46 protein-coding genes and 2 pseudogenes (2 of these 48 only partly in view) are annotated in these 57,671 nt (G+C 63.3%); 24 read left to right on the top strand and 24 right to left on the bottom strand.

Annotated features, from left to right (window positions below):
- The 3 genes from IPK66_01240 to IPK66_01230 all read left to right on the top strand — a co-directional run.
- Window positions 1-74: the 3' portion of a disulfide bond formation protein B gene (locus tag IPK66_01240; protein ID MBK8173960.1), read on the top strand. 457 nt of this gene lie to the left of the window's left edge; the window shows 74 of its 531 coding nt (coding positions 458-531); the start codon falls outside the window, past its left edge; the stop codon is at window positions 72-74.
- Window positions 71-628 carry a demethoxyubiquinone hydroxylase family protein gene (locus IPK66_01235; GenBank protein MBK8173959.1) on the top strand — a complete coding sequence of 186 codons (558 nt, stop codon included), beginning with the start codon at window positions 71-73 and terminating at the stop codon, window positions 626-628. Before IPK66_01240 ends, IPK66_01235 begins: the two co-directional genes overlap by 4 nt.
- 613 nt (window positions 629-1,241) lie before the next feature.
- Complete coding sequence (locus IPK66_01230) at window positions 1,242-1,448, top strand: cold-shock protein (protein ID MBK8173958.1); 207 nt, start codon at window positions 1,242-1,244, stop codon at window positions 1,446-1,448.
- A 406-nt stretch (window positions 1,449-1,854) separates the two neighbouring features.
- Here the strand turns inward: IPK66_01230 and IPK66_01225 are convergent, their stop codons facing one another.
- A complete protein-coding gene (locus IPK66_01225; GenBank protein MBK8173957.1) occupies window positions 1,855-4,122 on the bottom strand; it encodes a PQQ-dependent sugar dehydrogenase in 2,268 nt (755 codons plus the stop codon).
- 1,044 nt (window positions 4,123-5,166) lie between these two features.
- Here IPK66_01225 and IPK66_01220 point away from each other — a divergent pair.
- Complete coding sequence (locus IPK66_01220) at window positions 5,167-7,245, top strand: GMC family oxidoreductase (protein MBK8173956.1); 2,079 nt, start codon at window positions 5,167-5,169, stop codon at window positions 7,243-7,245.
- Between the two features lie 119 nt (window positions 7,246-7,364).
- On the opposite strand, the gene IPK66_01215 is transcribed toward IPK66_01220, so the two are convergent.
- On the bottom strand, window positions 7,365-7,988 hold the full coding sequence (locus IPK66_01215) for a helix-turn-helix transcriptional regulator (protein ID MBK8173955.1): 624 nt from the start codon (window positions 7,986-7,988) through the stop codon (window positions 7,365-7,367).
- A gap of 305 nt (window positions 7,989-8,293) precedes the next feature.
- On the opposite strand from IPK66_01215, the gene IPK66_01210 reads away from it, so the two are divergent.
- A complete protein-coding gene (locus IPK66_01210; GenBank protein MBK8173954.1) occupies window positions 8,294-10,288 on the top strand; it encodes an EAL domain-containing protein in 1,995 nt (664 codons plus the stop codon).
- A gap of 121 nt (window positions 10,289-10,409) precedes the next feature.
- Here IPK66_01210 and IPK66_01205 read toward each other — a convergent pair whose 3' ends face one another.
- Both IPK66_01205 and ilvD read right to left on the bottom strand, forming a co-directional pair.
- Entirely contained in the window at window positions 10,410-11,174 is a 765-nt protein-coding gene (locus IPK66_01205; GenBank protein MBK8173953.1) for an SBBP repeat-containing protein, read from the bottom strand.
- Between the two features lie 124 nt (window positions 11,175-11,298).
- Window positions 11,299-13,035: a dihydroxy-acid dehydratase gene (gene ilvD / locus IPK66_01200; GenBank protein ID MBK8173952.1), complete on the bottom strand. Its 1,737-nt coding sequence runs from the start codon at window positions 13,033-13,035 to the stop codon at window positions 11,299-11,301.
- A gap of 261 nt (window positions 13,036-13,296) precedes the next feature.
- On the opposite strand from ilvD, the gene IPK66_01195 reads away from it, so the two are divergent.
- The gene (locus IPK66_01195; GenBank protein ID MBK8173951.1) at window positions 13,297-14,736 is read left to right on the top strand and encodes a hypothetical protein; all 1,440 of its coding nucleotides are present in this window, start codon (window positions 13,297-13,299) and stop codon (window positions 14,734-14,736) included.
- A gap of 55 nt (window positions 14,737-14,791) precedes the next feature.
- Here the strand turns inward: IPK66_01195 and IPK66_01190 are convergent, their stop codons facing one another.
- The 3 genes from IPK66_01190 to IPK66_01180 all read right to left on the bottom strand — a co-directional run bounded on the left by IPK66_01190 (window position 14,792) and on the right by IPK66_01180 (window position 18,042).
- Complete coding sequence (locus IPK66_01190; GenBank protein MBK8173950.1) at window positions 14,792-15,592, bottom strand: alpha/beta hydrolase; 801 nt, start codon at window positions 15,590-15,592, stop codon at window positions 14,792-14,794.
- Entirely contained in the window at window positions 15,589-17,046 is a 1,458-nt protein-coding gene (locus tag IPK66_01185; GenBank protein MBK8173949.1) for a hypothetical protein, read from the bottom strand. The genes IPK66_01190 and IPK66_01185 overlap by 4 nt, the downstream gene beginning before the upstream one ends.
- Before the next feature lie 201 nt (window positions 17,047-17,247).
- Window positions 17,248-18,042: an SDR family oxidoreductase gene (locus IPK66_01180; protein MBK8173948.1), complete on the bottom strand. Its 795-nt coding sequence runs from the start codon at window positions 18,040-18,042 to the stop codon at window positions 17,248-17,250.
- A 328-nt stretch (window positions 18,043-18,370) separates the two neighbouring features.
- Here IPK66_01180 and IPK66_01175 point away from each other — a divergent pair, with 328 nt between their 5' ends.
- Both IPK66_01175 and IPK66_01170 read left to right on the top strand, forming a co-directional pair.
- Window positions 18,371-18,667, top strand: coding sequence for a hypothetical protein (locus tag IPK66_01175; protein ID MBK8173947.1), 297 nt, complete (start codon window positions 18,371-18,373; stop codon window positions 18,665-18,667).
- 201 nt (window positions 18,668-18,868) lie between these two features.
- Window positions 18,869-20,983, top strand: coding sequence for a D-(-)-3-hydroxybutyrate oligomer hydrolase (locus IPK66_01170; GenBank protein MBK8173946.1), 2,115 nt, complete (start codon window positions 18,869-18,871; stop codon window positions 20,981-20,983).
- Window positions 20,984-21,087: 104 nt separating this feature from the next.
- Here IPK66_01170 and radC read toward each other — a convergent pair whose 3' ends face one another.
- The 4 genes from radC to IPK66_01150 form a co-directional block, all read right to left on the bottom strand.
- Window positions 21,088-22,011: a DNA repair protein RadC gene (gene radC, locus IPK66_01165; protein ID MBK8173945.1), complete on the bottom strand. Its 924-nt coding sequence runs from the start codon at window positions 22,009-22,011 to the stop codon at window positions 21,088-21,090.
- Between the two features lie 66 nt (window positions 22,012-22,077).
- A complete protein-coding gene (locus tag IPK66_01160) occupies window positions 22,078-22,629 on the bottom strand; it encodes a thermonuclease family protein (GenBank protein ID MBK8173944.1) in 552 nt (183 codons plus the stop codon).
- Window positions 22,630-22,894: 265 nt separating this feature from the next.
- Window positions 22,895-23,374 (bottom strand): methylated-DNA--[protein]-cysteine S-methyltransferase, encoded by a 480-nt coding sequence (locus IPK66_01155; GenBank protein ID MBK8173943.1) that lies wholly within the window; start codon window positions 23,372-23,374, stop codon window positions 22,895-22,897.
- A 13-nt stretch (window positions 23,375-23,387) separates the two neighbouring features.
- On the bottom strand, window positions 23,388-25,424 hold the full coding sequence (locus IPK66_01150) for a thioredoxin domain-containing protein (GenBank protein ID MBK8173942.1): 2,037 nt from the start codon (window positions 25,422-25,424) through the stop codon (window positions 23,388-23,390).
- 156 nt (window positions 25,425-25,580) lie between these two features.
- Between IPK66_01150 and IPK66_01145 the strand changes: the two genes are divergently transcribed.
- The 7 genes from IPK66_01145 to IPK66_01115 are packed head-to-tail and all read left to right on the top strand — an operon-like array spanning window position 25,581 to window position 31,845.
- Window positions 25,581-25,847, top strand: coding sequence for a hypothetical protein (locus IPK66_01145; GenBank protein ID MBK8173941.1), 267 nt, complete (start codon window positions 25,581-25,583; stop codon window positions 25,845-25,847).
- Window positions 25,844-26,191: a (2Fe-2S) ferredoxin domain-containing protein gene (locus IPK66_01140; GenBank protein MBK8173940.1), complete on the top strand. Its 348-nt coding sequence runs from the start codon at window positions 25,844-25,846 to the stop codon at window positions 26,189-26,191. Before IPK66_01145 ends, IPK66_01140 begins: the two co-directional genes overlap by 4 nt.
- Window positions 26,192-26,226: 35 nt before the next feature.
- Complete coding sequence (gene mnmE, locus IPK66_01135) at window positions 26,227-27,567, top strand: tRNA uridine-5-carboxymethylaminomethyl(34) synthesis GTPase MnmE (GenBank protein MBK8173939.1); 1,341 nt, start codon at window positions 26,227-26,229, stop codon at window positions 27,565-27,567.
- A 31-nt stretch (window positions 27,568-27,598) separates the two neighbouring features.
- Window positions 27,599-29,521 carry a tRNA uridine-5-carboxymethylaminomethyl(34) synthesis enzyme MnmG gene (gene mnmG, locus IPK66_01130; GenBank protein MBK8173938.1) on the top strand — a complete coding sequence of 641 codons (1,923 nt, stop codon included), beginning with the start codon at window positions 27,599-27,601 and terminating at the stop codon, window positions 29,519-29,521.
- Window positions 29,522-29,571: 50 nt separating this feature from the next.
- Window positions 29,572-30,162 (top strand): 16S rRNA (guanine(527)-N(7))-methyltransferase RsmG, encoded by a 591-nt coding sequence (rsmG, locus tag IPK66_01125; protein ID MBK8173937.1) that lies wholly within the window; start codon window positions 29,572-29,574, stop codon window positions 30,160-30,162.
- Window positions 30,152-30,955, top strand: a complete 804-nt coding sequence (locus IPK66_01120) for a ParA family protein (protein MBK8173936.1) — start codon at window positions 30,152-30,154, stop codon at window positions 30,953-30,955. Before rsmG ends, IPK66_01120 begins: the two co-directional genes overlap by 11 nt.
- Window positions 30,955-31,845 (top strand): ParB/RepB/Spo0J family partition protein, encoded by an 891-nt coding sequence (locus IPK66_01115; protein MBK8173935.1) that lies wholly within the window; start codon window positions 30,955-30,957, stop codon window positions 31,843-31,845. Before IPK66_01120 ends, IPK66_01115 begins: the two co-directional genes overlap by 1 nt.
- A gap of 66 nt (window positions 31,846-31,911) precedes the next feature.
- On the opposite strand, the gene IPK66_01110 is transcribed toward IPK66_01115, so the two are convergent.
- The 4 genes from IPK66_01110 to IPK66_01095 form a co-directional block, all read right to left on the bottom strand.
- Complete coding sequence (locus IPK66_01110) at window positions 31,912-32,931, bottom strand: DNA polymerase III subunit delta (protein MBK8173934.1); 1,020 nt, start codon at window positions 32,929-32,931, stop codon at window positions 31,912-31,914.
- The gene (locus tag IPK66_01105; GenBank protein ID MBK8173933.1) at window positions 32,928-33,419 is read right to left on the bottom strand and encodes a hypothetical protein; all 492 of its coding nucleotides are present in this window, start codon (window positions 33,417-33,419) and stop codon (window positions 32,928-32,930) included. The genes IPK66_01110 and IPK66_01105 overlap by 4 nt, the downstream gene beginning before the upstream one ends.
- 185 nt (window positions 33,420-33,604) lie before the next feature.
- Window positions 33,605-36,163: a leucine--tRNA ligase gene (locus IPK66_01100; protein ID MBK8173932.1), complete on the bottom strand. Its 2,559-nt coding sequence runs from the start codon at window positions 36,161-36,163 to the stop codon at window positions 33,605-33,607.
- A gap of 82 nt (window positions 36,164-36,245) precedes the next feature.
- On the bottom strand, window positions 36,246-36,728 hold the full coding sequence (locus tag IPK66_01095; GenBank protein MBK8173931.1) for a DUF3576 domain-containing protein: 483 nt from the start codon (window positions 36,726-36,728) through the stop codon (window positions 36,246-36,248).
- Window positions 36,729-37,026: 298 nt separating this feature from the next.
- Here IPK66_01095 and IPK66_01090 point away from each other — a divergent pair, with 298 nt between their 5' ends.
- The 4 genes from IPK66_01090 (at window position 37,027) to IPK66_01075 (ending at window position 42,856) form a co-directional block, all read left to right on the top strand.
- Entirely contained in the window at window positions 37,027-38,328 is a 1,302-nt protein-coding gene (locus IPK66_01090; protein MBK8173930.1) for a porin, read from the top strand.
- Window positions 38,329-38,430: 102 nt separating this feature from the next.
- Complete coding sequence (locus IPK66_01085; GenBank protein ID MBK8173929.1) at window positions 38,431-39,279, top strand: sulfotransferase domain-containing protein; 849 nt, start codon at window positions 38,431-38,433, stop codon at window positions 39,277-39,279.
- Window positions 39,280-39,330: 51 nt separating this feature from the next.
- A complete protein-coding gene (locus IPK66_01080; GenBank protein MBK8173928.1) occupies window positions 39,331-40,965 on the top strand; it encodes a tetratricopeptide repeat protein in 1,635 nt (544 codons plus the stop codon).
- Between the two features lie 7 nt (window positions 40,966-40,972).
- Window positions 40,973-42,856: a tetratricopeptide repeat protein gene (locus IPK66_01075; protein ID MBK8173927.1), complete on the top strand. Its 1,884-nt coding sequence runs from the start codon at window positions 40,973-40,975 to the stop codon at window positions 42,854-42,856.
- A gap of 63 nt (window positions 42,857-42,919) precedes the next feature.
- Here the strand turns inward: IPK66_01075 and IPK66_01070 are convergent, their stop codons facing one another.
- The 5 genes from IPK66_01070 to IPK66_01050 all read right to left on the bottom strand — a co-directional run bounded on the left by IPK66_01070 (window position 42,920) and on the right by IPK66_01050 (window position 47,675).
- Window positions 42,920-43,138, bottom strand: a complete 219-nt coding sequence (locus tag IPK66_01070) for a hypothetical protein (protein MBK8173926.1) — start codon at window positions 43,136-43,138, stop codon at window positions 42,920-42,922.
- Window positions 43,139-43,669: 531 nt separating this feature from the next.
- Window positions 43,670-44,770 (bottom strand): exo-alpha-sialidase, encoded by a 1,101-nt coding sequence (locus IPK66_01065; protein ID MBK8173925.1) that lies wholly within the window; start codon window positions 44,768-44,770, stop codon window positions 43,670-43,672.
- Window positions 44,771-44,772: 2 nt separating this feature from the next.
- Entirely contained in the window at window positions 44,773-45,042 is a 270-nt protein-coding gene (locus IPK66_01060; protein MBK8173924.1) for a MoaD/ThiS family protein, read from the bottom strand.
- A 34-nt stretch (window positions 45,043-45,076) separates the two neighbouring features.
- Window positions 45,077-47,281, bottom strand: coding sequence for an FdhF/YdeP family oxidoreductase (locus IPK66_01055; GenBank protein MBK8173923.1), 2,205 nt, complete (start codon window positions 47,279-47,281; stop codon window positions 45,077-45,079).
- A 118-nt stretch (window positions 47,282-47,399) separates the two neighbouring features.
- Complete coding sequence (locus IPK66_01050) at window positions 47,400-47,675, bottom strand: hypothetical protein (protein ID MBK8173922.1); 276 nt, start codon at window positions 47,673-47,675, stop codon at window positions 47,400-47,402.
- Between the two features lie 216 nt (window positions 47,676-47,891).
- Here IPK66_01050 and IPK66_01045 point away from each other — a divergent pair, with 216 nt between their 5' ends.
- A complete protein-coding gene (locus IPK66_01045; GenBank protein ID MBK8173921.1) occupies window positions 47,892-48,275 on the top strand; it encodes a transposase in 384 nt (127 codons plus the stop codon).
- A 406-nt stretch (window positions 48,276-48,681) separates the two neighbouring features.
- On the opposite strand, the gene IPK66_01040 is transcribed toward IPK66_01045, so the two are convergent.
- Window positions 48,682-49,092: an SBBP repeat-containing protein gene (locus tag IPK66_01040; GenBank protein MBK8173920.1), complete on the bottom strand. Its 411-nt coding sequence runs from the start codon at window positions 49,090-49,092 to the stop codon at window positions 48,682-48,684.
- Window positions 49,093-49,802: 710 nt separating this feature from the next.
- On the opposite strand from IPK66_01040, the pseudogene IPK66_01035 reads away from it, so the two are divergent.
- A pseudogene (locus IPK66_01035) lies at window positions 49,803-50,142 on the top strand (IS3 family transposase).
- Here the strand turns inward: IPK66_01035 and IPK66_01030 are convergent.
- The 3 genes and pseudogenes from IPK66_01030 to IPK66_01020 all read right to left on the bottom strand — a co-directional run bounded on the left by IPK66_01030 (window position 50,121) and on the right by IPK66_01020 (window position 52,289).
- Window positions 50,121-50,273: pseudogene (locus tag IPK66_01030) on the bottom strand (histidine phosphatase family protein). The pseudogenes IPK66_01035 and IPK66_01030 sit on opposite strands and share 22 nt — an antisense overlap.
- A gap of 13 nt (window positions 50,274-50,286) precedes the next feature.
- On the bottom strand, window positions 50,287-51,876 hold the full coding sequence (gene glpK / locus IPK66_01025) for a glycerol kinase GlpK (GenBank protein MBK8173919.1): 1,590 nt from the start codon (window positions 51,874-51,876) through the stop codon (window positions 50,287-50,289).
- Between the two features lie 167 nt (window positions 51,877-52,043).
- Entirely contained in the window at window positions 52,044-52,289 is a 246-nt protein-coding gene (locus IPK66_01020; protein ID MBK8173918.1) for a hypothetical protein, read from the bottom strand.
- A gap of 164 nt (window positions 52,290-52,453) precedes the next feature.
- On the opposite strand from IPK66_01020, the gene IPK66_01015 reads away from it, so the two are divergent.
- The 3 genes from IPK66_01015 to IPK66_01005 form a co-directional block, all read left to right on the top strand.
- A complete protein-coding gene (locus IPK66_01015; GenBank protein ID MBK8173917.1) occupies window positions 52,454-54,037 on the top strand; it encodes a FecR domain-containing protein in 1,584 nt (527 codons plus the stop codon).
- Between the two features lie 35 nt (window positions 54,038-54,072).
- Entirely contained in the window at window positions 54,073-56,880 is a 2,808-nt protein-coding gene (locus tag IPK66_01010; GenBank protein MBK8173916.1) for an EAL domain-containing protein, read from the top strand.
- Window positions 56,881-57,111: 231 nt separating this feature from the next.
- On the top strand, window positions 57,112-57,671 hold the 5' portion of the coding sequence (locus IPK66_01005; protein MBK8173915.1) for an ABC transporter ATP-binding protein. 232 nt of this gene lie beyond the right edge of the window; the window shows 560 of its 792 coding nt (coding positions 1-560); it begins with the start codon at window positions 57,112-57,114; the stop codon falls past the right edge of the window.

Here is a 57,671-nt window from a genome sequence, read left to right as displayed (position 1 = left end):
CCATCGTCTCAATGGTGCTAAGCCTCGGTTGTTTGGTGGGGTTGCGCCGGATGAAGAGAAAGCGCGGAACATGACGGAAACAACGCCGCGGACCGGGCGCCTGCATGGCGATCTGACGAAGAACGACGTGATCGAGCGCGTACTGCGGGTAAATCACGCGGGCGAATATGGCGCCGTGCGAATTTACGAGGGCCAACTCAGGGTTCTGGGTCGCCGAAGCGTTGGCCCGGTGATCCGCGAGATGGCGGACAAGGAACGCGAACACCTTGCAACCTTTGATTCGCTCCTGCCGCAACGTCGCGTCCGACCGACGGCCCTACAGCCGCTTTGGCATGTCGGTGGGTTCGCCCTTGGTGCCGCGACGGCGTTGCTCGGAGCAAGGGCGGCGATGGCTTGTACCGTTGCCGTCGAGGCCGTCATCGATGAACATTATGGCCGCCAGGTCGAACTGCTGGGCGACGACGAAGCCGAGCTACGCGAACTGTGTTCCCGCTACCGGAACGAGGAGATTGAGCATGGCGAGACGGCGCTCGCCCATGGTGCCGAACAAGCGCCCGCATATCGCGCGTTGACCTCGGCCATCCGTGCCGGCACCCGCGCGGCGATCTGGTTTGCCGAACGGGTCTGACCGGCTGTCCGGCCGCGATACGCTTCGTTCACCGGGGACACGTTCACCGGGGATAGCCAGATGAGGTTTACCGTTTGAGCCGGCCGCTCCGTCAGGATTCGCGCGGCTCGTCTGGCTGAGTGACCGAATCCGGCGCGGGCTCATCGTCATCCCCTGGTCGTGTCGTCTTTCCCTGTTTCGCTTTCATCCGTTCGGCGCGCTTTTCCGCCTTTGCCCGCTCACGCTCAAGGCGGTCAAATTGATAATTGGGCTTACGAGGCATGGGCATTCCTTTAACGGTTCTGGCGGCGGCATGATATCCAGTCGCGCGTCCCAACGGCGCCGCGTCGTTCGAGCATCGCAACGATAGCAGTTCAGGGGCCGGTATGGTCATTTCGAATGCATATCGGTGCCGTCTTCATCCATCAGACTCCCGAACCAGCCCCATCGCGGACGAAAGACTAAATTCGCCAATTGAATTCGTCGGCCCGCCCGCCTAACGTGCGGCAGTCATTATTCAGTCCGGGTTCTCCCGTCATCCCGACTGGGTCCGCGATTGTATCGTGCGTATCCCGAAATGGATCGTGATTAGACCGGCAATCTCGTCGGTCGCCGCCTACGCGAGAGAACTTGAATGTCTATCGGTACAGTTAAGTGGTTCAACGCCACCAAAGGTTATGGCTTTATTCAGCCGGATGATGGTTCAAAGGACGTCTTTGTGCACATCTCCGCGGTGGAGCGCTCCGGTCTCGGAAACCTCGGCGAGGGCCAGCGGATTGAATTCGACCTGGAACGCGGTCAGCAGGGCAAATCGTCGGCAGTCAATCTGCGCGCCGTCTGACGCTACCGATTCGTTCAGCACGATTAAAATAAATCTGGATTCCGAGACGGATGGGCAACCATCCGTCTCGACCTGGAAATTCCAGCCGTAGCGCCCTGGGGGGCTGAGCTTTCGGTGTAGCCAACGAAAGCTCGTATCCGATCATATCCATTCTGCCCGCTGGATTTGTGCCGTGTTCGGCCCGAATCCGGGATCGCGCCCGGCGCGCGGCCTCACACAGGACCCAGAGATTGAGCTGGGGCGGGCGGCATGTCCGCACCAAGACAGTGGGGAGCGATAGCGGAAGGGGGTGACCGGGCTCGCTGTGCGGCATCGGTTCCTTTGCGAAACCAAGTCCGCACAGCGCCCAAACGTCCTCAGGAGTTGTTCAAGATCCTGGATCGATGGTGACGTGATCCAGTTCGCGTCATTGGCAGACATCCTTTCGCCGGATCCAGTTTTCGACGACCGTGTAGCCGCGGAAGTGAGCGAGCACGGTTCCAAGCGGCGGCATTTGATTGTCTCCGCGCGCCCGCATGCGAACGGGAATGATCGACAGTTCGGGATGCTGCGGATACAGCAACTGTGCATCGGCAATACCAAGATCGCCGATGTTCGGCTTGATACCGCAGACATTCATATCGTGAACCGGCGTCTCGAAGCGAAGATCCATCGTTGCCCGCGTGATGTTTTCGGGTCGATGGCAGAACGAACAGTTGGCGTGCAGGTAGGCGCGCGCCCGGGGTGTCGTCGGCAACGACGCATCGTTGTAATCGGCGAGAGCGGGAAGGGCGGAAACCGGCGCGCTGAGTGGCTCACTAAACATGCCGATCGCGTCCCACGTGGTGACCTGATTCGCCGTTCGCCCAGTTTCGTTGTAATGGAAGTTGCCGTTGAGCTGGGCGATCTCGGGACCAAGCGCGTAGTTCGCCGCTGCGGTGTGGCAGAGCAGGCACTCGCCGCGGCTGGGCAGCTTCCAGTTGATCAAGGCGCCCTGGTTGGTCCGGACCTGGATCGTCAGCCCATCACTGGGCACGAGGGTGGCGTCCGTTCCGGCGGAATTCCACTGATATGTATATCCGGCCCAGGTTCCATCGTCGTGACGCTTGAGCAAGCGGGTCTCGAACGGTTTCCCTTTAAACATGAAGTTTTTCATCAGCACGGAGCCGACGGGGAAGGAGAAATCTCCGTCGTCGAGGACATCGATCGTCTTGCCGTTCGGCAGTGCCGCCCACCGCTTCTTGCCAGCGCCGTCCGACCACAGCGGAGAGTTGACCGAGTAGGGAATCAAACTCACTTTTGCAACGGCATGGTTGTAGGGCCGAACACAACCGGTCTCCGACAAGAGCTGTGGAATCTCGGTTCCGTTCCCGTTGTCGCCGGGGACGAGCTCAAAAATCTTCCCTGCCCACGGATCGAGCCCGTAAATTTCTCCGTTAGAATCTGTGAAAAAGTCGGTCAGCCCCCCGGTCGTGTCGAGCAATTTTTTTGACGTGTACTGCGTTCCTGTTTTCGTAACCGAATATAGCTCCTGAGGCCCATACAGGGCGAAGATATATTTACCGTACAAATCGGAAATCGCGGAGCCGCGATACACGATTCCGCCGGTGACGGACATGTACTTCCCGTTGTGGGCAATGCTGATAGCGGGTGCGGTGGCGCCGAGAGATGCGCATGTCCCCGGTCCCGCATAGTCACTCCGGCATTGATTGGCTTCCCAGGCGTTCCAGCCAAGATTAGCCCCTTTGGGGACAACGTCGACTTCTTCCCATTCGGCTTCCCCGACATCGCCAAGCCAGAGGTCACCGGTTACGGCATCAAAGGAAAACCGCCAGGGGTTGCGGACGCCAAGCGCATAGATTTCCGGCCGCGCCCCGGCGACATTCTTCCAGGGGTTGTCGGCGGGAATCGCATAGGGCGCGGCGGAGGTTCCATTGCGCACGTCAAGGCGAAGGATCTTTCCGCGAAGATCGCTCAGATCCTGAGCCGGCACGGACGCGACGAACTCGGGACCATTCAACGTGCCGTCACCGCTGCCGACGTAGAGGTCGCCATCTGGACCGAAGGCCAGATCGCCGAAGTGATGCAGATACCCGCTGGGTTGCGGCTGGCTAATAATTTGCAAGCGGCTGGCAGGATCGAATGCTGAGCGATCCGCCTTCAGGGTATAGCGGGCGACTTGAGATATCGTGTAGGGATCGCTCGCTTTTCGGCCATTATAAAGGACGAACACGCGACCATTCGTCGCGAAGTTGGGATCAAATGCGAAACTAACCAATCCCCAATTTTCGGATCCAATCGGAGGATCCGTATACGCATTACTTTGGTTGTTGAGCCCAACCTCGCTGGAAAGATCGAGGACAAGAACCGGCGTGTGTCCAGGATTAAACCTGTACATCTGGCCTTGGCGCGAAACAACGTAGAAGGCGGAATTATCGGGAGCGTTCCGGATCGCGAACGGAACGACGGCGCCGAGTTCCGGCCAGACCTGCTTTAACTGAACTCCCCCCGAAACCGGCTTTGGGCCAGCAAGGCAAGTGGTATTGGAAGGGCGGGCATCGAGCCCCGAAGTGGTAGCGGCGAGCGCGCCTGATGTCGCGGCGAGCAGGGCGCCGGCAATGACCAGCCCCCGCGCAGACCATTTTGTCAGCGACGATAATGTCCCCGAGAAGGCCATCGTTTGAGTTTTGGGCATTTTCCTCTACCCCCTTTCTGCTATCGCGGATGAGCGATCGATGAAGATCGGATCTTGCTGGCGTTCCACGCCGGTCTTTGAGACTCCACTCTCAGACCGAGAGCCCCCACTCTCAGACCGAATATCCAGCCCTTCGACAAGCCGGAGACCGTTCGATTCGCCATCAATGTTCCAGCCGCGCTGAGGCTGAGCCCGCAAGGTCCGTTTCGTTCACCCATCGACCGTTGAGTGAGGATAACACGAACCGCATAATTGGAAAAAAGAATATACCACTAAAAAGCGAGAAAAATTCAGCGTATGCTATCAGAGATAACCAACTTCTGGTGATTCCAGCATAGAAATTCCCGCGGTTCGGGAACATATGAGGGCTTGCTCGATGATCGTCGCCATGCGGCCGGCGATCCGCAGATGCTGGGTTCTGTTCCAGGCGGTGAGCGCCACCCCATCTCTCAGAAGCGGTTCGAGGCCACCGCCACCCCCGCCCCCACCCCCGGCATCACAAAACTCCCATTCGCGCGCAGTCGGGCTGGCAAGGCTTGGAAAAGAGCGGTTCCGGCTGCAGCATTCATCCGTACGAGCGCCACATCGTTCCCTCAATAGAGCCAGCACCAGCAACGAGTGCCATTTATTTGACATATTTTTGGCGCCTAAATGTGCGATGTGGAGTGCCGATATTTATTAACCTAATTATAGTTATTTAAATACTAATAAAAGTTCTGCAAGAAATTGTCTAACATTGGGCGGATTTAATCAATCAATGCGGGCATCTATTGCCCAGGATTTCTTTTTGGAGAGTCGTTTGTTCATATTCTCCCTGAGCGGAACAGAAAATAGAAATTTTTACGCCTGAAGGCGGTAGAGCCAATACGTTCTTTGGTGATGTCTGCGAATCGAGGCCGAAGGGTTCGTGATGTGAGCGGGCCCTTCTTAAGCGATCGTTGCCCTCAGTACACACGGATCAATGGGGTTGAGTCGTTTTGGACAGCCGTCCAGTGTACCGCAAGGGCAGAGAGGTTCTTCGCGTTCAAATAAACGGAGGATGTCATGGATTGCCGGAAGTCCGGGAGCGGTTCGACAGGCCCGTCATCACCAGACCAGACACCATCCCCGTCAACCTCATCCCCGTCAGCCTCGGCCGCGTCGGGATCGACACGCCGGACCATCCTCGCCGTGGGTCTCGGCGGCGCTGCTGCCAGCGTAATTGCGCCGCGTAAATCGCTCGCGGACGGTGCCGATGATCGGCGTCACTGGTCACGACGGCACTGTGAGGCGAGCGCGCCTGTCGAGTTCATCATTGTCGGTTCGGGTGCCGGCGGCGGCCCGCTGGCGTGCAACCTTGCCCGCGCCGGCCACAAGGTCGTCCTATTCGAAGCCGGCGGATCAAACGATGCCGAGGACGTCGCCTCGGTGCCGTTCTTTAGTGCTTTCACCACGGAAGACGAACGCATCCGTTGGGACTATTACGTCCGCCATTATACGGATACGCAGCAGCAACAGCGAAGCAGCCAATACATTCCCGCACAAGACGGAATCTGGTATCCGCGCGTCGGATCGCTCGGCGGCTGTACGGTACACAGCTTTATGGTTGATATTTACCCGAGCGACGCTGATTGGAATTTTATCGCAATAAAGACCGGCGATTACAGCTGGATCGCCGAGAACATGCGCGGTTATTTCGAGGCGTTGGAACAGTGCCGCTATATACAGCGGCGCGGCCCGTGGAATCCGTCCCGTCATGGCTTCGACGGATGGCAGCCGACGGAAATGCCCGACCCGTCGGTGTACGCCGACGATCCAAAAATCGCCCCGATCATGGCCGCGTGTGCCGAGGAGATGGGGGATCAGCGATATTCGCTCGCCAAGTTGCTCGCGGGTCAACTTGATCCGAATGACTGGCGGTTACGCAATCGGCGCGAAGGTGTCTACGACATCCCGCTGTTTACCAAGAACGGCCGGCGCTTCGGTCCGCGTCAACTCATCCAGCAGACCGCCGCCGATCTGCCGCACAACCTCATCGTCAAGACGCACTGCCTCGTTACCCGCGTGCTGTTCGAAGGAAAAGCCGCGGTTGGCGTGGAATACATGGAGGGTCCGCATCTTTATCGCGCCGATCCAAATGCCGCTGCGTCGGCAAAGTTTCTGCCGCGCAAAACCATGCGGGCGGGGCGCGAGGTTATATTGGCGGCCGGTGCGTTCAATACACCGCAGCTTCTCAAGTTGTCCGGGGTCGGACCGTCGCAGGAGCTCAGTGCCCATGGCATCCCGACCATCGTCGATCTGCCTGGCGTCGGCCGCAACCTGCAGGACCGCTATGAGGTCGGTATCGTTACCGATTTCGCCTCCGATTTTACCTTCGCCGCCGCCTGTCGCCCGGGACAGGCGGTCGATCCGTGTTACGGCCAGTGGCTGGCCGGCGCCGGCCCCTACACCGGATACGGCGCGGTCGGCGGGATCCTGCGCCGCTCGGAAACGCACCGCTCCTTGAACCTCGCCAATCCCGATCTGCTTATTTCGGTCGCGCTCACCCGCTTCAAGGGCTACTTTCCAGGCTATTCGGTTCAGGACATCGCCGGCCCAGGCGCCAGTCACCAACTGACGTGGTTGATCCTCAAGGCGCATACGCACAACCGTGCGGGAACGGTAAAGCTTCGATCCGCTGACCCGCGTGATACGCCGGTGATTAACTTTCGCTATTTCGAGGAAGGGACAGATAAGACCGGCAAGGATCTTTCGTCGATCGTCGACGGAATCGAATTTGCCCGACGCCTCAATGGCCGCCTGTCGAGCATTTCCACCGGCGACGTCTGGCCCGGCCCGCAAGACCAGTCACGTGACGAGCTCGCCCGCTTCGTTCGCGACGAAGCGTGGGGTCATCATGCGTCGTGTTCCTGCAAAATGGGTGCGAAGGACGATCCCTTGGCGGTTGTCGATAGCAAATTCCGGGTTTTCGGCACCCACAAATTGCGGATTGTCGACGCGTCGATATTCCCGCGCATCCCTGGCTATTTCATCTTGATGCCCATTTATATGATTAGTCAGAAGGCAAGCGACGAGATCATCAAGTCTACCTATCCAGGCGGCGAGTTCGCGCGCTCGATGGAGTCGGTCGTTGATTGGGCGTAAATCGTGGCGATACCGCCACCACCCGAATTGATAACATCGTAATCAGACTTTAGCCTCGGACCGTCGGACGAAGTTCAGCCAGCCGGCATGGGACGCGTCTGAAGGCCCGAGGCCGTTCGTCAAGCCGTTCTGCGTCGGGAGGCAGGCGGCCGCGCTGGGGCCGACGTCGGCGTCACCTGCCGAGCCTTGGCCGGGCCGTCAGGGGCGGGGCCGTCGGACGGCACGACCGCGGCGGGCAGTATCCGCTCCGGTTCCGGCGGTGCCGGGACCGCGGTGACGTCAATCGGCAGATCGGCCGCTCTTGCCACCAGGCCCGCGGGCGGTGCCGCGCGATCAGCAAGCGCCTGGACAAGTTCGCGGATCTCGTCCCGCACGGTGTGGTCCCGCAAGCGGGCGAAGTGGGCGAGAAAGCGGCGGGCTTGCGCGACATCATCCGGGCTTGCCTGGAGCGTCGGCCGCTGCCGGTGTGGCCGATGTTCGTCGGCTTCGTCGGCGAAGAACCACTCCACATCGACATCAAGGATCGCCGCCAATCGGAAAATGTGCGATGGGCCGATCCGACTCTCGCCTGTTTCGAGGCGAGCCGTGGTGCCCGCGCGAAAACCGAGAACGAGATCGATCAATTCGCTGTCGAGATGAAGGACCCGACGACGGGCGGCCAGCCTGGAGGCGACCTGACGGTCCATGGGGTCGGCGGCAAACAGCCGTGTGCGCCGCGGAGAGGCTTTGTAATCGTCGGGCACGTCGAATGTCCTGAAGCGTCGATTATTCTCCGCAGTATTCCCCGGCGCGCAGACGCGCGCAGTGATGGGGCACACGGAGCGCGCAAAGATCACAAAGAGTCCTGCGGCAACTTTCAGCGGTGACGCAGGGGACTTCGAAGGTTTTGCCAAGACGGGACGCCCGATCGAGTCACGCAAAAGCGTACTCGATCGCCCGCGCGGTCACGACGGGCTCCGGCGCTAGTCGGTTGTTAACCATGCCCGGGTAGGATGGAGCCGTCGACATCCCGCAGATTGCTCCGCTGCCTGCCGAAAACGGAATGATGATGGCAACGCTTCACCTCCAGGCCTTTACTGAGCCGGCGCGCGCCGCCGCCCGATCCCTCGGCATCGCCCTCATGCGACCACACGCAGGCCCGTTCGGTCTTGATCGGGCCGGGAGCGCGCGGCCCGATCGTCAGATGGTCCGCCTGACGACGGCGCTGGCTTTCGCCGTCGGGGCGTTCGTGGCGGTCGCGCTGCCGCTCACCTGGTACGTGTTCGATATCCGCTACGATACGGGCCGCATGCAGGCCGAACTCCATGCGCACGCGCAGCTCATCGAGGACTTGATCCTGACGGATCAGGGTAATTCGCTTCGCGGCCCGGACGCTCTGTTGGAAAACGCCAAGCGTATCGAAGCGGTCTTGTCGCGCCGCATCGGCGAAGGGTTCATCGAGGTTTACTCCGTGATCGATCAACGCGGAGATGTGATCGCGCACTCGACGCCGGAGCCGAACTCGCTGCCGTGGCCGGTCCTCGAAAGCGTGATACCGTTGCGCGCCAGTGGCGCCGTTCTGGGAAGTCTGCGCGCGCAGGTCTCGATTTTCGATCTCTGCTATGAGCTCCTGGGGCTTTCGTTTCTCAGCATGACCCTTGGTGCCGGAGCGTTCATCGCTTTCCGTGTTCTGCCGCTGCGCACCCTGCACGAGGCCCTGCGGCAGGTTTCCTATCTGGCAAACCACGATCCGCTCACCGGCCTGCCCAATCGCACCCTGTTTTCCGATCGTCTCGAACAGGCCCTCGCGCAATCGGACCGCGGCACGGAGATCGCGGCGCTGCTGTTCGTCGATCTCGACCATTTCAAAGAAGTGAACGATACGCTCGGGCACGGGGCCGGCGACCTGCTGCTCAAGCAGACCGTCAACCGGGTGCTCGCGTGCTTGCGCAAAACCGATACGCTCGCCCGGCTCGGTGGCGATGAGTTTGCCATCATCCAAAGTGGGCTGAAGGGCGCGGATGCGGCCGCCGTCCTCGCTCAGCGTATTCTCGAGACACTGGCGGTGCCGTTCCAGCTCGACGGGCACGAAGCGGTGGTGAGCGGCAGCATCGGGATCGTGTTGCTCGATCGTCCCGGGCAGGATCCAGGCAAACTTTTGCGTGAGGTCGATCTCGCGCTCTACCAGGCAAAAACCGAAGGTCGCGGAACCTACCGCTTCTTCGCGAAGGAAATGAACAAGCGGCTGCTGGCTCGCAAGGGGCTTGAACGCGACCTGCGCGTCGCACTGCGCGAAGGGCAGTTCACGATGTACTATCAGCCACAGATCGAACTTGCCAGCGGTCGGATGACCGGCATCGAAGCGCTGCTGCGCTGGCAGCATCCCGAACGCGGCCTGATCGGCCCGGGTGACTTCATCGCCGTTGCCGAGGAAACCGCGCTCATCGTGCAGATTGGCGAGTGGGCTCTGCAGACCGCCTGCAGCGAAACCGCCGCGTGGGGGCCGCTCAGGCTCTCCGTCAATCTTTCGCCGGCGCAGTTCCGCGCGCCGTCACTGGCGGCAATGGTCAAACGCGCGCTCGATGAAACCGGCTTCGAGCCGGGGCGTCTTGAGCTCGAGATCACCGAGAGCGTGCTCCTTCAGGAAACCGAGGCGACGCTTTCGGCGCTGTACGCCATCAAGGAACTCGGCGTGCAGATCGCCATGGACGACTTCGGCACCGGCTACTCGAGCCTGAGCTACCTGCGCAAGTTTCCCTTCGATAAGGTCAAGATCGATCGGTCGTTCATCAGCGACCTCGGCCGATCTAAAAACGCCGCGGCGATCGTCCGTGCCGTCGTCGCGCTTTCCCACAGCCTCGGCATGCGGGCCAACGCCGAGGGTGTCGAGACCTCGGAGCAGGCGAGGCTGCTGCTGGCGGAAGGCTGCGAGGAGGTGCAGGGGTACTTCTTCGGCCACCCGATGTCGGCCAAGGATTTCTGCGGATTCGCCACTGCGCAGGGGGGTGGAAGGCCTGTGCCGTCAATCACCGGGCGCGTATCTCAGACGCCGGGGGCCACATGACCGGCGCGGTACACCTTCGATCTGCCCTCAAACAAAGCGCCTGGGGCAAGCGGAACCTTCGGATCCCTCGCTCGGGAGCATCGGCATCCTCTAAAAGGCCACCAAAGCCCGCGCCGCCATGCTATTGCGGGCTGTCCGGTCCGTATTTGATCAGGAATGCATCGTAATACCGAGCGTTCGGATTGCCCATATCACCGTCCCGATATCCGCTAGCTGATCCCGCCAGATAGACATCTCCATCGGTGTCGGTGGCGACCTTGATCGACCCAAGCGTCGCCGTTCCTATATCGTCGCGCCCATCATTCCATAATTCATTGCCATCGCGATCGAATTTTATGATGAATACCTGACCAAGCTGGCGCAGGTCGACGCCCGCGACATAAACGTTACCGCTTGCGTCGGTCGCAACACCTTCGGCTTGTTGTGAAACAGATGGAAGCCCCGTTCCGAGCTGGCGCCTCCATACATTCCGACCATCGCGATCGAGCTTAATGACGAAACCGTCATAAGAGACCGGGTTCGTACTAACCAACGATTCCTCGGTGATGTTGCCGACCACGTAGACGTTACCGTCTCCATCGGTGGCGACGCCTTTGGCGCTACTGTTATGCAGGAGCTTGCCGGGTTGCCGGCGCCACAGTTCCTGCCCTTCGCGGTCGAAGCTGATGACGAAACCGTCCCGACTTCCCTTTTGCGTATTATAAAACTTCTCTCCAGTCTCGCCCACGACATGCACGGTTCCGTCCGCAGCGACATCAACAGAAAACGCGCTCAACGACGTGCCGAACTGTCTGATCCACTCGGGCTCGCCTGCGGCAGCGCTGGACGCAACTAAGGCTGCCGAGGCAGCGACGACGGCACATACGGTTCGGACCGGGCTGACCATATTCTTCCCCCCTCATCGGCTGGGCAAACTCATTCGCCCGACAAGGAAGGCTAGCACGGCGTCGTTACAGCTTAAGGGCAGAGCCGGCCCCTTTACCTCGTCGCCAGGAGGTGTCGAGGTCGGCTCAGATATCGGCGTAGACGTGGGTTTCCGCTTTGGCGCCGGGGTGGGTGACGGCGCCGAGGCAGGCGTCGCCGACGATCTGGGCGTATTTCCACAGCGCGCCTGACTGGAAGTCGTGAGCGCGCGGCTGCCACGCCTTGCGCCGCTCGGCCAGCTCCGATTCGGAGACTTCGAGCTCGATGGTGCCCTTCTCGGCATCGAGGGCGATGACATCGCCATCGCGGATCAGGGCGATCGGCCCGCCGACCGCCGCCTCCGGGCCGACGTGGCCGACGCAGAAGCCGCGGGTGGCGCCGGAGAAGCGGCCGTCGGTGATCAGCGCCACCTTGCCGCCGGTACCCTGTCCGTAGATCGCCGCTGTCGTCGCGAGCATCTCGCGCATCCCCGGCCCGCCGCGCGGGCCTTCGTAGCGGATGACCAGCACGTCGCCTTCCTCGTAGGCGCGCCGGCTCACCGCCTCGAAGCAATCCTCCTCGCAGTCGAAGCAGCGGGCGGGGCCGCGGAAGGTGAGCGTGGCAAGCCCGGCGATTTTGACGATCGCCCCCTGCGGGGCGAGCGAGCCCTTCAGGCCGACGACGCCGCCGGTCGTCGACAGCGGCGCGGCGATCGGTCGGATGACGTCCTGCTCCTTCGGCAGCGCGACACTCGCGAGGTTCTCGGCAATGGTCCGGCCGGTCACCGTCAGGCAGTCGCCATGCAGGTAGCCGCCCGCGAACAGCACCTTCATCAGCGCCGGCACGCCGCCGACGTCGTAGAGGTCCTTGGCGACGTAGCGGCCGCCGGGCTTGAGGTCGGCGATGTAGGGGGTGCGGCGGAACACCGCGCAAACGTCGTCGAGGTCGAAGTCGATGCCGGCCTCGTGGGCGATCGCCGGCAGGTGCAGCCCGGCGTTGGTCGACCCGCCGGTGGCGGCGACGATGGTCGCGGCGTTCTCCAGGGACTTGCGGGTGACGATATCGCGCGGGCGGATGCGCTTTTCCAGCAGGTTCATCACCGCGCGGCCCGACGCCTCGCACAGCGCATCGCGGGACTCGTAGGGCGCCGGTGCGCCGGACGAGCCGGGCAGCGCCAGACCGATCGCCTCGGAGACACAGGCCATGGTGTTGGCGGTGAACTGCCCGCCGCACGAGCCGGCGGAGGGACAGGCGACGCATTCGAGCTCGTGCAGGTCCTCGTCCGACATCCGTCCGGCCGAATGGTTGCCGACCGCCTCGAAAACGTCCTGGACGGTGACGTCCTTGCCGTGGAAGCGCCCGGGCAGGATGGAGCCGCCGTAGATGAACACCGACGGCACGTTGAGGCGGACCATCGCCATCATCATTCCCGGCAGTGACTTGTCGCAGCCGGCAAGACCGACCAGCGCGTCGTAGCAATGGCCGCGCACGGTCAGCTCGACGGAATCGGTGATCACGTCGCGCGAGACCAGCGACGACTTCATCCCGGCGTGGCCCATGGCGATGCCGTCGGTCACGGTGATGGTGGTGAACTCGCGCGGCGTGCCGCCGCCGGCCTTGACGCCGAGCTTGACCACCTGCGCCTGGCGGCCGAGGGCGATGTTGCACGGAGCCGCCTCGTTCCAGCAGGTGGCGACGCCGACGAACGGCCGGGCGATGTCGTCCTCGGTCAGCCCCATCGCGTAATAGTACGAGCGGTGCGGCGCCCGTTCCGGCCCGACGGTGACGTGCCGGCTCGGCAGCTTGGATTTGTCAAAGACGGGGCGGCGGACGTCATCGGGCATGGAAGGTCTCCCGGAATCTTCGAATGTGTTTTGCGGTGCGCGACTTTAGAGAAACGCTCCGTTGGTTCCTAGCGCTTTGCGCGGTCGCGCACGCATGGGCGCGGAACCCTTGGCCGCCCTGCGGGTTGATGGCAGCAGGCATCATCGCTCCAGCTAGGCACAAAACCGCCGATTTAGACGTGTAAAAGCCTGTCGATGGCCGAGGCAGGCATTTTTGCAGGCAGGTCGCGCCAGGCAGGCAGCACAAGAGGGACCCGGGACATGGCCACAATCGTTGGGACCAGCGGCGACGATCTTCTCTATGCGACCACGGACGGCGACGTTTTGCATGGACTTGGCGGGGAAGACGCCCTCGTCGGCCACTATGACGATCTCGTTCTGGCCGGGGGTGCCGGCGATGATGACGCGCTCATTTCGTTGCGGGACGAGAGCGGCGGCGCGCTCATCCTCGAAGGGACGGTGGTCGGTGGCGACGGCAACGATGTTCTCGTAGCGACCATCGAGTCCGGGTCCAGCGGCACGCGGGCTGAATCGCACCCGTGGCTGTTCGGCGGCGCCGGGGACGATTCGCTGATCGCAACCGCGCGCGCCGAGGCGACCCAGGAAACCGCGACGACCAACACTCTGTCTGACGCGGTGCTGAACGGCGGCGAAGGCGACGACGTGATGCGGGCGATGGTCGAGAGCCTGGGGGCGGTTGGCTCGGCGACGTCCGATGCAACCCTTCACGGCGGAAAGGGCGACGACGTCATTGTCGCACAGGCACACGCCGGCGCCGAAGGCGCGGCCGCTGCGTATACGCTGATCACCGGCGATGCGGGCAATGATCTGTTACACGCCGAGGCGGCTGCCGGTGGCGGTGACGGCAGTATCGCCGAGAACACGTTGAGCGGCGGGAGCGGCGATGACCGGTTGGAAGCGCACGCCGCGATAACCGCTGACGGAAACGCCAGTGCCGGAAACGTGCTGAACGGCGGCGACGGCGACGACGTGCTCAGCGTCGATGCTTCGGCCTTCGCCGGTTACGATACGGCGACGATCGACAATGTCCTTCTCGGCGGTGACGGCAGCGATACCTTCAGCGTCGATGCCAGGGCATCGAGCTACACCGCCGGCGGCGGCGGCAATATCACCACCGAGCTTTCCGGTGGTAACGGCGACGACGATGCGACGGTGACGACCTACTCGCTTCAAGGGATCGTCGAAAACACGCTTCTCGGAGGTGGCGGCGACGATCACCTCGAGGTTACCGCCTCGGGCGACAGTTATTGGTTCGGCACCAATGTTTTGCATGGCAACGGCGGGGCGGACACGTTAAGCGCCGATGTCATCGATCCCGATTTGACGGATGGCGCCAACGGCTCCAGCAGCCTTTACGGCGATGCGGGCAACGACCGGCTGACGGTCATCGGCGGCGATGCCAACCTGCTCGATGGCGGGATCGGCAACGATACGCTGATCGGCGGCGACGGCGGCGATACCTTCGTCTTCCATCCCGGCGACAACGTCGATCGCATCGAGAACTTCACGGTAGGGGCCGACCGGATCGAACTTTCCGGTTTCGGCCTCGGTGATTTCGCCGACCTGTCGTTGAGCGCGTACGCCGGCGGAACCGAGCTGGCGCTGGCGTCGAACGGCCTCGTTCACATCATCGGCGTCGATCCGGGCGACCTTTCGGCGGCGGACTTCCTGTTTACTTGAGCGCGGCTCGCGCGGGTGGGCCGGCCCCGGGTCCGCCCGCGGTCAAGGTGGGGACTTACAAGCCGTTGGCCGGCAGCGATGCCACATAGCGGCTGATGGCGGCAATCAGCGCCTCCGGCTGTTCCAGGTGCGGCGAATGGCCCGCGTCCGTCAGCATCAGCGGCTCGGCCGGCCCGCTGACGCCGGCGACGATCGCCTCGACCTGTGCCGACGTGCCGTAGTGGTCATCGACGCCCTGCATCGCCAGCACCGGCGCGCGGATCGTTGCGAGGTCGCGCTCGATGTTCCAGTCGCGAAAGTCGGGATCGAGCCAGGCGTCGCACCAGCCGCGAAAGGCGCAGTCGACATTCTCGCCGTGCCAGCGGGCGAGGCGCGCGCGCAGATCGCCCGCCTCGAAGGCCTGCTTCGCCTCGCGGATGCCCGCGATCGAGACGTCCTCGACGAAGACGTGCGCCGCCACGGTGACAACGGCGTCGCTGAGCGGCGCCTTGCCGCCGGCGGCATGCAGCAGCGCGATTGTCCCGCCATCGCTATGGCCGACGAGGATCGGCCGGTGAACGTCCGCGGCCGTCAGGATCGCGGAAACGAGGGCTCCTTCGCGGGCGTGATAGTCAAGCGGCCGGGGAAGAGGCGTGGGATCGGAGCTGCCGTAGCCAGCCCGGCTCCACAAAAAGACACCGAGGCCCGTCGCTTGCGCCAGGCGTTCGGGAAACCGTCGCCAGAGATCGACGCAGCCGAGCCCTTCGTGCATCAGCACCAATGTCCGAGGGTCGTCCGCCCTTGCCGGAGGCAGCCGTTGATATTCGAGCGAAACGCCCTCGACGCGAAGGCGGCTGCGAACAGCAAAGGCACTCATGCACCGTTCTCAGCCAGCGCGGCCGTCCCGAGGCCGGGGCGGATGGCGTCGGCCCGTCGGGCAAGATCCTCGGCCTGTGCCTGCAATTTTGGCCGCGCCATATCGTCGGCCGTAGCCGCCTGGCGCACCAGCGCTTTGGCTTTTGCGGCGAGGGACCACGCCAGCGGTTCGTCGATTGCGGCTGCCGCGGAAGCACCGCCAGTCTCGGCCAACGCGATGACGCGGTCGTGCTCGCCCGCCATCATTGCCACCCAAGCCTCGGCGATGAGGTCACCGTCGACACTCGAGGACGGCGATGCCGCGACGGGCGCTTGCTCGGCCGGCGCCGGTGTGGCGGGCGCCGGTGTGGCCGGCGGCGCGTCGCGACCCAGCTCAAGTTCAATGCCGGCGGTGCCTGTGGCGCTTCGCATTGATTCCAGCTCGGGCGCCGCGGGCGCCGCGGGCGCCGCGGGCGGTGCATCCGGAGGGGGCGATGGCGGCGCGGCGTGGGACGCTGCTGCCTCGGCTTTCTGGGCTTCGAACTGAGCGCGTGCTTGCTCGATCCAGCCGCGCGCCCGTGCTGCCCAGTCGAGTTCCTGGTCTTGGCCCGGCAGACGGAAGCCGGCGAGGGTCTCGAAGCATTCGAGCAGGTGGCTGAACGGCTTGGCAAAGAAACCCGGCGGAAAGCAGCCGAGCCGGGCGGCGAGCTGGACGAGGAACGTGTCCGGATCGTAGCCGGAGATCCAGTGGACGTCCTTGCCGGCCTCGAGCAACGTCGCCTTGACGTCGGCCGACGGCTCCTCGTCGCGAAAGCCGACCCAGAACAGGCGGTAGGGAAACTCGGGGCGGTCGGCGAGGGCGCGGAAGACCGGATCGTTGGCGCCGCTGTAGCCGATGACGATCCAGCAGCGATTGCGCGCGGTGTCATCGAACAGCGGCTCGATCGCCGTCGCCAGCGCGTCGACTTCTTCCTTGCGGTGCAGTTGGACGAAACCATCGCGCTGGCCGTGGAGGTGAAACACCGAGCGGTCGCGGACGAAATCGGCGACGAAGCCTTTGCGCACGACCGCCATGTCGTATACCGCCGGATAGAAGTTGAGCAACGAGCAGGCCCGCATGACCAGCGGATCGAAGTTGGTCGTCAGCACCCGGTCGACGAAGCCGGCGCGCATCATCTGTGCGATCGAGATATGCGCCCAGTTGATCTTGGCGTTGTCGATGAACTCGCAGATCAGCTCGTGGCGGTCGCCGGCAGCGAGCTCGGCCATGCACAAGGGATAGGTCGGCTCGGCCGCGCGGGCGTATTCGTCGGGAAACCGCTTTTTGATTTCATCGACGAAGCCGCGCGCCAGCGGAATACCAGCCTGGAACGAGCAGCCGGCACCGGTGAGGAGCGCCGTGCGAACGGGACTTTTCTTGGCCTGGTTCTTGAGGATTTGCTGCGCGACCTGCTCAACTGTCCATTCACCCGCCATGCCGATGTCTCCTCGCTGGGCCCCAGGTTGCAGTCTCCCGGCTCTTCGTCCCCGTCCGTATTCCCCCGGCGCGAGTTGCTGCAGCCCGGCCAAGTGCAGAGAAAATCGATACGCCCGTCAAGCGGTTTTGCCCGCCCGCCGAAGCGCTTGACCGGCTTGATGGAAGCGCCGTCAGCCGATCGCGCGCCGGCAGATCGAGGCTCAGACGATCGAGCGGACGACGCCGCCATCGACACGCAACGCCGAGCCGGTCGTCGCCGAGGCCTGTTCGGAGCAGACATAGACCACCATGTTCGCCACCTCGTCCACCTCGGCGAGCCGGCGGATCAGGGACGACGGGCGGATCTCGGTGATGAAATCGGCCTCGAAAGCCTCAGTGGAAACACCGCGCTCACGCGCGAGCTTGGCGATGAAGTCCGAGACCCCCTCCGAGCGGGTCGGCCCCGGCAGCACCGCGTTCACGGTGACGCCGGTTCCGGCGACGCTTTCGGCGATACCCCGCGAAAGCGCCAGTTGCGCCGTCTTGGTCAGTCCGTAATGGACCATTTCCAGCGGAATTTGCACGCCGGACTCGCTGGAAATGAAGACGATGCGTCCCCAGTTGCGCGCCAGCATGCCAGGCAGGTAGCTGCGCGAGAGGCGCACGCCGCTCATGACGTTGACTTGGAAGAAGCGCTCCCATTCAGCATCGTCGATCTCAAGAAACGGCTTCGGATCGAAGATGCCAAGGTTATTGACGAGAATATCCGTATCACGGACATCAGAAACGAACGCAGCAACGCCATCAGCGGTGGCGAGATCGGCGGCGATACCCGCAACCGCCGCGCCCGGCACGTCCGCTTTGAGCTGGGTGACGGCATCCGCCACCTTGTCCGGGTTTCGCCCGTTGAGGGTGACCGCCGCGCCGGCGGCGGCGAGGCCCCGGGCGATGGCGAACCCAATGCCCGCGGTCGAGCCACTGACCACTGCGCGTCGTGATGAGAGATCGATCTTCATCTGAACTGTCCCTTGGTTGCATGGCCGCCGTCGGCGCGATGGGATGACCGCAGCCGGATCGCCGGTGCCGATTGCTGGATGATAGGGTCGGCGGCGCGCGAATTCCATCAGTGACGAAACCCCATGCCACACTGAATGGTTGTGCAACGCGCGCGCGCGGTGTAGCAAACGGAGGAGCCGCGGTTGCGGTCATTGCGCGCGAGGAGCCGTCATGTTCAGACCGTCATTCGTACGCGCCTGCTCGGTGCTTGCAGTCAGCGGGGCGTTCGCCCTCGGCATCACCGGCTGCGCGACGCTTGAGAAGCAGCAAACCCAGAGCAACGAACAGCTGCTTGCCGCAGCCGGCTTCTCCATCCGGCCTGCCGATACCCCGGACAAACTCGCCGCCCTGAAGGCGGCCAAGCAACACCGGTTGATCCGCCGCCAAACGGCCAGCGGTGCAATCGCTTTTCTCTACGCCGACGCGGCGGTCTGCCGGTGTGTCTACGTCGGTGACGAACAAGCCTACCAGCGCTACCAAAAGCTCGCGGTCGAACAGCAGGTCGCCATCGCCGACCAGGAAGCCGCGCTCGATACCGCGCTGGATTCGCCCTGGGCGTACGACTGGTGGGCGGTCCCGTACTGAGCAAAGAAGGCGCCGCGACGCGTGGCTTGGCGATGACGGGCCGCCTTCGAAGCAAGTCGCGCTGCGTCCAGAACAAGAGAGCGTGAATCTTCGTGCCGTCCTTGGCGACTGCCCTGGGTTGAGCGATAGTCATCGCGAGCGAAATCGCAAATCGTTCGTAAAGAGAAAATCGTTGGCAAGGGCTCGCTCGGGAGGAAAACGATGAGAAAAATTCGCATCGCCACCGCCTTGCTCGCGGTTGCGCCGCTGGCTTGGCCGGCAGTGGCGGCCAAGCCAGCGGCTGTCGGCGGACCCGCAGCCATCATGGCCGCGCTTGGCTCAAGCAAGGACCGCTGCACATCCTACGATGGTGATCTCGACGATCTGCTGACCGCCGGGCTCGGCAAGTCCGGGCTCGCGGGCGCGGCGCCCCTGCCGGTGATCCCAACCGCGCCGACGTCCGAGGAGCTTCGTCGCCTGGCGATTTACGCCAATTACCGGGCGCTCGTCGATATGACGGCGAACGGCGGTTACGGCACGCTTTATGGGCCGAACGTGCTGGCCGACGGCACGGTAACGACGGGAGAAGGTAAGATCGCCGGTACGGAGTGTACCACCTATGCCGATGACGGGCGAGGCCGGCAGAACGTCAGCTTGATGGTGCAGATTCCGGAAAGCTTCGATCCATCGGAGCCCTGCATCGTCACTGCGCCGTCATCCGGGTCCCGGGGCATCTATGGTGCGATCGCGACCAGCGGCGAGTGGGGTCTAAAGAACGGCTGTGCGGTTGCCTACACCGACAAGGGGACCGGTACCGGAGTCCACGATCTCGAGAACGACACGATAAACTTGATCGACGGCGTTCGCGAAAGCGCCGAGGTTGCCGGCGCCGCGTCGAATTTCACCGCCCGGATCAGCGATGGCGAGCGCATCGCGTTCAACGCCGCGTTTCCCCACCGCATCGCCTACAAGCATGCGCATTCCGAACAAAACCCGGAGGCCGATTGGGGAATCGATGTTCTCAAATCGATCCTCTTCGCCTTCATCGAGCTGAACCGTCACTATCCGCAGTCGTATATCTACCCAGCGAACACCATCGTCATCGGCTCCAGCGCATCGAACGGCGGTGGTGCTTCGGTGCGCGCGGCGGAGATCGACGCGTTCGGTCTGATCGACGGCGTCGCCGTTTCCGAACCCAACGTCAATCCGCCCCGAGGCCCGGCGTTCACGATCGTTCAAGGCAGTCGCCAGCCGTACCACTGGGGAGGCAAGCGGCTGTACGATTACTTTACCCGGCTGAACATCTTCCAGGGGTGCGCCAACCTCGCGCAACCGGACGCGCCGTTGAATTCGTTCCAGGGCGCGTCGGCGGAGGCCCGGTGCGCCTCGCTGCACGCAAAGGGCCTGCTTGAGGCCGATACCCTGGCGGAACAGGCCCGCGAGGCACAGGCGATCATCAACGGCTACGGCTTTTTGCGCGAACAAAACATTGTTCAGCCTTCACACTGGACGCTGTTCGTCCCGCAAGGGATCTCCGTCACCTACGCCAACGCCTATGCCCGCGCGCGCGTCCAGGACAATCTCTGCGGTTTCAGTTTTGGTGCAACCAGTACGATGGGTGATCCCGGTGCGCTCGCCGATACTGCCGAAGCGATTCTCTTCGGGACGGCCAACGGCATACCGCCGACGAGTGGCATTAACGTCATCAACAATCTCTCACCCGGAGGCGCGAAGCTCGATGCAGTTTCGGCCTCGCCATCGACCGGCGCGTTCGACCAGAACCTTGACGGCGCGTTGTGCCTGCGGGCGTTGTGGATCGGCGCCGATCCGGTGAGCGGGGCCCCGTTGACCGGTGCGCTCCTCGACGCACACAAGCGGTTGCGCCGGAACGTCGGCAGCATTCTTGCCACCGCGAAGCTGAACGGCGTTCCGGCGATCTTCGTGACCGGCCGCTCGGACGCGATCTTGCCGCCAAACCATACGTCGCGTGCTTATTTTGCGCGTAATCGCCAGTTCGAAGGTGGAACGAGCAAGTTGCGATACATCGAGGTGACCAATGCCCAGCATCTCGATACGCTGAACGGCGTCGGCGGATTTGATAATCGTTTCATCCCGCTGCACTTCTATTTCCTCCAGGCGCTCGACCGGATGTATGCTCACCTCAAGTTCGGCAGGCCGTTGCCGGCGAGTCAGGTCGTGCGCACGGTACCGCGCGGAGGAAGCCCGGGCGCGGCGCCGGCCATCAGCGCTGCGGCCAATCTGCCGGCGATCAAGACGACACCACCGGCGGCCGATCGGATCACGTTCGTGGCCGATACGCTGAACATTCCGGAATAGCCGGACCTGACTGAGCGCGGTCGCCCAGCCCTTCATGGCCGGCCAAGCCCCCTGGCCCCTCCGCACCGGCGGGGGGGCTTCGCGAAGCGTGTCCGGCCGGGGCGTCAGCGGCCCTTGGGCGGGTCGAGAAGTCCCATCTGGCGGAAGCTGGTGTGGCCGCGCCGGGACATGATCAGGTGGTCATGCAGGACGACACCGACCTTTTCCAGCGCCTCGCGCACCTGACGGGTCATCTCGATGTCCGGCTTCGAGGGTTGGGGATGATTGCTGGGATGGTTGTGAACCATCACCAGGGCGGAGGCATCGAGGGCGAGGGCGCGCTTGACCACCTCGCGCGGGTAAACCGGGGTATGATCGATCGAGCCCTCATGCTGCACCTCGTCGGCAATGAGAACGTTGCGCCGGTCAAGAAACAGCAGGCGGAACTGTTCGATCATGCGATGCGCCATTGCCACGCGCAGATAGGCGATCAGTTTGTCCCAATTATCGAGGGCGGGGCGTTCGGTGAGGTCTTCGCGGACCAGACGGGCGGCAAACACCCGCAGCGCCTTGAACAGGGTAATGGTGAAGTGGTCGACGCGCTCGAACTCCGCCAATTGTTCCGCCGACGCGTTGACGACGCCGGCGAAGGTGCCGAAACGGGCGAGAAGCATCTTCGACAGCGGCTTGGTGTCGATCTTGGGGATCGCGAAGAACAGCAGCAGTTCAAGCAGCTCGTAATCGGGTAATGCCGTTTCATCACCGGCAAGGAAGCGGTCGCGCAGGCGCTGGCGGTGCCCCCAATAATGCGGCCGGTTGGTCAGGTCGACATGGGTCAGGGCGTCGGAGAACCCGCTGCCGTCCGGCGCGGCGAGAGCAAACCGCTCGCTCTGCAGGCGCTCGCGGAGCGCCTCGCGTGGATCGGAGCCTTCGAAAACCCAGACCCGGTTGACGCCGTCCCAACGTCCTCCGAGTTCCCTCAGGAGTGCGCGGTGCGGGTGAGTCTCGCCCTTGACTGAGTAGACGGTCGCGCCGCTCACCGGGGTCATTTCGGTGATCAGCAAGCCCAGCGCCTGCAGCGGCGCGTCCGAGAGCCCGCCCACTGGCCGGTCGCCTTAGCGCGCGGCGCGGCGTTCGCGGCGCCACTCCCACGGCTCGACGAACTGACCGCGCCAGATCCCGGAACCCGCGGCCCGGGCTTCTGCCTCCTGACTGACGTAATCCGTAGCGTAGCGGCGGTATGCCAGCGCCCAGCCGTCTCGCACCATGCGCGCGTTGACGTTGTCGCCAGCGACGTAGCAGACGGCAAGCAGGCGCCCATAGCGGTCGCGTTTGTCGCCCTTGCATACGACCTCGCGGCCGGCGGTCACGGTGGTCAACTCGCGCGTCGCACCCTGCCCGCAGGGCCATTGCACGCCGCCGACAGTGCACAGTTGGTGCGACTCCGGCGCGTCAATTCCCTGCAAGCGGATGCGTTCGCCTTCGACCTTAATCGTATCACCGTCCACCACCTGAGCCTCGCCGATGACGTCGGCGCGCAGGGTGCCGACGGCGAGAAGGGGAGCCAGCACGATCGCGACAGCGATCAGCGCGATCGCACGCCGTGGTCTCGTCGTTGACCACCGCGCACGGCTCGATGTCGGAACGTCTCGGTCGGTGCGCGACATGTCCAACTCTCCTTTGCATAGCGCTTAGCGCGGCGCTGGGCACGACGATATGCACCCGAATGGGGAGTTTAATATGTGATGGGGTTCACAGACAAGCGGCGATGGTGATGTGGCGTGTCAAGGGAGTCGACGCTGCCCTAAGGGAAGGTCGCGGCGATCACCGCGCAGTGTTGGCGGCAGAGGCCGCCCGCGAGCGGGCGAGGTTGGGGGGATGGGGGCAATGTTGAAAGTGAAACCAGCCCGCGTCGTTACGAGACCATCGAGGTCAAGGCGCCTGAGGTCGGTTTTCACTCTGCGTACAAACGCCTTCAAGTTCGAGAAGAGAGCGTTTTGTGCTGGGCCCATCGCCGCCGGAATAGCCGCCGAGCGTGCCGTTCGCTCCGACCACGCGATGGCAGGGGATGATGATCGGCAGCGGATTGCGCGAGCATGCCTGGGCGACCGCGCGGGGGCCGGTTCCGAGCGCGCGAGCGATGGCACCGTAGGTGACTACGGTGGCGAAGGGTATGGCCGCCAACGCCGTCCAGACACGACATTGAAAGGCCGTGCCGGCCGGACGAAGCGGAAGGGTGAAGCGCTGCAAGTGTCCGTGGAAATAGGCGTCGAGTTGGGTCTGCGCCTCGGTGAGGAGCGGGCTTGCCTGCTGAGGATCGGGCGCGTGTCCCCATTCCACGGCGACGAGGGCATGGTCTTCCTCGAAGAGGGTGAAATAGCCGAACGGCGTTGCAATGCAGGCATAACCCATGGCGGTTGGGCGGTCAGGAAGATGACAGCAGGTCGCGCAGATCATCGGGGCGCGTGACGGGCGGTGAACAGGTCGTTCCGATGCAAACGTAGGCGGTGGCGGTGTCGCCGAGACGGGTTCTCCCTTGGGCGGGGTGCAATGGGGAAGGATCCGGGTGGGCAGGGGGGGGGCACAGAACGACGAGGCCACTGGGCGAAGATGCGACAACAGCCCGAAGGGCCTGGGCCGCCGGATCGGTCGGCTCGCCGAGGATGACGACAAGGATGGCGCGCTCGAGAAGTTCGGCTGACGTCAACAATCCGGGAACGCTGACGAGATATTGGGGATCGTCCGCGGAGAAGAGCCGCGTGAGAGCTTCGGCGCGTCGACGGTAGAGATCCTCGCCGGTGAGCAGCCAGAGTCGGGCAAGCACCTCGACCATGGTGCCGTTTCCCGACGGAACCGCGTTGTCATGGATGGATTTTGGCCGGACGATCACGTCTGTGGTGTCGACAGCGGAGAGGAAATAGCCGGAATTCTCGCCATCCCAGTGGTAATGGTCGGCGTGTCCCGTCCAGTCCTTGGCGTGAGTGAGATAGGCTGCCTCGCCTGTCGCCTCGAAGAGCGCGAGCGCGGCACGGGCAAGGTTGGCGTAATCGTCGATGATGGCCGGATGACGGGCGGAGTCGTTACGCCAGACATGACGCAGGCGACCCGCGTCGTGCATGTGAGCAATGACAAAGGCGAAGGCCGAGCGTGCGGCGGCAAGCCAGGCCGGCTCACCGAACGTCGTGGCGGCTTGCACCAGCGCGCAGATCATCAGGCCGTTCCAGTCGGCGAGGACCTTGTCGTCCCGTCCCGGGCGAACGCGGTGTTTGCGGATCTCCCGTAACGTCGCGCGGGCGCGGGCAAAGCGTTCGTCAGCGAGGATCTCGCATGCGTCCTTGGCGTGGGGAATGTTGAGGATGGTTTGTCCCTCCCAATTGCCATGGGGCCGCACGTCATAGGCTCGCGAGAAGGCATGGGCCTCGTCGCCGAGGGCGGCGACGATCTCCGTCGCCGCCCAGACATAGAACTTACCCTCGCTGCCTTCTGAATCAGCATCGAGCGCCGAGGCAAATCCAAACGTTCCGTCGTCAATGGTGGGGCGGACGGTCATTTCCGCTAACGCCCAATCGATGGTTTCGCGGACCCTCTGGGCGTAGAGAGGCGAGCGCGTCTCCCGCCATACCTCGCTCAGTAGCTCGATCAGCAGGGCATTGTCGTAGAGCATCTTCTCGAAGTGGGGGACGAGCCATTCTGAATCGGTGGCGTAGCGGGCGAAACCGCCGCCGAGGTGATCATAAATGCCGCCGGTGCACAGCGAGTTGAGCGTAAGCAGCACGGCTTCGCGGAACATTGGAGCGTTCGTCCGCTGGTACGCCCGCCAGAGAAGACGAAACAGGCTCGGCTGTGGAAATTTCGGCGCGCCCGACGTTCCGCCGCGGATCGGATCAACGAGGCGCAGCGCCGTAATTGCGCCCTGGTTGATATGTTCGAGCGACAGGCCATCTCCGGGTCGCGGCGCCGCGAGTTTGGCTAGGCCGCCACGCAGCGCGTCGACATTTTTGTTCAGCGTCTCTTTTTGTGACGAATAGACTGCGGAGATTTGGCGCAGCACGTCGGGGAAACCAGGGCGGCCATACCGCGAGGCCGGCGGAAAATAGGTGCCGCCCCAAAAAGGTTCCGCATGCGGCGTCAGAAACATCGTAAGCGGCCAGCCGCCCTGTTGTCCGAGCATCGCCAGCGCCGCCTGATAGATCGTATCGATGTCGGGGCGCTCTTCGCGGTCGACCTTGATATTGATGAATTGTGCGTTCATCAAAGCCGCGATGGCCGAATCCTCGAAGCTTTCGTGGGCCATGACATGGCACCAATGACAGGCGGCATAGCCGACGGAAAGCAAGATGGGGCGATCAAGCCGCTTTGCCTCGTTGAGGGCGTCGTCTCCCCAGGGGCGCCAGTGAACGGGATTGTCCTTATGTTGCAGAAGGTAAGGGCTTGTCTCGGCGGCGAGGTGATTTTGCGACATGGCGGATCGTCCCGGAGCGAAGGTAAACACGGCGCGATTGCGAATAAGTTCTTGGACGCTTACGTTGGGGTTCGATGGATGAGGCGCAACCCGAGCTAGCGCGTCAAGGGTGTTCGTCGGCGGGAACGTCACGCCGCGGAAAAAGAGGATGAAACGATGAAGATTAATATGGATCTCGAATGCACACCGGATGAAGCGCGGACTCTCTTTGGGCTTCCGGACGTAAAGCCGATGCAGCAGGCGCTGATGGGGGAAATCGAGGCGCGGATGAAGAAGGCGCTGACTGCCATGGAGCCGGAGGCGATGTTGAAGATGTGGTTGCCTGCGAGCATCCAGGGTTTCGAGCAGTGGCAGAAGTTCCTGTGGTCGCGCATACCGGGTGCGGCTGGTCTCACCCGCGAGTCGGAGAGTGGCAAGGAGTGACTTCGGACGAGGGTGATCCGCCGCCATTTTATCGCCTGCATGTGTTTTGTTGCACGAATGAGCGACCGGAGGGTCACGAGCGCGGCTCGTGTGCACGGCGTGGGTCCGTGCGGCTGAGAGACTATATGAAGGCGCGCACCAAGGAGTTGGGTCTTGATGACGTGCGGATAAACTCCGCGGGCTGTTTGGACCGATGCGAATTGGGACCGACGGTCGTCATCTATCCCGATGGGGTGTGGTATCGGTGCGAAACGCGCGCCGATGTGGATGAAGTCTTGCTGCGGCATGTGCTCGATGGCGAGCGTATCCCGCGGCTGATGTTGTGGCCTGATTCGAAAGCATAAGCGCGAGCGGAGAGCCGGCGCCAGGGGCGGGGCAATTGACGAACGTTAGCGATACGATTTTCGCTCTTGCCACCGTTCCTGGCCGATCTGGCGTCGCGATTGTCCGCGTTTCCGGTTGCCGCGCGAAAGAATCCCTACAAAGGCTGACAGGACGAACGGTGTGGTCGCCGCGTCGCGCCGTGCGTGTGCGACTTCAAGATGGCCATGGCCTCGGCATCGATGATGCTCTCGCCCTGTGGTTTCCAGGGCCGGCGAGCTATACGGGAGAGGACGTCGGGGAATTGCACGTGCACGGTGGCCGAGCGGTTATCGATGCAATTCTTGAGGTGCTTGGTTGTGATGAGGGGTTGCGCGTGGCGGAACCTGGGGAATTCACCCGCCGTGCGTTCGAAAACGGAAAATTGGACCTGACCCAGGTCGAGGCGGTGGCGGACTTGGTCGCTGCCGAAACGACGGCACAGCGCCGGCAGGCGTTGCAGCAACTAGAAGGGGGGCTTGGCGCCCTGTACCAGGCCTGGAGGTCACGGATTTTGCAGGCTTTGGCACATCTTGAGGCGTCCATCGACTTCGCGGACGAGGAGCTTCCGGAGGGGCTGGAGGAGGAGGTTCGGCGAGAAGCGGCGCAATTGGCACGAGAAATCTCCGAGCATTTGAAGGGAGCAAGGCGCGGCGAAAGAATCCGACTTGGGTTCTCGGTGGTGTTGGCGGGGGCACCAAACGTGGGGAAGTCCAGTCTGCTAAATTGCCTGGCGCATCGTGATGCCGCAATCGTCGACGCGGAGGCGGGAACCACGCGGGATGTCGTTAGCGTGGCGATGGAGATTCACGGATATCCGGTTGTGGTGAGCGACACGGCCGGCCTTCGCGTGAGTCAGTCGCGTATCGAGCGGGAAGGGGTGCGCCGGGCTCGGACGGCGATTGAGCGCGCTGACCTGGTGGTTGCCGTGTTTGACGGCGGGCGGTGGCCGGAACTCGATGATGAGACGATGGGTGTTTTGGACGACAAGGCGCTCGTGGTGATCAACAAGATGGACGTATGCCCAGCAGCTTTGCCGGAGATGATCGGCGGGCGGCGGGTGTGGGGCGGCGTCTCGGCGCGAACCGGCGAGGGGATTGGCGATCTGGTGGAAACGCTTGGTCGCCGCCTTGGGGAAGAATTTGGCGGGGGTGGAGGCGCGACGCCGTCGCGGTCGCGTCATCGCGATGGGCTTCAGGCGTGTAAGGCCGCACTAATGCGAAGCGGTGATGCGACGGATGTGGAAATCGTCGCGGAGGAACTTCGGCTTGCGGCATCGGCATTAGGACGGATAACCGGACGCATCGGGGTCGAGGACGTTCTCGAGGTGATTTTCGCCGAATTTTGTATTGGCAAGTGATGCTCAGTTTGGGCGGCGAGGAGTGTTTCACGTGAAACGGTCAGACAAAGCATCGCGACGGGTCGACGTCGTGGTCATCGGCGGTGGTCATGCGGGCTGTGAGGCTGCGGCGGCCGCGGCGCGCACGGGGGCAAAAACGCTTCTGCTGACCTTGAACGCCGAGCGGATTGGCGAGATGTCGTGCAATCCAGCGATTGGTGGCCTGGCGAAAGGGCAGCTAGTCCGGGAAATCGATGCCTTAGACGGGCTGATGGCGCGGGCGATCGATCAAGCCGGGATTCAATTCCGCGTCCTTAATCGGTCAAAGGGTCCCGCCGTTCATGGGCCGAGAGCACAAGCGGATCGTCGACTCTATCGTCGGGCGATGCAAGACCTGGTGAAAGGCACCCCTGGTCTCGAAGTCGTCGAGGGAGAGGTGATTGATCTGATAATTGGAGATCGGTCGACCTGTGGCGGCGTCGTCACCGTCGCCGGCGAGCGAATTCGCGCGGGCGCGGTGGTGGTGACCACGGGAACGTTTCTTGGTGGAATCATTCACCTCGGCGATCAGCAGTGGTCGGCCGGACGGATGGGCGAGGTGGCGTCGACTGAATTATCGAAAGCCTTTCGTGGCGTCGGGCTTCGTGTTGGCCGCCTGAAAACGGGAACGCCGCCACGGCTCGATGGCCGGACGATCTGCTTCGACCAGCTGGACGTGCAGCATGGAGATCATCCGCCGATACCGTTTTCATTTTTGACGGATCAAATTCGCGTTCCCCAGGTGGCCTGCCATATCACCGCCACGAACGAAAACACCCACGAGGTCATTCGCGCTAACCTTGGCCGGGCGCCGATCTATAGCGGACAAATCCGTGGACGTGGACCGCGATACTGTCCCTCGATCGAGGACAAAGTTGTTCGCTTTGCCGATCGGGCGGCGCACCAAATCTTTCTCGAGCCCGAGGGACTAGACGACCACACGATTTATCCGAACGGGATCTCGACCTCGCTTCCCGAGGATGTTCAATGGCAATTGGTCAGGAGTATTCGTGGCCTTGAGGGCGTGGAGATTATTCGGCCCGGATACGCGATTGAGTACGATTTCGTTGACCCCCGCGAACTTCGCGCGACCTTGGAAGTGATTCGCGTTCCGCGACTGTTTCTGGCGGGGCAGATCAATGGGACGACAGGGTACGAAGAGGCGGCTGGGCAGGGCATCGTCGCGGGAATCAATGCCGCGCTGGTGGCCGGAGGGGGCGATGGCGAATTCGTGCTTGATCGAGCCGAGGGCTATATCGGCGTCATGATCGACGACTTGGTCTCGCTGGGGACGGAGGAGCCCTACCGTATGTTTACCTCTCGCGCCGAATTTCGATTGAGCTTCCGTTCTGATAATGCCGACCAGCGATTAACGCCACGTGGCCTCGCCATTGGTGCCGTTGGCAGAGAGCGGTCCGCATGTTTCGGGGCGAAGGTCCAGGCACTGGATGCGGCGCGCACACTGCTGAACGGGAAGAAGGCCTCGCCACAAATGGCGGGCTTGGCGGGGATCGCAGTCAATCATGACGGTGCCATCCGCACAGGCTTCGAGTTGCTTGCCTATCCAGGCGTGGGCGTGGCGCAGCTTGAGCGTTTATGGCCGGATTTGCGCAGTATTTCGTCCGAGATTGCATCGCAACTGGAATGCGACGGTCGATACCAGGGTTACGTCAAGCGGCAGGCTAGCGAAATCGAATCTCTGCGAAAGGACCTCGCCCTGGAATTACCGGATGAGTTGGATTATGCGGCGATTCGCGGTCTATCGAGCGAGGTCCGGACGAAGCTTCAGGAATCGCGGCCAGCGACGTTAGCGTCGGCGGCTCGGATTCCGGGCATAACCCCGGCGGCAATAACGTTGCTGTTGGGGTGGGTTCGACGACGGGCGGGGTCCGATGGACGGGCAGCGGGAAACGCATCGGATCGTCGTTTCACGTGAAACATTCCAACACCACACCCACGCCGCTTGATGCATCAGGGTTCACGGCAATTCTTTCTGCGGACGCGCAGCTTATTCTCCGCCTCGAGGCCTATCTCGCCCTCTTGCGCCGCTGGACCCAGCGCATCAACCTGGTCAGTGCGGCGAGCCTCGTCGATCCGTGGCGGCGGCACATCCTCGATTCCGGACAGTTGGCGTGCCATCTTCCGCCCGATGCGTGTCGCATCGTTGATCTCGGCAGTGGAGCGGGGCTTCCTGGCATCGTTGTCGCGGTGCTCACTGGACATCCTGTAACCCTGGTCGAAAGCGATGCGCGCAAGTGTGCGTTCCTTCGCGAAGCCGTCCGGGCAAGCGAAATCGACGCGGACGTTGTTTGCGCGCGGATCGAGGTGCCGCCAAGCCAGCGCTTCGACGTCGTTATGGCACGGGCGCTAGCCCCATTGCCCCGCCTTTTGCCGCTGGCGCTCCCATGGCTCGACGATGGCGGTGTCTGTTTGTTTTTGAAGGGAGCCCGCGTCGCCGACGAATTGACGCAAGCCAAAAAAACCTGGACAATGCGCCCGTACCTCATCCCCAGCCGATCGGACTCCACTGGCGTGATCATCAAGATCGAAGACTTGGCGCGCCGCGATGAACCCTAACCGGCCCGCGCTGGGTGCGAACCCGAGGATCATCGCGATCGCCAACCAAAAGGGGGGCGTCGGCAAAACAACGACCGCGATCAATCTCGCGACGGCGCTTTCGGCGATTGACAAGCACGTCACCGTCATTGACCTCGACCCGCAGGGAAACGCCTCGACCGGCCTTGGCATTCCGGCGTCGGATCGGCGTCCGAGCAGCTATGATGTCTTGATTGGCGCGACGACGCTTGCCCAGGCGACACGGCCAACGATTGTGCCAAAGCTCGGTGTCGTCCCCGCTGGTGTCGATCTGTCCGGCGCGGAAATCGAATTGGTGGGATGCGACGAGCGGGAATCGTTTTTGCGCAAGGCGCTCTCCGATGTCAACGCGGGCTACGATTATATCCTCGTCGATTGCCCCCCGGCGCTGGGTCTGTTGACCCTGAACGCGCTGGTCGCGGCGCACGCCGTCCTCGTGCCATTGCAATGTGAGTTTTTCGCGCTCGAGGGCATCAGTCATCTGATGAAGACCATCGAGCTCGTTCGCCACGGATTTAACCCGCACCTCGAAATTCAGGGTATTGTTCTGACGATGTTTGATAAGCGGAACCGTCTCTCTGATCTCGTTGCCACCGATGTCCGGGCCCATTTTGGCGATAAGGTGTACGACACCGTCATCCCGCGCAACGTGCGGGTTTCCGAAGCCCCATCACATGGGCGACCGGTTCTGATCTATGATACGTCCTGCGCCGGTTCCGTCGCCTACCTCCATCTGGCCAAGGAAATCCTTCGGCGCGAGCGTCAGGCCGCGTGATGGCGGATAATAAACCGCGCGGCCTGGGCCGCGGTCTGTCCGCACTCCTCGGCGAAGACAACGACGATTACGCCGCGCTTGACCGAATGCGTGCCTCGCGCAGTGCGGCGATCGAGAAGCTAAGCCCGGGGCGGTTTCAGCCGCGACAGCGTATGGACGAAGAACATCTCCAGGAACTCGCGCGGTCGATCAGCGAGAAGGGCGTGCTGCAGCCAATTCTGGTGCGCCGTCACCCGGACGATCCCAGTCGATTTGAAATCATCGCAGGCGAGCGTCGGTGGCGCGCCGCGCAGTTGGCGCAGCTTCACGAGGTTCCGATCTCGGTTCGAGAGCTCTCCGATACGGAAGCCTTCGAAATCGCGCTGGTGGAAAACCTGCAGCGCCAGGATCTGTCCCCGTTAGAGGAGGCCGAAGGATACCGGCGGCTGATGGAGGAGTGCAGCCGTACGCAGGAGGACGTGGCGAAAAGCGTTGGCAAAAGCCGGAGTCACATCGCCAATACGCTGCGCCTGCTGTCCCTGCCCGAGTCCGTCAAAACCATGCTCAACGACGGCCAGCTTTCGGCGGGACACGCGCGGGCGATCTTGACCGCGGATAATCCTGAAAACGCGGCACGGCAGGTCGTCGAACGCGGACTCAATGTTCGGCAGACCGAAGACATGGCGAGCGAGGCACGCGCCGCATCGCGCGTGAAAGCACCAGCGAGCAAGGATGCCGATACCCTGGCGCTCGAACGCGACCTGGGCATGTTGCTCGGTCTCGGCGTGGAAATACGTTTTCGCGGCAACGGTGGCTCGCTCGTCCTGAACTATACGACCCTTGATCAACTCGATGACATCCTCCACCGGCTAAGTCAGGGCGTGCACGGCCGACCGACACGATCGGATTAACAATAGCCGCTACACGAGCGGGAGCGACGCCGGTCAACATCATCGGCCGAGATCGTTTGGCGCATCTCATGCCATCGCCAGGCGGGCGACCTCGAACATCGTGCGCTTACAGACAAGCTGTTGAGGGGTCCCCGAGGTTTTGCAGCGCAGTTCGCACTCGGATACCAGCGCGAGGCCCTGGGCTAAATGGGTCATCTTCCACATTTCCACGTGCCGGCGAAATGCCGGCTGCAATCGAAAAAACACCACGGGGCGGAGTGTCTCCATCGCTTGCTTGATTGGAACTCCGCCGTCCCGTAACGCGCGGACCGCCATGAGCCGTCGCAAATGACGAGAGACTGCGCGCAGCAAGGCGATTGCCTCGAGGCCTTCAGCAAACCCCGCTGTCAGGCGTCGATCCAGCCCGGCAAGATTGCCGCTGCATGCGGTAAAGACGATGTCATCCAGCGAAATCTCGCCTGCGCCGCTCATCACCGCGAGGACATCACCGATACCCGCAGGGTTTCCCTCGCCCACGTACAAGGCCAACTTATCGAGTTCACTGCGCGTCAGGGCACGATCGGCGCCAAGGCTCTCCGCCAACATCTCCGCGGCATCGGTGCTGATCGCAATCCCGTGCCCGCGGAGTTCGCCCGCGATAAACCCTCGCAGCGATTCACCTTCGTCGAGATAGCAGGCGATTGCGGCCCCGTGCTGGGCGTCCTCGAACACCTTTCTCAATGACGACCGGGGCCCCAGATCCCCGGATTCGATGACAATCAGCCCATCCCCGGAATTGATCGAGAAAAGGTACTGCACGCCGTCGACCAGCACATCTTTTGCGTTGCGAACCCGAACGACACGCCGTCCGCCGGAAAACGGGACGGCGGCCGCCTCGTCCGCAAGCCGAGCCCGATCGTCCTTGCAGCTCTCTGCGGAAATCTCGGCAATTCGGAACGGATCGGACAACGATCCCGCCGCGGTCAAGACCAAGCGATCGGCCCGCTCTCTGACAAGCCCCAGGTCCGGGCCGTAAAACAATACGGCCCGATATCGAGGGTCCGGCTGATGCAGGAAGGACTCGACGCGTCCTCCGGCGACCTTCATTCCGGCTGCGCCACCTCGTCAATTTGCGGGGTTACCGCCTGGCTGGAGTCAGCGGGCGTATTACTGAAATATCCTGCCAGCCGATTACGAATATCGTAGGCGATTTCGACAATCGCGCGATTACGCGCATCTCCAGCGGCAACGTACGTCGAAAAGTCATTGTCGAGCACGGAATATCCGCTTACGGCGCGACTTGACCCGGCCAGCAACCGGTTACCGGTCGCGTCGTCGACGAGGGAATACTTCGCGCTGACTTCAACATTGGCGCGACGAGCGAAGCCGGCGCGTTCGACGGCAAACGTGTTGACGGTTTCCTTGAAGGATACGCCGAGTGAGTAGCGGCGGGGTTGGTCGGTTGCCGACGGATTCAACAGGCGATTGAGCTCGGTTTGAAGTTCCTGTCCGGCACGGTTGGGAATCTGATCAACATAGACAGCGGCAAGGTCGGCCGATGTCGGCGTATCACCTGACTGAGGTGTCCCATACATCGGGCGAAAGCCGCAGGCTGACGCCGCCAGACATCCAGCAACGGCGAACCCGGCCACTACCAATCGTCCGGCCGACAGAAGGCCCGAGGCCACGCGAAATCGCGGACAGGCCGAGTTATGGGCAACCGAGCCATCCGGCATTGCCGCCGCCCGCCTGTCGTCGCGAATCCGCCTGAGACGCATCGCTAAATCACCACGTTGACGATCCGGTTCGGCACGACGATTACCTTGCGGGGCTCGCGTCCGGCAAGGATCTCGGATACCTTCGGCAAACCAAGGGCGGCCACCCGCGCGTCGATCTCGCGACTGTCCTTCGCGAGTTCGACCGTCGCCTTGAGCTTACCGTTAATCTGCACGGCGAGGGTAACCCGCTCCTCTCGCAGGAGAGTCTGGTCCGCAATCGGCCACGGCTGCTCGACAACCAGACCAGTGTTCCCCAACGCACACCATAGCTCCTCGGCCAGATGCGGCATCAGCGGGCTGATCAGCACGACAAGAACCGATATCGCCTTATCGCGCGCCTGCCTGCAGGCGGGTGTGGCGAGCGAAAACTCCATGATCGAGTTGACGAACTCACGACATCCGGCAACCGCCCGGTTAAATCTGAACCGCTCGAGATCGTCGGTGATCCGGTGGATCGCCCGATGTGTTTCGCGGACCAACGTCTCCCGGCGCTCGCCCGCGTCCCCCGAGGGCTTGTCCGAGATTGCGGCCTCGTCCGCCGGAGCGGTGACCAGGCGCCACAACCGGTTGATGAAACGCCATGCGCCGTCGATTCCGGTCTCTGTCCATTCGAGGTCGCGGTCCGGCGGGCTGTCCGACAACATGAACAGGCGCGCCGTATCCGCGCCATAAGCCGCGATGATGCCTTCGGGATCGACGATGTTCTTCTTCGACTTCGACATTTTTTCCGAGCGGCCCACCGTGATCGGCACACCTGTCGAACGATCGATGACCGAGCCGCCGACGCGTTCAATCTCATCCGGTGCCCGCCAGCTGCCATCGGCTGCGCGGTAGGTCTCGTGGCAGACCATTCCTTGCGTCATCAGGCCGGCGAACGGTTCCTCGACACCGACATACCCGCAGCGCTTCAACGCCCGGGTAAAAAAGCGCGAGTACAGCAGATGCAGGATGGCATGCTCGATTCCACCAATATATTGGTCAACGGGGAGCCAGTGGTCGACGCTTTCACGATCAAGGCCACCGGGCGCGTGCGGCGAACAGAAGCGGGCGAAATACCACGAGGATTCAAAGAACGTATCGAACGTATCGGTCTCCCGCGTTGCGTCGCCGCGACATCGAGGGCACTGGACGTGCTTCCAGGTCGGATGACGTTCCAGGGGATTTCCCGAGCCGTCAAAGCTGACGTCCTCCGGCAAGCGGACGGGCAAATCGCCTACAGGAACCGCGACAACACCGCAAACGGGGCAATGAACGATCGGGATCGGACACCCCCAGTAACGCTGACGAGAAACGCCCCAATCCCGCAGGCGGTAGGTTACCTCGGCGTTTCCCGCGCCCAAGGCCACGAGCCGGTGCGTTGCCTCCGTCTTGGCCGCCTCCACACTCAGCCCGTCGAGAAATCGCGAATTGATCATCACACCAGGACCGACATAGGCCGTGGTCTCGATGCGAAACGACAAAGGCTCGACATCTGACGGCGCGACGACGGGAACGACCGGCAGGCCGTAGGCGCGGGCAAAGTCCAGGTCGCGCTGATCATGGGCCGGGCAGCCGAAGATCGCACCGGTCCCGTATTCCGTCAGCACGAAATTGGCAACGTAGACTGGTACTTTCCACGAGGCATCGAACGGGTGCAAGGCGCGGAGCCCCGTATCGTATCCGCGCTTTTCCTGCGTTTCGATTTCTGCCTCGCTCGTGCCCCCGCGGGCGCATTCCGCCACAAACACCGCCAGTTGCGGGTCTTGCGCCGCGCGCTCGAGCGCAAGCGGATGGTCTGGGGCAACAGCACAAAACGACGCTCCGAACAGCGTATCGGGGCGTGTCGTGAAGATTTCCAGCCGATCCTCTCGATCCTCAAGCGCGAACAGGACGCGCGCGCCGTCCGAGCGGCCGATCCATTTCTCCTGCATCAGGCGGACACGATCCGGCCAACGCTCGAGCTTCGGCAGCGCGGCCAGAAGCTCCTCGGCGAACGCGGTGATGCGAAGGAACCATTGGGAAAGTTTTCGCCGTTCGATCGGCGCTCCCGAGCGCCATCCGCAGCCGTCGATCACCTGCTCGTTGGCGAGAACGGTCTGCTCGATCGGATCCCAGTTGACCCAGGCTTCGCGGCGGTAGACGAGGCCGGCCTGGAGGAAATCGAGAAACATTTTTTGTTCGTGCTGATAATAATCAGCATCGCAGGTGGCGAACTCCCGGGACCAGTCGTACGACAGCCCCATACGGCGAAGCTGTGTGCGCATAACGGCGATGTTTTCGCGTGTCCAGATCGCCGGGTGTACCCGGCGCTGCATCGCGGCATTCTCCGCAGGTAGTCCGAAAGCATCCCATCCCATCGGGTGGAGCACGTCGTAGCCTTGTGCCCGGCGAAACCGCGCGACAACGTCCCCGAGCGTGTAATTGCGTACGTGCCCCATGTGGATGCGCCCGGATGGATAGGGGAACATCTCCAACACGTAATACTTAGGGCGCGTCGAATCACACCGCGTGGTGAAACAGCCGCGCTCTTCCCAGACCGCCTGCCATTTCGATTCGGCTAAAGAAAAATTGTACCGGGACATCGCGTATCGTCATCCAGCCTGTCGTTCTTGTCCGGCGAAAAAGCCTTCCGAGAGCTCGAGCGCCCCGCGCGAAGCTTGAACGTCACTGCTGGAGGGTATCGAACCGCAATTGCCGCGCTCTGGTCAGGATGGCGTCTTCGATCTGCACGTTGGCGGAATCGGGAACCATCGCGTCCTGCCACTGGCCGCCTTCGACCTGGACCTGCCGGAACACCGCGACGCGAATGCCGTCGGCGCGCAGTGAGCGCCCAAGGATATAGACGTTCATCTTGAACCGTTCGAGCGGCGCCTCAGGCATCGCGTACCAATCGGTAATGATAACTCCCCCAAACGGGTCAGCAGAATTGACCGGCATGAAGGCCACGGTATCGAGGGTTGCCCGCCACAAGAATCCATTAACGCCGATTCCGCCGCCCGACTCTCCATTTTGCTGATCGTTGCCGCCAAGGGTGGCGCCGGATTCACCAAAGATCGAACTGCGAGTCTGGTAAGGGGTAGACTCACCGCGATTCCGATTCGGATAGACGCCTTCGGTTTGGATGTCTCCGCAACTCACCAGAAACATCGCGACAAGACCCGAAACCAATACAATGCCGGATCGCCGTCGTAAAACCGTCGCCATATCACCCAATCCTTCTGCTCCCAATGCTCCTAAACCCGCGGGGTGTGGGTGTCAACATACCCTCCCTGCCGCCATCTGTTGCTGTCGTGGCACAGTGCTGAAAATTAAGCACACCCAAGCGCGCCCAAGAGTTGATCGGGCAAGTTTACCGTGTCTTGAATGACGTTGATTACCGACAGGGGCGTCCCCGAGACGTCCGGAACCGCAGATCGAACCGAATTGGAAGAACGTGAGGGTACGGATGAGAAAGCTACTGTACGCGACGACCGCGCTGACTGCCGCGGCTCTGGTCGCTGGTGCCGCGGGGGATGCCGCAGCCCAATCGCCGTCGCCGTATCGCGAGGCCTTGCCGGCACCGGCGCCTGCGACGACAACTTCGCAGGCGGCCGAGAAGATCAAGCTTGGCCTTAGCGGTTACTATCAGCAGTGGGGCGTGATCACCGATCAGGACTACACCACCCGCACCGCCGTTGGTACCAACAACCAGCATCGCCAGACGAATCTGGTCGATAACAAGCACAACTCGGAAATCTGCGTCATCGGCCAGACGACGTTGGACAACGGGCTGACCGTTGGCATCAACGTCCAGCTCGAAGCTTTCACTGAAGCCGATACGGTTGACGAATCGTACTTGTTCCTCCAGTCGCCGACCATGGGCCAGGTGATTATCGGCGACGAGAACAACGCCGGCTACCTGCTCCATGTCACCGCTCCCGATGGCGGTGTCAGCCTCGATTCGGGCGACCTGTGCAACATTCGCGCCTTTGAGACGGGCACGGGAACGCAGACCAGCTACGGCGGTCTTGGCGCCAACCTGTTCGACTCGCCGATCTGCACCACCAACCTGCGTGTCAACGATAACGACTCCGGAAAGTTCACCTACATCACGCCGCGCTTTGCGGGCTTTCAGGTGGGTGCCTCATATATTCCGAACCTTGAGTCCGGTGGCGACAACAACAGCGCGCTGACTCAGTTGGGAAGCGGTGATAACGGCAGAAACTCCGGCCTGAGCGACGGCGTTGCTGGCGGCATCAATTTCAAGGACACGTTTGGCGACTTCGGAGTCCAGGCTTCCGGCGGCATCCTGTGGGCGCAGGGCATTTCCGGTGCAGCCAACGCCAACAATTCAAATCTTTTAGCCTATAACGCGGGCGCTCAGTTCAGCTTCGCCGGATTTAGTGCGGGCGGTGGCTGGATGATGGTGCCGCAAGGCCAGCGCGGCGTGGTCTCGGCTGCCCAGGCGGGGACGACCGGCGCGCCTGCCGGCAGCGCGATCAAGTCGAATGGAATGGGCTGGACCGTCGGTGCGGCTTACGAATTCGGCCCCTATAAGGTCGGTATCGATTATGAGACCGGCACAAACAACAAGACGTCGGTCGGCGGTGTCGATCGCCTTGACCAGGCGGTCATCAGCGGCTCGTACGCGCTCGGCCCGGGCATCAAGGTGGTCGGCGGCGTCTTCTATTATGACTGGCAGGAAGAAAACCAGATGTCCGCCAACCAAGGCGTGGGCGGCACCACTGGACTTAAGCTTAGCTTCTGATCGAAAACGATCACGAACCTGTGGAGGAGGGCGGTCAACCGCCCTCCTTCAACGTCCGCTCTTCCCGCCTTTGATCGCCACGATTGGTTGGACGAGACGACGATGAACAGGATCGTCTGGCTCGCGTCCTATCCCAAGTCCGGAAACACGTGGCTGCGAGCGTTTCTCGCCAACTATCTCGCACGAGGCGTCGCACCGGTCGATATCAACGCGCTACCGAGCTTCGCCCATGGCGATATGCGGATCGATCCGTACGTTACGCTATCGGGTAAGTCCGCCGGTGAGTTGCACTGGGACGAGATCAACGCGTTGCGGCCGCGGGTTCAACGCTTCTTGTCCGACACGAGCCCGGCTCGCGTCTTCGTCAAGACTCACACCGTCTTGACGCTCATCGCCGGCCTTCCGACCATCACCCCAGAGGCGACGTACGCGGCACTTTATGTCGTGCGCAACCCACTCGACGTTGCTGTGTCTTTCGCGCATCACTATGGGCTCACGATGGACGAGGGCGTTCGCGCCGTCTGCTTGCCTGATCTGCAGATCGAGCCAAAGGACGGGCATATTCTCCAGATTATCTCCGATTGGAGCACCCATGTGCGGAGCTGGACCGAGGCAAGCGGCCTGCGGCGCTGCGTTTTACGCTATGAAGACATGACCACTTCGCCACAACGCACCTTCGGCGACGCCGTCGATTTTCTCGGACTGGCGCGAGAGCGGGAACAGTTGAAACGGGCGATCCGCCAGAGTTCGTTTGCGGTCCTGGCCGAACAGGAACGCCGCTCAGGTTTTGTCGAACGGTCGAGTCACGCGCAGGCGTTCTTTCGGCGCGGCAAGGTCGGCGGATATCGCAACGAATTATCCGCCGAACAGATCGATACTGTGATCAAGTGCCATCGCGATCAGATGATCAAGCTCGGTTATCTTGAACCAGATAACCGGTTGCGCGTGTAAGGCGGCCGTTCGTGTTTTTGCGCAGATCGATTAAGGTTTGGACCGTCTCGAATGGCGGCGAGCACGGAACGGATGCGACGGCGGGAAAAGCGCGGGCAAGGCACGGTCGATCTTGCGGCCCAGCGCCTGCTCGCTGAGGCGCTCGCACAACATCGCCTTGGCCACCTCGCCCAAGCCGCGACCTTATATCGTCGTCTGCTCGCACGAGAACCACGACACGCCGACGCGTGCCACCTTTTGGGGGTCGCGGAACTGGGCATGGGTCGTGCGGCCGAGGCATTGGCGTCGATCGATTCGGCGATCGCGGCCAACGATAAGCTTGCCGCGTTTCGGATCAGCCGGAGCGCGGCATTGTTATCGCTGGGGCGATACGACGAGGCGGCGCAGTCCATCGACATCGCGCTCCGCCTCGATGGTAACAATGCCGAAGCCCATAACGTCATGGGGAACATTCTCGTTGCTCAGGGACAGCCGCAGGCGGCCGTGGCCTGTTATGAGCAAGCCCTCGCTCTTCGCCCGGCTTATGCCGAAGCGCAGAACAACCTTGGCAGCGGATTGCGGGCAATCGGCCGGCTTGACGATGCCGAACGCGCGTTGCGCGCGGCACTCGACCTGCGTCCGACGTACCCGTCCGCCCTTGCCAACCTAGGACTCGTCCTTCAGGAACAGGCCCGCTACGCCGAGGCGCTGGTGGCCTACGAGCGTGCCATCGCGGCTGATGCGAACCATGCCGCAGCGCACGGCAACCGGGCTATGCTCCAATTGCTCCTGGGGCGCCTCGAGGAGGGTTTCGCCGAATACGAATGGCGCTGGCGCATGCCGGGTTTTGCCACGCCTTCGCGCACGTTCGCGGCGCCGGCGTGGGACGGGTCCGATCCCGCCGGGCGAACCATTTTCGTCCATGCCGAACAGGGCCTGGGTTCGGCGATCCAGTTCGCCCGCTATGCGTCCCTTTTGGCCATGCGGGGGGCGCGGGTCATCCTCGAATGCCGGCGGCCCCTGCAACGCCTGTTTGAACAGTCTTTGGTCGGAGAAAACGGGATCGCGCGGGTTGTCGCTAAAAGTGACGATGTGTCGTCGTTTGATTGCCACGTTCCCCTGATGAGCCTGCCGCACCGCTTGGGAACGTCCTTATGTACGGTTCCTCGCGCCGTTCCTTATCTGCGTGCGAACACCGACGACGTGCGATACTGGCACCAGCGCCTCGAAGCGTGCGCCCGCCCCCTGATTGGTCTCGTCTGGGCCGGCAATCCGCGCCATGAGAACGACCACAATCGATCCATGCCGGCGAGCGAACTGGCCACCCTCGCCGCCGCAACCTCGGCGACGTACGTAAGTCTTCAGGTTCCGGCAGCGCCGAACCAGCTTTCGGCGTTTGCGCCTGGAACGATCCTCGATTTCCAAACGGAACTCGGCGATTTTGCCCAAACTGCCGCGCTCATCGCCAACCTCGATCTGGTTATCTCGGTCGATACGGCGGCCGCACATCTGGCGGGAGCGATGGATCGGCCTGTGTGGATTCTACTGCCCTTCGTGCCTGAATGGCGCTGGCTCCTCGCGCGCGAGGACAGCCCGTGGTATGCGAGCGCGCGCTTGATTCGTCAAAGCGCGCCGGGCGACTGGGCAGAGCTGACCGCGCGGGTGACGCAAAGGGTCCGTTCGACATTCGGATCAGAGGGGAGGTGAACGCACCGTGAGGCGCCGCTCTCATTCCGGCGCGGCGGGGACCGCAGGCGGTTCTCCTTCGTCGCTGCGCGAGGTCGGACGCCTTCTTGCCGACGGCGTCCGATTCCATCGTCAAGGGCAGATTGATCGCGCCGCAGACATCTATCGGCGGGTTTTGAAGCTTGATCCCCGCCAAAGCGATGCGCTGCATCTGCTTGGACTGGTCGCCCACCGTCGCGGCGAGCTTCTCGAAGCGCGGCGCGCGATCGAGCAGGCAATCGCGCTGAATCCCCGGCAGGCGACCTACGCGAACTCGCTCGGCGTTATCTTTCTCGACGAGGACCGTCCAGACGAGGCGGAGCGGCTGTTTCGCGATGCGATCGACCTCGATCCGATGTATCCCGAAGCGCTGAACAATCTCGGCAATGCCTTGCTTCGCCAGGGGCACCTGGAGCCCGCGATTGTCGCTTACGATCGGGCCATCGCGGCGATGCCCGCCTATGCCGAGGCGTGGTGCAACCGCGGGCGCGCCTTGCATCTGCAAGATCGCCCCGCCGAAGCAGTCGAGAGCTTTCGGCGTGCTCTGGCAATCCGCCCCGACTGGACAAAGGCGCTGCGGTATCTTGCCGATGCATTAGGGGCGCAAGGCGAACGCCAGGACGCAGAAACGGCCTTGCGTCGCGCCATTGCGATCGATGGAGCCGATCCGGCGTCCCACGCCGCGTTGGCCGCGCTTCTCGAGCGCGAAAACCGGCTCGAAGAAGCGCTCGCTGCAGCCCAGGAGGCCCTCGCGCGCGATTCCGGCGATGTCCGTGCCGTCGTTACCGCCGCGCGCGTCGAGCGACGCCTCGGCCGGCCCGACGACGGTTTGCGCCGGCTCGATGCCCTCGGGTCCGGCGAACGGGCGGCGATCAGCCCGCTCGATGCCGAAACCTGGGCCTATGCAGCCTTCGAGCGCGGGCAGATCCTTGACCGGCTCAAAGACTATTCCCGCGCCTATCCGGCCTTCGTTGCGGCGAACGGCCTGCTTGCGCGCGTCGCCGCCGCCCGGAACATCGACCGGACGATCTTTCCGCAGATGATCGAGCGGCTGCGCCGTAAATTCAGCCCGCTATGGGTCGCGTCGTGGGCGGCGGCTCCGCGAACAGAGCAGCCCGAGCCGATTTTTCTGGTGGGCTTCCCGCGCTCCGGGACGACCTTGCTCGACCAGATCCTCGATTCTCATCCGGCGCTTTCGACAATGGAAGAGAAGGACGCGATCGATCAGGTGCGACGGGTGATCGAACGCCGGCCGGATGGTTATCCCGACGCCATGGCGACGTTTTCGTCGAAAGACATCACCCGGTTGCGCAATCGCTACTTTTCCGAGGTCGCCCAACACGTGGGCAACCTCGGGCAGCGGCGCCTCGTCGACAAGATGCCGTTGAACACCATCGACGTCGGCCTGATCCACCGGCTGTTTCCGCACGCCCCCATCCTGCTCGCCTTGCGCCACCCCTGCGACGTCGTGCTCAGTGGCTTCATGCAGGCGATGCAACCCAACGCGGCAATGGTGCTGTTCGACAGCCTCGATTCGACGGCGCGCTTTTACGCCCTGACGATGGATTTGTGGCTGCACTATCGCACCGTTCTGCCGCTTACCGTCATCACCGTGCGCTACGAGGATCTCGTCGCTGATTTCCGCGCCGAGACGTTCCGCATTCTCGATTCCCTTGGACTGCCCTGGGATGACGCGGTGCTGAATTATGCCCAGCACGCGCAAGGCCGAACGATCGCGACGCCCAGCTATTCGCAGGTTGTCCAGCCGATCTACACGCGCTCAATTGATCGTTGGCGAAACTACGCCGATGCCTTCGCCGGCGTGCTGCCGATCCTGCAGCCTTATATCGACGCGTTCGGCTATTCGAGCTGAGCTGGCGGCCCTGAGCCAGCCAGAAAATCGCGCCGCCCTTCGATGCCCCTGCCCGGCTGCCGATCACCTCGCGCCGTCGCCCGAATCCCACCACCGGGCCAGGTGTTCGCGGGTCATGCGCAGAAGGACGCCCTCGTAGTGCGAGACGTCGTTGAACAGCATCAGGCGCGCCCGGCCGGCGTCGCGGAAATCGAGGATGTTGAGGCAGCACGGATGCTGATCGAGGCGATCGCGGTAGCCGCGCGCATCGAAACCGAGCAGGCTGCTGATGACAAGGAGCATTGTCGGGCGTACGCCAAACCCCGCCGAACCTCGTCCCGGGCGCTCGCACGGCGCCGCGGAAAGCCCCGGGAACCGCCTCCCTGCCGGCCCCCACGTCGGCCCGGACGAACCGGTATGGCCTCCTCCAGGCCTCCGCGCCCGACCCGGCCGACGGCCGAGCGGGCGAAATGCAGCAAACGTTTCGATCCGATCATGCGTGTCCCTCCCTCTTTGTCGCGCCTGCGGTACGGGAAACCGGGACTGCCCGCCGGGGCGGCCGGCGTGGACTGAACCCGTGTCTCTTCCCAGACGCGGTCTCGATCCTGCCCGCAGGCCCATGCAAAGATTTCGCTCCTCCCCCCCCCCCTCGTCGCCGGCCGATCCGCCGGCCGGCGCTTGATCTGCCAACACCACGCAAAGCATTCCCACTCTCCAGTTCCGTCAAACACCTTATCTCGGTGTCCACGAAACCGGAAGCAGGCCAGAGCGGTCGAAAATGGGAGAAAGCGTTCAGCAAGCGGAGCGTGTCATCCGCTAATCAGCCTCCGCGGTCTACATGAACGTCACTGCATAGATCGGCGGCAGAGTGTGCGAGACACACGCCCAGGTGTCGCCCTGGTTTTCGCTGACCCACAGGCCGCCGGTCGTAGACCCGAAGGCCAGGCGTTCGCCGGTGGTGTCGATCGCAAGCGCGTGGCGGTAGACCACGTCGTAGGCGTGGACCTGTGGCAGGCCTTCGGTCAGCACCTCGAAGCTGCGGCCGCCGTCGCGGGTGCGGGTCACCACCAGCCGGCCGTCGCGGGGGATGCGCTTTTCGTCCTTGATTTCGGGCACGAACCACGCCGTGTCGGGGTCGCTGGGATGCACGGCCACCGGGAAGCCGAACGTCGACGGCTCGATGCCCTTGATCTCGCTGAAGGTCCGGCCCTCGTCCGAGGAGACGAAGATGCCGTTGTGGTGCTGGACCCACATGCGCTGCGGTGCGGCCGGGCACTGGACGAGGCAGTGGACGTCCTGGGCGATCGGATCGTGAGCCAGCTCGGGCGGCAGATAGGCCGCGCGCATGCCCTCGCCGCGTTGCGACCAGCTCGCCCCGGCGTCGTCGCTGAACCAGATCCCCCCGGTCGAAACGGCGACGGAGACACGGCTGGGATCGGCGGGATCGACGCAGATCGAATGCAGGCCGGGAAGATCCGCACCGCCGCCCATCCATTTCCGGCGCTTGGGGTGATCCCAGAGCGAGCGCACCATCTCCCAGCTCTGGCCATGGTCGGCCGAGCGGAACAGGCCGCCCGGGATCGTGCCGCACCACAGTACGCCAGGCTCGTCGCGCCCGCCTGCCGCCAGCGCCCAGATGCGCACCGTGCTCCACGGCAGCGGCCGGCTCCACATGTCAAGCTCTTCATCGCCCTCCGGCTTGGGCGGATAGGTGGGCGTGGCAATCTCCTCCCATGCCAAGCCCGACCAGCGATGCAGCTTGACGCCGAAATGGCCGTGATCGAGGGCGGCATAGCGCACCCCGTCGCGCGGGTCGCTCAGGGTCAGCGAGACATTGTCGCCGAGGAAATCGACCTGGGCGATCTGCCAGTGTCCGTTCGCGCGCGCGACCGTGAACAACCCCTTGCGCGTCGATACTGCAAGCGCCTCGCTCATCATCAGCCTCCGGAAAGTGCCTGAAAGACGAAGATGCAACTGTTTTCGGTGACCGCGTCGGAGAGGCCCGCCCGGTCGCGGATGACCTCGCCGTCGACGAAAATGTTCATGTGCTTGCGAAGGGCCGCCTGATCGTCGAGCACGTAGCCCCGGGCCCGCGGATTGCGTGCGAATACGCCCTCGAGAACCTCGCGCACGGTGTTGCCGGCAACGTCGGCTTCCGGGCAGGCGATGTGGCGCTGCAGGTTGGTGGTGAACTCGATCCGTGCCATCGCGCGCACCTCGTCCCTTCGCTCTCGCCCCGCTTCAGGCGGCGCCCGCCAGAGCCGGCGCGCCGGCTTCGATCGTCACCAGCACGTTCTTGAACGCCGGGGTCTTCGATTGCGGATCGACGGCGCGGCCGACGAGCACGTTGGCCTCGGGGTAGTACATCAGCGCATTGCCCGGGCGGATGTTCCCGAAGGCGACGATCCGTATCCCGGGCATGGCGCCCGTCCCGCTGCGCACGGTGATCCGCTGTCCGTCCCCCAGCCCGAGACGGGCCACGTCGTCGGGGTGCAGCAGGATGACGTCGCGGCCCTCGACGCCGCGATAGAGGTCGTGGTCCTCGTAGACGACGGTGTTGAACTGGCCCTCGCTGCGCACGGTCATCAGCCGCAGGGTGCGGTCGCCGCCCGCGAGGTCCGGCAGGTCGTGGACGTGCAGTCTGGCGCGGCCGTCGGGCGTGGCGAATGTCGGCGCATGGAACGTGCGCCCGCCGACCTGGAATTCCTGCTTCGTCTCGTCGATCCGGGCCATCGGCTCGAAGCCGGGGACGACGGCCGCGATCGCCTCGCGGATCCGCCGCGCATCCGCCATTGCCCGCCAGTCGATCGGACTGGGCGCGCCCAGGACTTCGCCGGCCAGGTGCGCAACGATCTCAACCTCGCTGCGCGGGCCTTCGTACCGCGCTGGTCCGCCGTCGCTCAGCCGGATGAAGTTGAACATCGATTCCTGCGTCGTCGCCTGCGGTTCTTCGTCGCGGGCGAGCGAGGGCAGGATGATGGTTTCGTCCGCGAGCGCATGGGCGTGGCCGGTGTTCAGCTTGGTGCTGACCTGGACCAGCAGCTTGAGGCTCGAGAGCGCTGCCTGCGCGAACGCCGCGTCGGGATTGGAGCCGTAGAGGTTGCCGCCGAGGCAGAAGGCCCGCTGCAGGCGTCCCTCCGCCGCCGCCTCCATCGCCGCCATCGTATCGAGGCCGGGCGTGGTCGGCAGGCGGATGCCGAAATGCGTCTGCAGCCGCTCGAAGACGGCCTCCTTCAGCGTCGGCGTGACGCCGACGGAGCCCACGCCCTGGACGTTGGAGTGGCCGCGCAGCGGCAGCAGGCCCGTGTGTGGCCGGCCGACCATGCCGCGCATCAGCGCCAGGTTGGCGATCGCCTGCACGTTCTCGACGCCGTGCACGTGATGCGTGATCCCCATCGTCCAGGCGAAGACGGCGTTGCTGGCGCTGGCATAGACGTCGGCGAGCGTTCCGATCTCCTGGCGCGAAACGCCGCTCCTGGCGCAGATCTCGTCCCAGCCGAGGCTGCGCAGGCGCTGGGCGAGTTCGGGCCACCCGGTGCAGTGCGCCTCGAGAAACGCCGCGTCGATCGCGCCGATCTCGTCGATGCGCTTTGCCACGCCGGTCAGCAGTGCCAGATCGCCGCCGATGTGCGGCTGGACGTAGAGGCTCGCGATCTCGCTGCCGAACAGCAGGCTGCGCGGATCGCCGGGCGAGGCAAAGTTCACCAGCCCGGTTTCGATGACCGGATTGAGGATGACCACCCGGCCGCCGCGGCGGCGCACGTGGATCAGCGTGTGCATCAGCCGCGGATGGTTGCTCGCCGGATTGCCGCCGATGACAAAGACGAGGTCGGCGTGTTCGAGATCGTCGAGGACGAGCGTCGCCGTGCCGCTGCCGGTGACGCTGGCGAGCCCGACGCTGCTGGCGTTGTGGCAGTAGTAGCTGACATTGTTGACGGTATTGGTGCCGTAGAGCCGCGCGAACAGGTGCAGCAGGAAGGCTGCTTCGTTCGAGCTGCGGCCGCTGGCGTACCAGAACGTCGCCTCGGGCGGCGTAGCCTTGAGCGCACGGACGATGCGATCAAGCGCTTCCGGCCAGCCGATCGGGGTATAGCGCGTCTGCCCGCGGCGATAGAGCAGCGGTTCGACCAGCCGGCCGCACCGCTCGAGTTCGCGCGGCGTCAGCGCCTGCAGGTCGGCGATGCCGTACCGGCGCCAGAAGTCGGCCGGGATCGGCGCCTGCATATCGCCAACCATCGCCTGCATCGATTTCTTGCAGACCTGCGGGAACTGGCCGCCTTCGTTGACCATGCCGCCCCGCTGGCCGCCCATGCCCAGCGAACAGCTCTTGCAGGTGTTCTTCGAGCGCAGCGCCCGGTACAGCGGCAGGATGCCGCCGGCCTCGCGCGCCTTCGACCAGGCGTAACCGACCGCCGGCCAGCCGCCGCCCCGCGTTACCTTCTTCATCGCCCGACCTCGATGCACGTTCTGGGCGTCTTCTGGCAGCGGCAAGCCTTCCGTAACCTGCGTACGCTGCTTGGTCGCCTGGACTGAGACTACCACACTTTGGCGCACACCTGCGGTTTCAGAGGCTGCCCGCCGAACGCGCGATCCGCTCGGCCGCTTCGAGGTCGGAGGCGCGGTTGATGTTGAAGAACGGATCGTACGGGGTATGGGCGACGACCACGCGCGCGGCGCTCAGCGCCGACATCAGGGCGTGCAGGCTGATGTCGGGCCGTTCCTTGAACAACTGCCGGACGAGGACGCGCGACTGCGGACCCCAGAGGGCGACGATGGGATGATCGCGTTCCACCGTTGCGACATACGCGATGGGAGCCTGGGTCGCGGTGAGGGCATTCACAAAGCAGCGAACCAGATCCGAGGGAAGAAAGGGCGTGTCCAACGGGGACGCTGAGCAGGCTCGCGTGTTCGTCGCCCCGCCTGTCCAACCCAGCGAAGACGCTCGTCAGACCGACGAGGGGGCCGGTCGAGGGCACCGCACGTAGGGTGTCGCAGCATACCTGAAGATTGAATGCGAGATAGCGGTTGTCGACACTGTTGGTGTTGACGATCTTCGATACCGACCAGGGCAGCCAGTCCATCAGCGCCGCCTTCACCGGCCGGCTGGCGAGCGCCGACATTCGGATCTCGATGGACGGCCGATGGATGCAACGTCTTCATCGAACGGCTGTGGCGGTCGCTGAAGGACGAGGACGTCTATCTGAAGGGCTACGCCGACGGCCGCGAGGCGCGCGTCGGTATTACCTCGTGGATCGGCTTTTACAATGGCCGACGTCCCCATCAGGCGCTGGCCGCCCGGACCCCGATGGCGGTGTGGCGCGACGGCATCCACGGCACCGTGGCCGGCAACGCCGTGGACATGACACTTCGTTTGGTCGACGCGGCCGCGTCGACCACATGCCCACCGCGACAACAGCAACAAACGCCTTGCGTGGCGTGATCGACAAGGACAGAGCCGGCCAGCCTCCCGATCAGGAACGATGCTCCAGTGGTCCCACCAAAGGGGTCCACTTCACGTTCGCTCACACTCTCGAACGCGGCGGTATGCACCGGACCTGGCGGCGCCGCCGGGAAACTGTCCACAAGCGCCACCTGATCCACGTCGCCGGCCTCAGCCTCGGCATCCTGATGCGCTTGCCGATCGGCGCCGGAACTCCGAAGGAGGCCGCAGCCCACGGCCGGGTGCGGCCGTTCGTCGTTTGCCGCGAGGAAATCCTGACGACGCTCCTCGTCGCTGTCCCCGACTCGGACGGCGGTGGCGACTTCGGCCTCCTCGTCGTCGCCGCCACCGTCAACCCGACATGATCACAACAGACACATCGTCAACGGACGGCTAAGGCGCGCCGCTACTGCGGCCCGTTCGGCCCGTACTTGATCAAAAAGACGTCCCCTGCGCCGACACTGTTGCCCGGCCGCGGCTCGCTGGTCCAGCCCACCACATAGACGTTACCGTCCGCGTCGGTGGCGACGCCCGTGACACCATCATCCTCGGCTGTGCCCAGCTGGTGGCGCCACAGCTCGCGGCCGTCGCGATCGAAGGTGATGACGAAGGCGTCGTGTCCGCCCTTGTATGCGCCGAAATGCCCGTAGGTGTCGCCGACGACGTGCACCCGGCCGTCCGGCCCGGTCGCGATCCCGGTAGCCCCATCTACTTCGTACGTCCCGAACTGCTTGATCCACTCTGGGTCGGCCGCCGCGGCCGTGGTGGCCGTCACCAGCAGGGTTGCGGCGAGTATCGTGCGCAGTCTGCTGCCCATCGTCCGTGCTCCTCTCCCCAAGATTCAGGTGCCGGCGCCGAACCAAGTCGGCCTCGCGGTCGAGATCGCATACGTCGAGAGCGGGTGACAGATACCGAAAAGGTGTTCGCGTGCTGCCCGTACGCCCCCTGCTGGCCAGCCCCCGTCTCACGCAATGACCATCGTGGCAGACTGCCGGCCACGTACCGAGTGAAATGTTCATGTTATCATCGAGCGCCGATGCACCCGGCGATCGCACGCTCGGCGCGATACACCATTAAACCGCCCCGGGTTTGCCGGAGGCTCTTCCCTTTGAGAGGATCGAGCAGTGGACAAGCCCGGGAATCCTGCGAAATTTTCGTCTGAGATGCGCGAGCGCGCGGTTCGGATGGGGTTCGAGCATCGTTACGAATATTCCTTTCAAGTGGGAGACGACCGTTCGAACCCATACCTCAAGCGCTTAGGAAAGCGTCGATCCGTTGTGGTCGCCCTGCACTCCGGTTTCTCAGTCACGTTGCATCCGGCCGGGCCAAGTTAGATCACGTCCGTCAAGGTGGTGTGAATTTGGCGGCGGTCTTCAGGCCTCCTGGTCAGGCAGCTTTTGTGAGAGCGTTGGGCATGGCGACGCCCGCGTCGTCGGCGAGGCCGGTGATTGTCTCCAGGGCCAGGTAGCGGTGCTACAATTGCCACTCGTCGTTTTGCTCCATGAGGATGGCGCCGACGAGGCGGGTGATGCGGCCGTCCGCGCGCGCCTGCGGGAGCTTGCCAATGAGCGCCGTCGGTCGGCTACCGGCGGCTGGCGATCCTGCTGAAGCGGGAAGGCGTGAGGATGAACCTGAAGAAGGTCTACCGCCCCTATCGGCAGGAACGGCTCGTGGTGCGTCGGCGCGGGGGGCGCAAGCGGGCGCTCGGCGCCAGGGCACCGGCGGCCGTCCCGCAGGAGCGAACCAGCGCTGGAGCCTCGACTTCGTGTCCGATGCCCTGAACGACGACCGGCGCTTCCGGGTGTTGAACATCGTCGACAACTTCACCCGCGAGTGCTTGGCGGCGGCGGTGGACATCTCGCTCGCCAGCCGCTGGGCGAGATGCAGGGCTTGGCCGCGACCCTGCTCCGAAAGCTCGACGTCGATCGAGCCGGCAAAGCGGTCCTCCGCAGACAGTATCGTCGCGCCGTGACGGACAAGCAGCAGGCGCGTGGCCACGAATCGTTACTCCTTACGCCTGTGGGTCTAAACGGAGGTGGGGGTTGGATGTCTTTACAGCGCCGGGGACTTGATCAGCCGACGTTTCCAAAACGGCATCCTCGCGTGCCCAGTTCTTGGCGCGCTCGACCGCTCTGCTCCACCGCTGGTAGAGTCGCGTGCGTTCAGTCTCGTCCATGCCCGGGGTGTAACGGCGGCCGAGGCGCCACTTGGCGTTGATCTCGGACCGCTCCGACCAGAATCCGGTGGCAAGACCGGCGAGAAAAGCGGCGCCGAGCGCGGTGGTCTCGTAGACCTCCGGCACCTCCACCGGTACGCCGAGAATATCCGATTGGAACTGCATCAAAAAGCCGTTCCCGGACGCTCCGCCGTCGCAGCGCAGCTCCTTGAGCGCGATGCCGGAGTCCAGCTCCATCGCCTCGACGACGTCGCGGGTCTGATAGCAGATCGCCTCCAGCACCGCGCGCACCACATGAGCCCGCGAGGTTCCGCGGGTCAAGCCGATCAACGCGCCGCGCGCATAAGGGTCCCAATGCGGCGCGCCCAAGCCGACGAGCGCCGGGACGAAGTAGACGTCGTCATTCGACCGCAGCGACTTTGCCAGCTCTTCTGTCTCAACGGCGTTCTCAATGATCTGCAGGCCATCACGCAGCCATTGCACCCCCGCGCCGGTGATGAACACCGCCCCTTCGAGCGCGTACTCGACCGGCTCGTCGCCGATGCGCCAGGCGATCGTCGTCAGCAGGTGATGCTGGCTGCGCACCACGTCGTTGCCAGTATTCATCAGCACGAACGAGCCGGTGCCATAGGTGTTCTTGGCAAGCCCCCGATCGTAACAAGCTTGGCCAAACAGTGCCGCCTGCTGGTCGCCGGCGATCCCGGCGATCGGAATTTTCCGGGTTCCGAAAAATATCTCGGGATCGGTGTGACCGTAGACGTGCGACGACGGCATAACCTCGGGAAGGATTGCCCGCGGCACATCGAGGAGACGTAAAAGCTCGTCGTCCCAAGTCAACTCGTTGATGTTGAACAGCAAGGTGCGCGAGGCGTTGGAATAGTCGGTGATGTGGGCGGCGCCACCGGTCAGGCGCCAGACCAGCCAGGAATCAATGGTGCCAAAAGCGATTTCACCGCGTTCGGCGCGGTCGCGCAGTCCCGGGGTGTGATCGAGCAGCCACTTGATCTTGGTTCCCGAGAAGTAGGGGTCGATAACCAGACCGGTCTTGCGTCGGACGAGGTCTTCGAGGCCTTTGTTCTTGAGTTCCTCACAAAAGGCGGTGGTGCGCCGGTCCTGCCAGACAATGGCCCGCGCAACGGGGCGTCCGGAGTCGCGTTCCCATAACACCACGGTCTCGCGCTGGTTGGTGATGCCGATGGCATTGAGTGCGCTCGCGCCGATGTCGGCGTCCTCCAGCGCCGCTTCGATCACGCCGAGGGTAACCATCCAGATTTCCTCGGCGTCGTGCTCGACCCAGCCCGGTTGGGGAAAATGTTGGGTGAACTCCGAGTATGCGCGGCCCTTGATGTTGGCGTTGCGATCAAAGATGATGACCGTCGATCCCGTTGTCCCCTGGTCAATGGATAAGACGAATTGTGTATCCATGGAACAAATATTCCCCTACATTCGTGAAATAAAATAGACGCCTGACGGTTTGTGTACTTGTTACATTCGATTAAGCGTCAAGCATGATTTACGAAGTCCTATACTCATTCGACGAATGAGACGGCGGCGGTTACTGTTTACGAGCATGATGTCGCGCGAATAGCTTTTCAAGCGTGAATACGAACATCGGCCCGGCGGGTTGAGCCGTGGGTATTTGCCGGGTCTTGAAAAGAGGCGCGGAGGACGACGACGAGAAAATTCCCGGCGAGGACGATGATCGGCGAGCGATCTCTCTTCGGTGGCCTGGCGCCCGCAGGGGTCGAGCGAATGTGGGCCGCGAGGCGGACGTACGGGCGGATCGGATTGCGGTTGTCTCGAATAGCGGCGAAAATACCCCAAAACAGTATCGTCAACCGGACACGTCCGGCAGGGGGCCGTCATGGCAGCGCGGAATCTTGTAAGAATCATGGGGGGAAAAAAGCTCACGGCGGGACGGCCAGCGCCGGGGAGGCGCCCGCGCGGAGCACAGATTCAGCTCGCGTCGATTCTCTTGTTTGCTATCGTCGAACTCGCTGCCATGTCCCCGGCGCTCGCCCAGGAGTGGCTCTATACGGTGCGACCTGGTGACAATATCTGGTTGATCAGTGAGTTCTATCTGCGGGACACCAGTTTTTGGCGGGCATTGCAGAAGCTCAACGCGATCGCCGACCCGCTGCACCTCCTGCCAGGCGAAAAGCTGCGTATCCCGGTCGCTTGGCTGAAGATTCAGCCGGTGCCCGTACGCATCATCGCCACTGCCGGCGACGTCTCTGCCTTACGCGCCCCGCAAAACGATCCGCGTCCGGTCTCCACCGACGACCTCCTCTACGCCGGAGACGAAATCAGGACCGGCGCGGACGGAAGCATCACAGTCGAGTTCGCCGATGGCTCGCGACTCTTCCTGGCCTCCAACAGCCGCCTGGTCTTCGATTTACTCAGCGCGTTCGGCCAATCAGGCATGGTTGACTCCCGGATGCGGCTCGAGTACGGGCGAAATCAGTCAACCGTGCGCCCGGTTTTGGACGCCGGCTCGCGTTACGAGACCTGGACTCCGGCCGGCATTTCGGCCGTTCGCGGCACCGAGTTCCGCACCAGCGTCGCCGAGGGCGGTCGGCGGATGAACACGGAGGTGCTGCGCGGCACCGTCGAACTCTCGGCTCACGGTTCGACCGTCAAACTTGCCACCGGCTTCGGCGCGCGCACCGAGCAAGGCCAGCAACCGGGCCGGGCGGTTCGATTGCTACCGCCGCCGAAGCTCGTGGACATCCCCGCGGTTGAAGAGCGAGTGCCGATCCGCTTGCAGGTCGAGCCGGTGGACGGCGCGGCGGCCTATCGCCTGGAGATCGCGCCAACCGCGGCGTTCACTTCGCTGCTGTTCGATCGTGTCTACCCGACGGCCGTGTTCGGCGGGATCGATCTCGACGACGGCGCCGCCGTCCTTCGTGTTCGTGCGATCGATGCCTTGGGGTTGGAGGGGTATACATCCACGCATGATCTGGTGGTCGACGCCCGTCCAGAGCCACCGCTGCTGATGCTGCCGCAACAAGAAGGCATGATCTTCGACGGCAAACCGGTCTTCCAGTGGACGGAGCCGGATGGCGCCGTCTCGTATCATTTCCAACTCGCCGCCAGCGACGATTTTGCCGAGCCGCTTCTCGACAATGCCGCGCTGACCACGGCGGGCTACGTGCCGCCGCAGACGCTGGCGCCAGGGACGTATTTCTGGCGCGTCGCCGTAACCGACCGCTCGACAGAGAAGGGGCCGTTCAGCGACGTTCAGCGCTTTCGTGTCCCGCCGCCCGGCCCGGTCGCGGAACCGCCGGAGAGTGACGGTGATAAGCTCCTGTTCCGCTGGCCCGAAGGCGCGCCGGGGGAGCGATATCGATTCCAGGTTGCGACCAATCGCGCGTTCGACGCGCCGATCGTCGACGTCGTCGTCGACGAGCCCCGGGCAGAAATGCCGCTTCCCGATTACGGGACGTACTATTTGCGGGTGCTCACGCTCGACGATCAAGGCGGCGTCCTGCGTCAGGGGGCCGTTCAGGAAATCAACCTGAGTCCGCCATGGTATTGGCTGCTCTTCATTCCGGCGGGCGCCGTCATGTTCGCCCTCCTATTATGAGTTCACGCCGCCGGCACCGGCTCGTATCAATCGCGGTGGCGCTCGTTCTTGCGGTGTTGAGCGCCACGAGCGCGCGCTTCGCGATCTTCGAGCGCATCGACGCTGGTTTGCATGATTGGCTGGTTCCGCTGTCCTTCCGGCCGGCGCCGCCGGATATCATCATCATCGCCATCGACGCGTTCAGCCTTGATGCGCTCGGCCGGTGGCCATGGTCGCGGCGGCGTCATGCCGAGCTCATCGACATCCTTACCCGGGCGCACGCCCGGGTCATCGGTCTGGATCTGCTGCTCATCGGGGCCGACAACGCAGATCCGCAAGGTGATCTTTCGCTGATCGAGGCAATGCGCAGAAGCGGCCGCGTCGTTCTGCCGGTAGCGTTCGACCAAATCCGCGCCGATGGCTTTCCGACGGAGGTGCTTCCCGATGCGGCGTTCGTCGATGCCGCGGCGATGCTGGGGCACGTCGATGTGGTGACCGATGCCGATGGGATCACCCGTTCGGTGTTCTTGAAGGCGGGTGTCAGCGTTCCGGTCTGGCCGGCGTTTCCGCTCGCCATGCTGCGCGTCGCACAGCCTCAAGATTACCCGTCCCCTCAGGCGCAGCGGAACGCGAACGGCGAGGGCGCGTTCCGACTACTGTGGACGCGAGATCGCGAGATCCTCGTGCCATTTGCCGGGCCGCCTGGTCATTTTCGCCAAGTCTCCTACGTTGACGTTCTCGAAGGGCGTGTCAATCCCGCGATGTTCCAGAATAGCCTCGTTTTGATCGGCGTTACCGCGGCGACACTTTCGAACACCTTTTCGGTTCCACCTTCGGTCGGCGAAGAGCCGATCTCGGGCGTCGAGTTCAATGCGATGGTCCTCGATGCGTTGCGTGCGGGCATCATCCACCGCCGGCTCGAACCGGACTTGGGAGCGGCGATCACCGCCGTTGCCGTCCTGTCCGCGGCGGCGTTCTTCCTTTTTCGTAAGGCGGCGCTGAGCGTCTTCTTGCTGTTCGCCGTCTCTATCCTCGGCTTTGCGCTGCTCCTGGTGGTTCTGATCGGCGCATGGTTCGGACCGACAGCGGCCCTGTCGGGTCTTGTGCTCGCCTTCCTCTTGCGGCTCACGCTCCACGTCCGCGCCCAGTCGGCAACGCTCGCGGCTGAGCGTGAACGGACGCGCGCGACCTGGGATTCCCTGGGGGAGGGCATCATCGTCGCGTCGCCGTCGGGGACGATCGACTTCATGAACGCAGCCGCGGCGCGGCTGATCGGCCGGACGTTCGAACACGCGCGCGGACGGCCGATGTTCGATATGGTCGATCTTCGCGATGAGGTCTCCGATGGGTCCATTGAACGACGTGACCTGTTCGACACCTGCAGCGAGGAGGAGAATCGGCGGAGCGCGCGGGATTTTGTTCTCCATCGCCCCGACGGTCAGACAAGGCTGGTTCGCGTATCGATCGCACGCCTTCGCAATCCGAATGGCGCGCAGAAGGGAACGGTGCTGGCGCTGAGTGATGTGACCCTGGTGCGACGGCTGGGACGGGCCATCGAGTACAAGACGACCCACGACAGTGTCACGGGTCTTCCCAATCGCCGGCAAATGGAGAGCATTCTTGCGGGATTGTTGGGCGCGTCGGGGGATGGGACAACCTCGGTCGGGGTTTTGATCGTCGATGTCGACGACTTCGACATCGTCAACCAGCGCCTCGGATACACCGGCGGTGATGCGGTCCTGCAGTCGCTGGGCGAGCGGCTGCGCCGGCTCGCCAACGACGGCGCAACGCTGGGAAGACTCGCCGCCGACGAGTTCGTGCTTGTCGTTGCGGATGTCGCACGCGAGGACTGGCTCGGGTTCCTCGCCCACCGCATGCGCAAAAGCATCGAAGCATCGGTGACAGTCGCCGGGTTTAGTCTGCAACTGACCGCCAGCATCGGCGTCAGCGTGTTTCCAAGGGACGGCGGAACCGTCGACGCGCTGCTTAACCAAGCGGGACTGGCGGCGCGTCGCGCCAAGGACCGGGGCGGAAACGCCGTCTGCTTCGCTACCGAAGCCGGCAATGTCGAGGTATTGAGCCGGTCAAAACAGTATATCGCCCTCGCCAAGGCGCTTCAGGACGATCGTTTGACCCTGCATTACCAGCCGCAGGTGCGCATCTCGACCGGCCGAACCGTCGCCATGGAGGCGCTATTGCGCTGGCCGATGGACGACGGCCGCACGCTGACCCCTGCGGATTTCCTCGGCGTAGCAGAAGACGGCGGCCTATGGCCGCAGATCAGCGACTGGGTTGTCAGACGCGGGCTGGCGCAGTTGGCGGAGTGGCGCCGCAGCGCCGCTGAACGCTGCCGTCTTTCGGTCAATATTCCGGCAGGAGTAATCGCCTGTCCCGCATTTCGCGAGACCCTTGCCGGCAGCGTCCGAAATGCCGGACTGCATCCGCGCGATCTCGTGATCGAGGTCTCAGAGGCGCCGCTCATCCGCGACATCGACCAATTCTCCGAGCCGATCCGTGCGCTCGCGGCGATGGGAATCGTCGTCGTCGTCGACAACGTCGGCGTCGGCATGTCCTCGCTGCTCCATCTTGGGGCGCTGCCCATTTATGGCCTGAAACTCGACCGGACTAATGTCGCCGATGCCTTCACGGACACAGGCGACGCCGCGATGCTCGCCGCCGTTCTTGCCCTCGCCAAAAGCATGAACCTCCATACGGCGGCGGTTGGGGTGGAGACGGCGCGGCAACTTGACGTCCTTGGCAGTTTCGGATGCGAAGATGCTCAGGGGTATTTATTCGGCCAACCGATGTCGTCCGCAGAGACGATGCGCAAATTGCTGAAACAGGTTTCTGACGGCCAGCGATAAGCCGTCTACCCAGCCGCCGAAATTGCTGGGCGCGGACGAAATCATCTCGCGTTGGGCCGCCCCTTTCGCTATGAATGTTATAGTATACCAATTTGGTGAGCGGCCCTCCAAAATGACTTCCCCGCTGCTGATGGGGCTGCCTGCCCGACTCGGGATCGTGATCGTTCTCATCGCACTGCTTTGGCTTGTCGTCCTGTGGGGAATTGCGGCATGAGCCATCAGAGGCAGGAAATGGCGAAAGCGCCGGGCGAGGATGTCGTCCTTGCCTTCGACGATCTCACCCTTGGTTACGACCGGCATCCGGCGGTCCATCATCTCGGCGGCTGTGTCGAGCGCGGCGATCTGTTGGCGGTGATCGGCCCCAATGGCGCGGGAAAGTCGACGTTGCTCAAGGGAATCAGCGGTTTGCTGCGTCCGTTGAGCGGCTTCATGCGGCTACGCGGAGTCGAGCGTCGCGACGTCGCCTATCTCCCTCAGCAGGCCGATATCGATAGAAGCTTTCCGATCAGTGTGTTCGATATGGTGGCGATGGGGTTGTGGCGGCGGATCGGCGCTTTTCGTCCAGCGCGAAAAACCGACAAGATCCGCGTCGCCGAAGCGCTTTGCACCGTGGGCCTGATGGGGTTCGAGCGGCGCCTGATCGACTCGCTCTCCGGTGGACAGATGCAGCGGATGCTGTTTGCCCGACTGCTGCTGCAGGACGCGCCGCTCATCTTGCTGGACGAGCCGTTCACGGCGATCGATAGCCGGACGGCTGACGACCTGCTGGTGCTGGTCCGGCAATGGCATCG

This window comes from Rhodospirillales bacterium (assembly GCA_016712595.1).
Classification (GTDB): domain Bacteria; phylum Pseudomonadota; class Alphaproteobacteria; order Rhodospirillales; family Defluviicoccaceae; genus Defluviicoccus.
The sequence above is the reverse complement of the archived record's forward strand: the minus strand, read 5'-3'. Positions and strand labels throughout refer to the sequence as shown.

Bases quoted from the DNA above. Each gene is read 5' to 3' on its own strand.
- IPK66_01235 (MBK8173959.1), top strand. From the start codon at position 71: ATGACGGAAACAACGCCGCGGACCGGGCGCCTGCATGGCGATCTGACG.
- IPK66_01230 (MBK8173958.1), top strand. From the start codon at position 1,242: ATGTCTATCGGTACAGTTAAGTGGTTCAACGCCACCAAAGGTTATGGC.
- IPK66_01225 (MBK8173957.1), bottom strand. From the start codon at position 4,122: ATGCCCAAAACTCAAACGATGGCCTTCTCGGGGACATTATCGTCGCTG.
- IPK66_01220 (MBK8173956.1), top strand. From the start codon at position 5,167: ATGGATTGCCGGAAGTCCGGGAGCGGTTCGACAGGCCCGTCATCACCA.
- IPK66_01210 (MBK8173954.1), top strand. From the start codon at position 8,294: ATGGCAACGCTTCACCTCCAGGCCTTTACTGAGCCGGCGCGCGCCGCC.
- IPK66_01205 (MBK8173953.1), bottom strand. From the start codon at position 11,174: ATGGTCAGCCCGGTCCGAACCGTATGTGCCGTCGTCGCTGCCTCGGCA.
- ilvD (MBK8173952.1), bottom strand. From the start codon at position 13,035: ATGCCCGATGACGTCCGCCGCCCCGTCTTTGACAAATCCAAGCTGCCG.
- IPK66_01195 (MBK8173951.1), top strand. From the start codon at position 13,297: ATGGCCACAATCGTTGGGACCAGCGGCGACGATCTTCTCTATGCGACC.
- IPK66_01190 (MBK8173950.1), bottom strand. From the start codon at position 15,592: ATGAGTGCCTTTGCTGTTCGCAGCCGCCTTCGCGTCGAGGGCGTTTCG.
- IPK66_01185 (MBK8173949.1), bottom strand. From the start codon at position 17,046: ATGGCGGGTGAATGGACAGTTGAGCAGGTCGCGCAGCAAATCCTCAAG.
- IPK66_01180 (MBK8173948.1), bottom strand. From the start codon at position 18,042: ATGAAGATCGATCTCTCATCACGACGCGCAGTGGTCAGTGGCTCGACC.
- IPK66_01170 (MBK8173946.1), top strand. From the start codon at position 18,869: ATGAGAAAAATTCGCATCGCCACCGCCTTGCTCGCGGTTGCGCCGCTG.
- radC (MBK8173945.1), bottom strand. From the start codon at position 22,011: ATGACCCCGGTGAGCGGCGCGACCGTCTACTCAGTCAAGGGCGAGACT.
- IPK66_01160 (MBK8173944.1), bottom strand. From the start codon at position 22,629: ATGTCGCGCACCGACCGAGACGTTCCGACATCGAGCCGTGCGCGGTGG.
- IPK66_01155 (MBK8173943.1), bottom strand. From the start codon at position 23,374: ATGGGTTATGCCTGCATTGCAACGCCGTTCGGCTATTTCACCCTCTTC.
- IPK66_01150 (MBK8173942.1), bottom strand. From the start codon at position 25,424: ATGTCGCAAAATCACCTCGCCGCCGAGACAAGCCCTTACCTTCTGCAA.
- IPK66_01145 (MBK8173941.1), top strand. From the start codon at position 25,581: ATGAAGATTAATATGGATCTCGAATGCACACCGGATGAAGCGCGGACT.
- IPK66_01120 (MBK8173936.1), top strand. From the start codon at position 30,152: ATGAACCCTAACCGGCCCGCGCTGGGTGCGAACCCGAGGATCATCGCG.
- IPK66_01115 (MBK8173935.1), top strand. From the start codon at position 30,955: ATGGCGGATAATAAACCGCGCGGCCTGGGCCGCGGTCTGTCCGCACTC.
- IPK66_01110 (MBK8173934.1), bottom strand. From the start codon at position 32,931: ATGAAGGTCGCCGGAGGACGCGTCGAGTCCTTCCTGCATCAGCCGGAC.
- IPK66_01105 (MBK8173933.1), bottom strand. From the start codon at position 33,419: ATGTATGGGACACCTCAGTCAGGTGATACGCCGACATCGGCCGACCTT.
- IPK66_01100 (MBK8173932.1), bottom strand. From the start codon at position 36,163: ATGTCCCGGTACAATTTTTCTTTAGCCGAATCGAAATGGCAGGCGGTC.
- IPK66_01095 (MBK8173931.1), bottom strand. From the start codon at position 36,728: ATGTTTCTGGTGAGTTGCGGAGACATCCAAACCGAAGGCGTCTATCCG.
- IPK66_01090 (MBK8173930.1), top strand. From the start codon at position 37,027: ATGAGAAAGCTACTGTACGCGACGACCGCGCTGACTGCCGCGGCTCTG.
- IPK66_01085 (MBK8173929.1), top strand. From the start codon at position 38,431: ATGAACAGGATCGTCTGGCTCGCGTCCTATCCCAAGTCCGGAAACACG.
- IPK66_01080 (MBK8173928.1), top strand. From the start codon at position 39,331: ATGGCGGCGAGCACGGAACGGATGCGACGGCGGGAAAAGCGCGGGCAA.
- IPK66_01070 (MBK8173926.1), bottom strand. From the start codon at position 43,138: ATGCTCCTTGTCATCAGCAGCCTGCTCGGTTTCGATGCGCGCGGCTAC.
- IPK66_01065 (MBK8173925.1), bottom strand. From the start codon at position 44,770: ATGAGCGAGGCGCTTGCAGTATCGACGCGCAAGGGGTTGTTCACGGTC.
- IPK66_01060 (MBK8173924.1), bottom strand. From the start codon at position 45,042: ATGGCACGGATCGAGTTCACCACCAACCTGCAGCGCCACATCGCCTGC.
- IPK66_01055 (MBK8173923.1), bottom strand. From the start codon at position 47,281: ATGAAGAAGGTAACGCGGGGCGGCGGCTGGCCGGCGGTCGGTTACGCC.
- IPK66_01040 (MBK8173920.1), bottom strand. From the start codon at position 49,092: ATGGGCAGCAGACTGCGCACGATACTCGCCGCAACCCTGCTGGTGACG.
- glpK (MBK8173919.1), bottom strand. From the start codon at position 51,876: ATGGATACACAATTCGTCTTATCCATTGACCAGGGGACAACGGGATCG.
- IPK66_01015 (MBK8173917.1), top strand. From the start codon at position 52,454: ATGTCCCCGGCGCTCGCCCAGGAGTGGCTCTATACGGTGCGACCTGGT.